This window comes from Methanosarcina horonobensis HB-1 = JCM 15518 (genome assembly GCF_000970285.1).
Classification (GTDB): domain Archaea; phylum Halobacteriota; class Methanosarcinia; order Methanosarcinales; family Methanosarcinaceae; genus Methanosarcina; species Methanosarcina horonobensis.
In genome coordinates, this window is sequence record NZ_CP009516.1 from 2421651 (window position 1) to 2479321 (window position 57671).

General features: G+C 40.2%; 62 protein-coding genes, 1 tRNA gene and 2 pseudogenes (2 of these 65 cut by a window edge). 35 read left to right on the forward strand and 30 right to left on the reverse strand.

What is annotated here, in order from left to right:
- The 8 genes from MSHOH_RS10535 to MSHOH_RS10575 all read right to left on the reverse strand — a co-directional run.
- Positions 1-134 carry the start of a GTP-binding protein gene (locus tag MSHOH_RS10535; protein ID WP_048139497.1) on the reverse strand. The gene continues 571 nt to the left of window position 1, outside the view, so the window shows 134 of its 705 coding nt (coding positions 1-134); its start codon is at positions 132-134; its stop codon lies off the left edge, out of view.
- Positions 131-967, reverse strand: coding sequence for an ATP-binding cassette domain-containing protein (locus MSHOH_RS10540; RefSeq protein WP_082089313.1), 837 nt, complete (start codon positions 965-967; stop codon positions 131-133). The genes MSHOH_RS10535 and MSHOH_RS10540 overlap by 4 nt, the downstream gene beginning before the upstream one ends.
- 299 nt (positions 968-1266) lie before the next feature.
- Positions 1267-2262 carry a radical SAM protein gene (locus MSHOH_RS10545; RefSeq protein ID WP_048139499.1) on the reverse strand — a complete coding sequence of 332 codons (996 nt, stop codon included), beginning with the start codon at positions 2260-2262 and terminating at the stop codon, positions 1267-1269.
- Positions 2263-2583: 321 nt separating this feature from the next.
- A complete protein-coding gene (locus tag MSHOH_RS10555) occupies positions 2584-3645 on the reverse strand; it encodes an ABC transporter ATP-binding protein (RefSeq protein WP_048139504.1) in 1062 nt (353 codons plus the stop codon).
- Between the two features lie 27 nt (positions 3646-3672).
- Positions 3673-4362: an ABC transporter permease gene (locus MSHOH_RS10560; protein WP_048139506.1), complete on the reverse strand. Its 690-nt coding sequence runs from the start codon at positions 4360-4362 to the stop codon at positions 3673-3675.
- A 141-nt stretch (positions 4363-4503) separates the two neighbouring features.
- Complete coding sequence (locus MSHOH_RS10565; RefSeq protein ID WP_052730818.1) at positions 4504-5391, reverse strand: substrate-binding domain-containing protein; 888 nt, start codon at positions 5389-5391, stop codon at positions 4504-4506.
- Positions 5392-6126: 735 nt separating this feature from the next.
- Complete coding sequence (locus MSHOH_RS10570; RefSeq protein WP_048139507.1) at positions 6127-6804, reverse strand: M48 family metalloprotease; 678 nt, start codon at positions 6802-6804, stop codon at positions 6127-6129.
- Between the two features lie 96 nt (positions 6805-6900).
- Positions 6901-7260 (reverse strand): BlaI/MecI/CopY family transcriptional regulator, encoded by a 360-nt coding sequence (locus MSHOH_RS10575; protein WP_048139510.1) that lies wholly within the window; start codon positions 7258-7260, stop codon positions 6901-6903.
- A gap of 374 nt (positions 7261-7634) precedes the next feature.
- Between MSHOH_RS10575 and MSHOH_RS10580 the strand changes: the two genes are divergently transcribed.
- From MSHOH_RS10580 to MSHOH_RS10610, 7 genes are all read left to right on the forward strand, one after another.
- Positions 7635-8810: an ABC transporter permease gene (locus MSHOH_RS10580; RefSeq protein ID WP_048139512.1), complete on the forward strand. Its 1176-nt coding sequence runs from the start codon at positions 7635-7637 to the stop codon at positions 8808-8810.
- On the forward strand, positions 8803-9525 hold the full coding sequence (locus MSHOH_RS10585) for an ABC transporter ATP-binding protein (RefSeq protein ID WP_275425568.1): 723 nt from the start codon (positions 8803-8805) through the stop codon (positions 9523-9525). The genes MSHOH_RS10580 and MSHOH_RS10585 overlap by 8 nt, the downstream gene beginning before the upstream one ends.
- Before the next feature lie 4 nt (positions 9526-9529).
- Positions 9530-10021 carry a Fe-S-containing protein gene (locus MSHOH_RS10590; protein ID WP_048139514.1) on the forward strand — a complete coding sequence of 164 codons (492 nt, stop codon included), beginning with the start codon at positions 9530-9532 and terminating at the stop codon, positions 10019-10021.
- Between the two features lie 181 nt (positions 10022-10202).
- Positions 10203-10967, forward strand: coding sequence for a GNAT family N-acetyltransferase (locus MSHOH_RS10595; protein WP_239451331.1), 765 nt, complete (start codon positions 10203-10205; stop codon positions 10965-10967).
- Positions 10968-11067: 100 nt separating this feature from the next.
- Positions 11068-11139, forward strand: a tRNA-Cys gene (locus tag MSHOH_RS10600).
- 92 nt (positions 11140-11231) lie between these two features.
- A complete protein-coding gene (locus tag MSHOH_RS10605) occupies positions 11232-12527 on the forward strand; it encodes an O-acetylhomoserine aminocarboxypropyltransferase/cysteine synthase family protein (RefSeq protein ID WP_048139516.1) in 1296 nt (431 codons plus the stop codon).
- Between the two features lie 323 nt (positions 12528-12850).
- A complete protein-coding gene (locus tag MSHOH_RS10610) occupies positions 12851-13552 on the forward strand; it encodes a CDGSH iron-sulfur domain-containing protein (protein ID WP_048139517.1) in 702 nt (233 codons plus the stop codon).
- A 284-nt stretch (positions 13553-13836) separates the two neighbouring features.
- On the opposite strand, the gene MSHOH_RS26020 is transcribed toward MSHOH_RS10610, so the two are convergent.
- Complete coding sequence (locus MSHOH_RS26020; protein WP_082089488.1) at positions 13837-14004, reverse strand: threonyl-tRNA synthetase editing domain-containing protein; 168 nt, start codon at positions 14002-14004, stop codon at positions 13837-13839.
- Between the two features lie 125 nt (positions 14005-14129).
- Between MSHOH_RS26020 and MSHOH_RS10615 the strand changes: the two genes are divergently transcribed.
- The 5 genes from MSHOH_RS10615 (at position 14130) to MSHOH_RS10635 (ending at position 17228) form a co-directional block, all read left to right on the forward strand.
- The gene (locus MSHOH_RS10615; RefSeq protein ID WP_052730819.1) at positions 14130-15107 is read left to right on the forward strand and encodes an NADH:flavin oxidoreductase; all 978 of its coding nucleotides are present in this window, start codon (positions 14130-14132) and stop codon (positions 15105-15107) included.
- A 58-nt stretch (positions 15108-15165) separates the two neighbouring features.
- Positions 15166-15525 (forward strand): transposase, encoded by a 360-nt coding sequence (locus tag MSHOH_RS10620; protein WP_048136859.1) that lies wholly within the window; start codon positions 15166-15168, stop codon positions 15523-15525.
- A gap of 5 nt (positions 15526-15530) precedes the next feature.
- Positions 15531-15971 (forward strand): IS5/IS1182 family transposase, encoded by a 441-nt coding sequence (locus MSHOH_RS10625; protein WP_052730774.1) that lies wholly within the window; start codon positions 15531-15533, stop codon positions 15969-15971.
- A 240-nt stretch (positions 15972-16211) separates the two neighbouring features.
- Positions 16212-16688 (forward strand): hypothetical protein, encoded by a 477-nt coding sequence (locus MSHOH_RS10630; RefSeq protein WP_158024121.1) that lies wholly within the window; start codon positions 16212-16214, stop codon positions 16686-16688.
- Positions 16689-16709: 21 nt separating this feature from the next.
- On the forward strand, positions 16710-17228 hold the full coding sequence (locus MSHOH_RS10635) for a CRISPR-associated endonuclease Cas1 (RefSeq protein WP_082089314.1): 519 nt from the start codon (positions 16710-16712) through the stop codon (positions 17226-17228).
- 896 nt (positions 17229-18124) lie between these two features.
- On the opposite strand, the gene MSHOH_RS10640 is transcribed toward MSHOH_RS10635, so the two are convergent.
- The 5 genes from MSHOH_RS10640 to MSHOH_RS25645 form a co-directional block, all read right to left on the reverse strand.
- A complete protein-coding gene (locus MSHOH_RS10640) occupies positions 18125-18646 on the reverse strand; it encodes a cation:proton antiporter domain-containing protein (RefSeq protein WP_082089315.1) in 522 nt (173 codons plus the stop codon).
- Between the two features lie 280 nt (positions 18647-18926).
- Positions 18927-19262, reverse strand: a complete 336-nt coding sequence (locus MSHOH_RS25875; RefSeq protein ID WP_332882052.1) for a DUF6766 family protein — start codon at positions 19260-19262, stop codon at positions 18927-18929.
- Positions 19263-19614: 352 nt separating this feature from the next.
- The gene (locus MSHOH_RS10650; protein WP_048139523.1) at positions 19615-19806 is read right to left on the reverse strand and encodes a DUF2795 domain-containing protein; all 192 of its coding nucleotides are present in this window, start codon (positions 19804-19806) and stop codon (positions 19615-19617) included.
- A 39-nt stretch (positions 19807-19845) separates the two neighbouring features.
- Positions 19846-20034, reverse strand: a complete 189-nt coding sequence (locus MSHOH_RS10655) for a DUF2795 domain-containing protein (RefSeq protein WP_048139525.1) — start codon at positions 20032-20034, stop codon at positions 19846-19848.
- Positions 20035-20076: 42 nt separating this feature from the next.
- Positions 20077-20310 (reverse strand): DUF2795 domain-containing protein, encoded by a 234-nt coding sequence (locus MSHOH_RS25645; protein WP_082089317.1) that lies wholly within the window; start codon positions 20308-20310, stop codon positions 20077-20079.
- A 549-nt stretch (positions 20311-20859) separates the two neighbouring features.
- Between MSHOH_RS25645 and MSHOH_RS10660 the strand changes: the two genes are divergently transcribed.
- The 5 genes and pseudogenes from MSHOH_RS10660 (at position 20860) to MSHOH_RS10675 (ending at position 23668) form a co-directional block, all read left to right on the forward strand.
- Positions 20860-21186 carry an NHLP leader peptide family RiPP precursor gene (locus MSHOH_RS10660; RefSeq protein ID WP_048143380.1) on the forward strand — a complete coding sequence of 109 codons (327 nt, stop codon included), beginning with the start codon at positions 20860-20862 and terminating at the stop codon, positions 21184-21186.
- A 4-nt stretch (positions 21187-21190) separates the two neighbouring features.
- The gene (locus tag MSHOH_RS10665) at positions 21191-22357 is read left to right on the forward strand and encodes a radical SAM protein (protein WP_239451332.1); all 1167 of its coding nucleotides are present in this window, start codon (positions 21191-21193) and stop codon (positions 22355-22357) included.
- A gap of 30 nt (positions 22358-22387) precedes the next feature.
- A pseudogene (locus MSHOH_RS25185) lies at positions 22388-22564 on the forward strand (radical SAM/SPASM domain-containing protein); the annotation flags it as partial.
- A 329-nt stretch (positions 22565-22893) separates the two neighbouring features.
- Positions 22894-23187, forward strand: a complete 294-nt coding sequence (locus MSHOH_RS24660) for a hypothetical protein (RefSeq protein WP_048139527.1) — start codon at positions 22894-22896, stop codon at positions 23185-23187.
- 214 nt (positions 23188-23401) lie between these two features.
- Complete coding sequence (locus tag MSHOH_RS10675) at positions 23402-23668, forward strand: hypothetical protein (protein WP_048139528.1); 267 nt, start codon at positions 23402-23404, stop codon at positions 23666-23668.
- Positions 23669-24181: 513 nt separating this feature from the next.
- On the opposite strand, the gene MSHOH_RS22795 is transcribed toward MSHOH_RS10675, so the two are convergent.
- Positions 24182-24463, reverse strand: a complete 282-nt coding sequence (locus MSHOH_RS22795) for a DUF3795 domain-containing protein (RefSeq protein WP_082089319.1) — start codon at positions 24461-24463, stop codon at positions 24182-24184.
- Positions 24464-25056: 593 nt separating this feature from the next.
- Here MSHOH_RS22795 and MSHOH_RS10685 point away from each other — a divergent pair.
- From MSHOH_RS10685 to MSHOH_RS10720, 7 genes and pseudogenes are all read left to right on the forward strand, one after another.
- Positions 25057-26406: a PKD domain-containing protein gene (locus MSHOH_RS10685; protein WP_082089320.1), complete on the forward strand. Its 1350-nt coding sequence runs from the start codon at positions 25057-25059 to the stop codon at positions 26404-26406.
- A gap of 580 nt (positions 26407-26986) precedes the next feature.
- Positions 26987-27450, forward strand: a pseudogene (gene tnpA / locus MSHOH_RS10695) (IS200/IS605 family transposase).
- 98 nt (positions 27451-27548) lie between these two features.
- Positions 27549-27827, forward strand: a complete 279-nt coding sequence (locus tag MSHOH_RS10700; RefSeq protein ID WP_204245415.1) for a hypothetical protein — start codon at positions 27549-27551, stop codon at positions 27825-27827.
- 727 nt (positions 27828-28554) lie between these two features.
- Complete coding sequence (locus MSHOH_RS10705; protein WP_239451334.1) at positions 28555-29601, forward strand: hypothetical protein; 1047 nt, start codon at positions 28555-28557, stop codon at positions 29599-29601.
- Positions 29602-30087: 486 nt separating this feature from the next.
- Positions 30088-30354, forward strand: coding sequence for a MarR family transcriptional regulator (locus MSHOH_RS10710; RefSeq protein ID WP_239451335.1), 267 nt, complete (start codon positions 30088-30090; stop codon positions 30352-30354).
- A gap of 418 nt (positions 30355-30772) precedes the next feature.
- Entirely contained in the window at positions 30773-31357 is a 585-nt protein-coding gene (locus MSHOH_RS10715) for a thiamine-phosphate synthase family protein (protein ID WP_048139536.1), read from the forward strand.
- Between the two features lie 401 nt (positions 31358-31758).
- On the forward strand, positions 31759-32310 hold the full coding sequence (locus MSHOH_RS10720; protein ID WP_048139538.1) for a hypothetical protein: 552 nt from the start codon (positions 31759-31761) through the stop codon (positions 32308-32310).
- Positions 32311-32405: 95 nt separating this feature from the next.
- Here MSHOH_RS10720 and MSHOH_RS10725 read toward each other — a convergent pair whose 3' ends face one another.
- Both MSHOH_RS10725 and MSHOH_RS10730 read right to left on the reverse strand, forming a co-directional pair.
- Entirely contained in the window at positions 32406-32768 is a 363-nt protein-coding gene (locus MSHOH_RS10725; RefSeq protein WP_048139540.1) for a hypothetical protein, read from the reverse strand.
- Between the two features lie 136 nt (positions 32769-32904).
- Positions 32905-33402, reverse strand: a complete 498-nt coding sequence (locus MSHOH_RS10730; RefSeq protein WP_239451336.1) for a Holliday junction resolvase-like protein — start codon at positions 33400-33402, stop codon at positions 32905-32907.
- Positions 33403-33730: 328 nt separating this feature from the next.
- Here MSHOH_RS10730 and MSHOH_RS10735 point away from each other — a divergent pair, with 328 nt between their 5' ends.
- From MSHOH_RS10735 to MSHOH_RS10745, 3 genes are all read left to right on the forward strand, one after another.
- Entirely contained in the window at positions 33731-34963 is a 1233-nt protein-coding gene (locus MSHOH_RS10735; protein ID WP_048139542.1) for a cation:proton antiporter domain-containing protein, read from the forward strand.
- Between the two features lie 179 nt (positions 34964-35142).
- Entirely contained in the window at positions 35143-36210 is a 1068-nt protein-coding gene (locus MSHOH_RS10740) for a hypothetical protein (RefSeq protein WP_204245416.1), read from the forward strand.
- Positions 36211-37161 carry a mechanosensitive ion channel family protein gene (locus tag MSHOH_RS10745; protein WP_048139544.1) on the forward strand — a complete coding sequence of 317 codons (951 nt, stop codon included), beginning with the start codon at positions 36211-36213 and terminating at the stop codon, positions 37159-37161.
- 20 nt (positions 37162-37181) lie between these two features.
- Here MSHOH_RS10745 and MSHOH_RS10750 read toward each other — a convergent pair whose 3' ends face one another.
- Together MSHOH_RS10750 and MSHOH_RS10755 are read right to left on the reverse strand one after the other, a co-directional pair.
- On the reverse strand, positions 37182-37697 hold the full coding sequence (locus tag MSHOH_RS10750) for a DUF421 domain-containing protein (protein ID WP_048139546.1): 516 nt from the start codon (positions 37695-37697) through the stop codon (positions 37182-37184).
- A gap of 281 nt (positions 37698-37978) precedes the next feature.
- Positions 37979-38932, reverse strand: coding sequence for a mechanosensitive ion channel family protein (locus tag MSHOH_RS10755; RefSeq protein ID WP_048139548.1), 954 nt, complete (start codon positions 38930-38932; stop codon positions 37979-37981).
- Between the two features lie 338 nt (positions 38933-39270).
- Here MSHOH_RS10755 and MSHOH_RS10760 point away from each other — a divergent pair, with 338 nt between their 5' ends.
- From MSHOH_RS10760 to MSHOH_RS10770, 3 genes are all read left to right on the forward strand, one after another.
- Entirely contained in the window at positions 39271-40077 is an 807-nt protein-coding gene (locus MSHOH_RS10760; protein WP_082089321.1) for an AzlC family ABC transporter permease, read from the forward strand.
- Positions 40077-40415, forward strand: a complete 339-nt coding sequence (locus MSHOH_RS10765) for a branched-chain amino acid transporter permease (protein ID WP_048139552.1) — start codon at positions 40077-40079, stop codon at positions 40413-40415. The genes MSHOH_RS10760 and MSHOH_RS10765 overlap by 1 nt, the downstream gene beginning before the upstream one ends.
- Positions 40416-40491: 76 nt before the next feature.
- A complete protein-coding gene (locus MSHOH_RS10770; RefSeq protein ID WP_048139554.1) occupies positions 40492-41367 on the forward strand; it encodes a 4Fe-4S binding protein in 876 nt (291 codons plus the stop codon).
- A gap of 792 nt (positions 41368-42159) precedes the next feature.
- On the opposite strand, the gene MSHOH_RS10775 is transcribed toward MSHOH_RS10770, so the two are convergent.
- The 9 genes from MSHOH_RS10775 to MSHOH_RS10810 all read right to left on the reverse strand — a co-directional run bounded on the left by MSHOH_RS10775 (position 42160) and on the right by MSHOH_RS10810 (position 49233).
- On the reverse strand, positions 42160-42384 hold the full coding sequence (locus MSHOH_RS10775; RefSeq protein ID WP_048139556.1) for a hypothetical protein: 225 nt from the start codon (positions 42382-42384) through the stop codon (positions 42160-42162).
- Positions 42385-42538: 154 nt separating this feature from the next.
- Positions 42539-43603 (reverse strand): hypothetical protein, encoded by a 1065-nt coding sequence (locus MSHOH_RS10780; RefSeq protein WP_048139558.1) that lies wholly within the window; start codon positions 43601-43603, stop codon positions 42539-42541.
- Between the two features lie 206 nt (positions 43604-43809).
- Entirely contained in the window at positions 43810-44319 is a 510-nt protein-coding gene (locus tag MSHOH_RS10785) for a nitroreductase family protein (RefSeq protein WP_239451337.1), read from the reverse strand.
- Positions 44320-44535: 216 nt separating this feature from the next.
- A complete protein-coding gene (locus MSHOH_RS10790) occupies positions 44536-45060 on the reverse strand; it encodes a hypothetical protein (protein WP_239451338.1) in 525 nt (174 codons plus the stop codon).
- Between the two features lie 209 nt (positions 45061-45269).
- The gene (locus MSHOH_RS10795) at positions 45270-45818 is read right to left on the reverse strand and encodes a ferredoxin-thioredoxin reductase catalytic domain-containing protein (RefSeq protein ID WP_048139562.1); all 549 of its coding nucleotides are present in this window, start codon (positions 45816-45818) and stop codon (positions 45270-45272) included.
- 12 nt (positions 45819-45830) lie between these two features.
- On the reverse strand, positions 45831-46136 hold the full coding sequence (locus MSHOH_RS10800; RefSeq protein ID WP_048139564.1) for a glutaredoxin family protein: 306 nt from the start codon (positions 46134-46136) through the stop codon (positions 45831-45833).
- A gap of 183 nt (positions 46137-46319) precedes the next feature.
- Complete coding sequence (locus MSHOH_RS10805; RefSeq protein ID WP_048139566.1) at positions 46320-47804, reverse strand: MFS transporter; 1485 nt, start codon at positions 47802-47804, stop codon at positions 46320-46322.
- A 265-nt stretch (positions 47805-48069) separates the two neighbouring features.
- Positions 48070-48294, reverse strand: coding sequence for a zinc ribbon domain-containing protein (locus MSHOH_RS25190; protein WP_275425582.1), 225 nt, complete (start codon positions 48292-48294; stop codon positions 48070-48072).
- Positions 48295-48297: 3 nt separating this feature from the next.
- Complete coding sequence (locus MSHOH_RS10810; protein WP_239451339.1) at positions 48298-49233, reverse strand: RNA-guided endonuclease TnpB family protein; 936 nt, start codon at positions 49231-49233, stop codon at positions 48298-48300.
- Positions 49234-49643: 410 nt separating this feature from the next.
- Here MSHOH_RS10810 and MSHOH_RS10815 point away from each other — a divergent pair, with 410 nt between their 5' ends.
- Positions 49644-49847: a YegP family protein gene (locus MSHOH_RS10815; RefSeq protein WP_048139568.1), complete on the forward strand. Its 204-nt coding sequence runs from the start codon at positions 49644-49646 to the stop codon at positions 49845-49847.
- A gap of 32 nt (positions 49848-49879) precedes the next feature.
- Here the strand turns inward: MSHOH_RS10815 and MSHOH_RS10820 are convergent, their stop codons facing one another.
- Entirely contained in the window at positions 49880-50287 is a 408-nt protein-coding gene (locus MSHOH_RS10820; RefSeq protein ID WP_048139570.1) for an inorganic diphosphatase, read from the reverse strand.
- A 300-nt stretch (positions 50288-50587) separates the two neighbouring features.
- On the opposite strand from MSHOH_RS10820, the gene MSHOH_RS10825 reads away from it, so the two are divergent.
- A complete protein-coding gene (locus MSHOH_RS10825) occupies positions 50588-51436 on the forward strand; it encodes a class I SAM-dependent methyltransferase (RefSeq protein ID WP_048143387.1) in 849 nt (282 codons plus the stop codon).
- A gap of 485 nt (positions 51437-51921) precedes the next feature.
- Here MSHOH_RS10825 and MSHOH_RS10830 read toward each other — a convergent pair whose 3' ends face one another.
- A complete protein-coding gene (locus tag MSHOH_RS10830; RefSeq protein ID WP_048139572.1) occupies positions 51922-53373 on the reverse strand; it encodes a dihydrolipoyl dehydrogenase in 1452 nt (483 codons plus the stop codon).
- Between the two features lie 331 nt (positions 53374-53704).
- Between MSHOH_RS10830 and MSHOH_RS10835 the strand changes: the two genes are divergently transcribed.
- The 3 genes from MSHOH_RS10835 to MSHOH_RS10845 all read left to right on the forward strand — a co-directional run.
- Positions 53705-55066 (forward strand): TIGR00297 family protein, encoded by a 1362-nt coding sequence (locus tag MSHOH_RS10835; protein WP_048139575.1) that lies wholly within the window; start codon positions 53705-53707, stop codon positions 55064-55066.
- A 427-nt stretch (positions 55067-55493) separates the two neighbouring features.
- The gene (locus MSHOH_RS10840) at positions 55494-56036 is read left to right on the forward strand and encodes a DJ-1/PfpI family protein (protein ID WP_048139577.1); all 543 of its coding nucleotides are present in this window, start codon (positions 55494-55496) and stop codon (positions 56034-56036) included.
- Positions 56037-56213: 177 nt separating this feature from the next.
- A protein-coding gene (locus tag MSHOH_RS10845) for a SagB/ThcOx family dehydrogenase (protein WP_048139579.1) crosses the window boundary here: on the forward strand, positions 56214-57671 show its 5' portion. It continues 219 nt past the right edge of the window; the window shows 1458 of its 1677 coding nt (coding positions 1-1458); it begins with the start codon at positions 56214-56216; its stop codon lies off the right edge, out of view.

Sequence of the window (57671 nt, forward strand, 5' to 3'; positions counted from 1 at the left end):
TGATCTTCTGTTGCATGCACAACGTCAATCTTAAGGAAAGCAGGAAACGACCCTTCAGGCAGATTCTTTATAATCTGGCGAATCACAGCAGTTTTTCCTCCGCTGGGAGGGCCTGCGATTATCAGGAGCTTCATTTGTAGACCACATCCTGCCCGATTGCAACTATTAAAATTTCTGAAGAGCCGGCTAAAGAACCGGACGAAGAGGCTGAAGAAAAAGAAGCTCCCAGTCTGAGTTTTTCCCTGATATGGTGCAGCCTGTCTTCGATTAAGGCGAGGTCTTCAATAAGTTTCTGTTCCTGTCCTGTCGGCTCGATCACCGAGAATACTCCCCCATGCCTCATTACTATACGCCTGCCAGCTGTAAGAGCCAGGTAAGGGTCATGTGTCACAAGGATAACAGCCTTATCTCCTCCCTGGAGCGCATGGATAACACGGTCTTTGAAGATGCCTGCATTCTCAATTTCGTCAAGAAGAAGTATAGGAGTATCCCCAATTACAAGCGCGTCTGCAATCATAAGCGAGCGGGTCTGCCCTCCGGAGAGACCGCTCATCCGGCTTTTAAGGCTGATTTCTTCCCCGGTAAATTTGTTTGCAAGGCTTATTGTATCCTCGAGCAGATCTTCCCTGCCCGGTCTTCGTGCTCTTATATGCATGAGCAGAAATTCTTCGACCGAAAGGTCTGCCAGACAGCGTGTGTTCTGAGTTATCAGGGAGATGGGTTTGAAAGCAGGCTCCCGTACAAAGGACTCAGGAGGTTCTTCGCCGTTGATGAGTATCCTCCTGCCTGTTATTGTATCTCCCTGTGCTAGAGTTTCAATATCATTGATTAAAGCTGATTTCCCCGAACCTGTCGGACCAACTATTGACAGAGTGTCTCCGGGTCTGATTTCTATCCTGTCAAACCCTTCCTGTTCACCAAATCTGTTCTTTCCAGATTCTATGGTAAGAGTAAACTGCTGCGTCATATATTCAATTGATTAGATCTTGATTTTATAAGTCTTTCCGTAAATTAATAAATTTTATCATTTTAAGCTAAAAAGAATTAATAAATATCCCTTTTAGGATATGAAAATGAATCTTACGGAAATAATAAACTAATTTGAACTATAATAATCTTATAACAGTCCTCAAAATTGCCTGAAGAGTTGCCTGATGGACATGTAAGAAGAAGGCTGAGACCTCAAAGTTATGAACCGGAATTAATCAGGCTTCAAATCGGAGTCAATAGTGATTTGATTTAAAGTTCAACAGTCCAATCAAGGGTTCAAATATCTCTATGAGGTGTCAGGTCGCAGCCGGTGCAAAAGAGACACATTGTTCGCGATTTTTCTACACAGAGGGACTGGCGGTCAAGCATCTCCCTGAGCATACCTCCCAGTTTTAGAAGCCGCGTAGCATCCGGTCGATGAATATTTATCGCATCTTTCCTGAGAGGATGAGGCGATATGGGCCTGAGGATAGGGATTACACATCGGTCCGTAAGCTGCTTGAGACCTTTCAGGACAGTCTCGTCAGTTTCTCCGAGTCCAATTATAAAATTGGAAGAGACCTTATTTTTGCCAAAATGATCTACTGCATTTTCGAGCGAATCAAGAACCGTCTGGAGGGAAAGCTCAGGACAGGCACGGCGGAAAAGCTCAGGATCCATTGTCTCAACGTTGTATTTTATCTCGCACGCCCCTGCAGCACAGAGCCTTTCAGAGGAGTCTTTCGTGGGGTAAACAGAAACACCTATCGGGAGGTCATATTCGCGCTGGAGCTGTTTTACGGTTTCTACCATTCTCTGGACTTCTTTATCTGGCGAAACCTCAACCCCGCTTGTAAGGGAAATTGCCTTTAATTCACCTGCTGCATAAGCTTCGGCAACCATCTGGTGCACCTTTTTGCTGTCTTTTATCCCGCCCTGCATTTTAGGCACCGGGCAAAACTGGCAATCAAATATGCATTTCTCAGACAGTGTAATATATGCCTGTTCCGGACAGTGGCAGATCGGGTGTTCAAGTATACCTCTGGCAATCACATCGTCGCCTTTTATGAGGACAAGGTTTCCATCTTCAGGTACTGCCCTCAAAGGAGAAAACTCATTAATAGTAAGGCGTACCCGTCGACCTCCTGACCTGAAAAAGATTGAAGAACCACCCGCACCGGGCCCGGCTGTAGCCAGGTTTTTGAACTGAGAAGGAAGAAGGGCGGGATCTATCTGAACACTCCCTATGCTCAGCAGGTTTGCCTTGACAGTTGCACTAAGTTTGGTATCCATATTTATACACTCTATGAATTAACAATTGTGAACTTTAGTAAAGTAACAATTGTGAAGTTATAAAGGTTGCGATACTTCCAGTCTGAAAGAAAAAAATAATCATATTAGAAATTCTTGAATTGCGAAGCAGTTTATGAAAAATCAGTTAATGCCATCCGAGCTCTGCAATCGGAATTTTCTATCTGATTACTCTTTGCAGCGCTATGCACCATTGACCTGGCGCGTATAACAGCTAAAAAAGAAAACATCAGCCATGCCCGGTTTTTGCATGCCAGCTTCTCTGCTTTCTCCTGGAAAAAAGTCAAACTAATCATTTGTGATTCAAAACACATGAACTGAAGATGCTTTAAAATATAACCAGACATTGGTTCCTACAGAAATATCGAGTTCATTAAGAGATTCGCGAGTTATAAAAACAGTAAATAATTCACCGGTATCAACTAGTAGTTTTATAAGTGATCCTGTGTCAATTATGTCATTAACTTTACCCTGAATTGTGTTTCTGGCACTGGTTTGCACTTTTTCCTTGGATACTGTTATTTCATCAGGCCGTACAGTAAAATTAACTTTACCTTTTTTTTCTGTTAAAGTGAATACAGTTATCGAATCTGTTTTAATTTTTACTAAACCAGTTGAACTATCCTCAATTTTACCACTCATTACATTCTCAATACCAACAAAGTCAGCCACAAATCTATTTTTCGGTTTTCTAAATATCTTCTCAGGCGTTCCGGATTGTAGAATTTGACCGTTATAAAGTATAATCATCTTATCTGCAAGCTTTTGACCCTGTGAAAGGTCATGAGTAGTCGTTATAATGGTTGTTTCAGACTCATGGTTAATTTTTATGATTAGTTCTTCCAGTTTCTTTTTAGATATAGGGTCAAGATTTGCAGCAGGTTCATCCAGTAATAGTAGCCTGGGATCGGTAATCATTGCCCGTGCAAGAGCAAGCCTTTGAGTTTCTCCACCTGACAATTTAAGTGCATTTCTATTCTCGTAACCTGAAAGACCGATCAACTCAAGGAGTTCTTTGATCCTCTCATCCATATTCTCTTTTCTTCCCCTGATTTTCAAACCATAAGCAATATTATCGTAAACGCTGGCCTTAAAAGCAAGCGGCTTTTGAAAAACCATTCCAATTTGCCTTCTTATAGCCAAGCGGGTATTACTGGATTCATTAGCATCGGTACCTTCAAAATATATGGTTCCGGAGGACGGTTTTTCCAGTAAATCAATTAGTCTGAGCAGAGCGGTTTTTCCAGATCCGGTTGGTCCAACAAGAGCAGTACTGGTTCCCTTTTTTATTTGTATGTTAATATCCTTGAGAACCTGGAGATCTCCATAATTTTTGTAAATTTCTTCCAGTTCTACTATGTGCATTCTTACACCTGACTATATGTTATTGCATTAATCTTTACCCTGCAAATAATTCAATAATAAATTGATTATCAGAGCCAGGGAAAGAAGTATAAATCCTAAAGCTATTGAAAGTACCAGATTACCTCTGGATGTTTCAAGAGATATGGCAGTGGTAAAATTTCTTGTAAAGCCTCTGATATTACCCCCAATAAGTATGGCAACTCCCACTTCTGATATAGCCCTTCCAAAACCAAGTATTACAGCACTCATTATAGCATAACGAGCTTCCTTTATGATGGTAATTATTGTTTGATGCGTACTGGCACCCAGAGATATTGCTAATTCTCTTATCTGGGTGCTAACCCCGACAAGAGCAGTGATAGTAAATCCTATAAGAATAGGTAGTATTAGCAATGTCTGCCCTATTATCATCCCGGTGGGAGTAAAAAGAAGGTTTAAAAACCCGAAAGGGCCCTGTTGAGATATCAGCAGGAAAAGAAAAAGCCCCACTAAAACTGTAGGGATGCTGTAAAGGGTTTGAATGAGATTGACTATTGTTCGTTTTCCTCGAAATTCATAGTAATAGACTATTCCACCGACGGGAATGGATATTAAGGAAGCTATGAACGTTGCAGTTAATGAGATATAAAGACTTAATTTCGTTATTCTTATCAATTCAGGATCGAGTTCTGTTATTAATTCTACTGCCTGTAAAATTGCCTGGATAATTTCATTCAAGTGACCACCTGAATTTGATACGCCTTGAAGTTTGGTAATCTCGTAGTTTATCTGGTTATTTCAGTTTGTCCGAGTTTTTCCGGCTAAAAAATTATTGTTCAAGTTATTCTGGCCAAAGATAGTTTAAGGTTTAATCCATTCTCAGGATGGTAAACCCTCAGATATTGGAGTAAAAAGAGGTTGTCCATATTGTTCTATACCATAATTTCTGATTATTTCCTGCCCTTCCGGAGAAACAAGGAAGTTTACAAAGTTTCGAGCCCCTTCATAATTAACATTTGGATGAATTTCCGGGTTTACTGGCATAGCTGCATAAACATTAAGCAGTTCATCCCCTGTTGTTACTATTGGTACAATCCGGATTCTCCCCTCGTTCGTATATGCAAGAAATGTCCCGGAATCGGTCAAAGTATAAGCATTCAGTTCACTGGCAAGTAAAAGGGTTTCTCCCATGCCTCTACCGCTTTCAATGTACCATTCACCCGAACCACTAACTTCATCATAGCTTACTCCAGTCATTTCCCAGATTTGTTTCTCTCTTGCATGTGTGCCTGAATCATCTCCGCGAGATGCAAATTTAACCTGATCGGGATTACTTTGACCTTCTTCCATTATCTTCTCAAATGCTTCCGTAGCATTAAGGCCCCTTATTTCTGCCGGATCATTTTCAGGACCCACAATCCAGAAATAATTATATGCTATTTCTGTACGCTCTGTACCGAATCCGCTCTCTATAAATTCCTCTTCTCGACTTTCGTCATGAGTAAGAAGAACATCAGCATCTCCTCTTTCACCGTACTGCAGGGCTATACCCGTACCTCCGGATATCACCGATACGTCTGTTCCGGGATATTTATCCTCAAATGCTGCTTCTATTTCTTCCAAAAGCCCTGTATCTTCTAAACTGGTTGTAGTAGAAACTATTAATCGTGATGTATCTGGTTGTGTAGACACCGTATATGCATAAATACCGGCAGCTGCAATCAATATAACCAGTATGCCAATAATTGCCAGGTTTCTTCGATCCATTTTATTCTCCCAATTAGTTATAATTTTGTTCCCCCAGTTAGTTATAATATTCCATTAATGTTTAGTTCAAAATACGTATTTAACCATAATTATTATGGTTTTTCAATTAGTTGTGTTAATAAGTATTACATTAAATTATTGGGTTGATCTTATGAAAAATAAGTGCGAGAAATGAGCCTAGAAATAATTGAAAATCTTTACAAGAGCCCGGTAAGTTCCTTAATAAAAATAGGAAAATGGAAGAAGAGAAAATTTGAAAGTTAATAAAATAATGAAAATAAACGTAGAAAAAAGTATTTTTTTCATTTATGATTTAATTCTGTTTCATTTGAACGTTTTTCAGTCAGGTTTTTTAATCGTTATTTTCTTTTAGGTTTCTTGTTGGTTTCTTATTGTTTTTACGTTATGGTGGTTATTTTTCCATCTTTTTTTCTTCTTTTTTGTCTGCTAGGCCGCTCTCCTTCGTCGAGCGTGACAAGAACGGTTAGGTAGAGCGAATGACGTTACATGGGTCAGAATTTTAATCGATCCTGTCGAGCTCAGCTCACTCTATTATCTATAAACTAGTCCTCTTGAGCGAAGCGAAAAGGACCTCGTGCTCCCGAAGCGAAACTCGGGAAGCGAAACTCGGGAAGCGAAACTCGGGAAGCGAAACTCGGGAAGCGGAACTCGGGAAGCGAAACTCGAAATAAAAATCATGTTCCTGAGGCTAACTTTGCGAAGAAAAACTCGGTTTTAGTTCAGTTTTTTCCTCGCAGACTTCACTGCACTTTCACTAACAACTTCTCCGGCAAAAGCGTCAGCAAGAAATTCAAGTTCATCTTCGGAATGGTTTTTTGTGAAAGTCATTAGAGATAGCTGTCTCAATAGAGGAGTCCTGTTGTTATGCCGGATATGCCATGCCTCGTGGGCAATTACAGCCTTTAACTCCTGTTCATCCATGAGCTCAAGCATCCCGATTGATAAAAAAATGGTTTTTCCCGAAGCAAAAGCTGCTGGCACTGCTGAGTCATAAAAATAGACTTTTGCTCCTTTGATTAAAGTATTTACAAATACCTGAGGCCAGTCCATTATATCCGTAATCGGCAGGGTTCTGTGTCTTCGGATCAGGATTTTGTAGTATACTCTTGGGAGAAGTAGAATAATTACGGTTGAAAGAATAGCGTAGGCTGTATAGATTTCGATTGTCAGCATTTGACTGCACTGCATAGCCGAAATAATAGTGCCTATAAGCAAAACCATGAATAGCTGTGCAACAATAAACGAAGCAAGCCTGAGAATCGGCTTTCCGGCTTTAAGGTAAAGCGTGAAGAATACCAAAGCCAGGAATGCTTCTATTCCTATTATCGGTAAAAGGTCGGAACCGGTGATGCATGTAATATAACAGTCAATTTCCTGCTTTATAGAAAACATATCCCCTGCTCATGACTACTCAAAAAAACACTTAAAAAGCACTTTTCCAGAAATCACTCAGGACTCACTCAGATTTCATTCAGAATTCACTAGGGTTCACTTATTATTTTTGTAAGTGTGAAAGTTTTCAACAGCCAGTTTCCCAAAAGTATCTACAAGACTGTCCAGAACTTTTTTTGTAATAGTATTTGCGGTTTTGTCCATGGATTCGGACGCAGAGTAAAGATACCTGACCCGATTGCCGCTTTTATCCATTGTTCTTTTTGCAAAACCGGCTTTTACAAGCCTGTCAAGCGTCCCTGCCACACTGGATAACGGAATTCCTGTTTTTTCGGAAATCTCAGGTGTTGTTGACTCCTCAGTTGTCCACAAAACCTCCATAATCTGGGCTTCAATGGGGCTGAAAAATTTGGTCAAACCCTCATTGGAAAGATTTATCCGGTCTAACTTAACCATGGCTTTACAACTGCTGTAAACGAATATAAGTCTTATGATAAGCTTAAGATTGCTGTTTTTCTATCTGGGCCTGTTCAGTTTCTGATAATTTGTCCTTTTAGTACCAGGTATTTTACATCTGGCGTAAAGTTAAAGTACGTTTACACTCAACGTAAAGCCAGATCTTTACGCCAGATGTATAGCAAGTTTTATCCAATGTAAATTAGATTGCAAGTTCAGTTCAACGTGATATTCGGTTCGGTTGGTATCCAATTTATTTGACATTTGATTCAGTTTGATCTTTGATTTAACGTCAAAATTGAAAAGTAGGGCATTAAAGCGAATCTATGAACCAAGCGGATCTGTGAACCGGGAATAAGTGTTGAGGAGTAGAAATGCGTTTACACACCTTAGTCTTAAAAGACATATCCCGCAGGAAAACAAAACTCGGGCTGGCAGTGTTGAGTGTGGTAGTGGCTGCTGCAGCAATAGTAGCTGTGGTCACCACATTTTCCGCAGCAACTGACGGTCTCTATGAAGAATCAAATAAATTCGGTGCAAACATCATAGTCAAGCCCGAAGTAACAGCTATTCCACTAGTGGCAGGTTCGACCTCTATTGGTTCTCTGTCTACAGGAGAGAACTACATTGAGGAATCGGAAATTCCCAGAATTCATACTATTGAGAATAACAGTAACCTCGCAGTTGTAGCCCCCAGATTGTATGGAATTGCAGAACTTGGCAATTCTTCCGTAGTTGTAATGGGCGTGGACCCTGAAAAGGAAAAAATCCTCAAACCCTGGTGGAAAATTCAGGGGCACTGGATGGCTGCAGAAACTCCAGAGAAGACCGAAGTAATGGTTGGCTCGGATATAGCCGGTCCTCTCGGGCTTAAAGAAGGCTCTCCTATAACCCTCAGCCAGGGTTATATTTCCATTGGGGCTCAGGTAGCCGGAGTAATAGAGAGTACAGGCGGCAATGAAGACGGATATATAATTCTCCCTCTTGAAGCATCCCAGCACCTGCTTTCCAAAGAAGGTAAGGTGAGCAGCCTGGAGGTAAGGGCGCTGTGTAATGACTGTCCTGTCGAAGAAATAAGCAGGCAGATAGAAGAAGTGTTCCCCGGACTTGAAGCCAGGTCCATGAGCCAGATCGTAGAAACCGAAATGGCAGTGGTAGAGCATACCGAGTCTTCGGCAATGGCAGTCTCGATAATTACCCTGCTCGTGAGCACATTAACGGTTGCATCCACAATGCTCGCATCCGTAAATGAAAAGCTAAAAGAAATAGGAATCATGCGTGCGGTCGGAGCAAGCGACAGGCAGGTAGTTTCAATGCTTCTCTTTGAAGGGGCTATCATAGGAATAATCGGTGGTGGTATCGGCTTTGCCATCGGAACGGCAGCCTCGTCGATTGCCGCACCCATGCTGGTTTCGGTGTCGCCTCCTCCAATGTGGGAGATCCTGCCTGCTGTTGCCGGCATCTGCATGGTTACCGGAATGGTAGCTTCTATTATCCCTGCAAAAAGAGCTCTCGGAGTTGACCCTGCGGAGGTGTTGAGAAGTGTCTGATTATCCTGAAACTCCTGAAATGTCCAGTAATCCTGAAAGTTTTTCAGAAAACCTGCCTGCAAGCCTGATTCGAGTCAAAGATGTTACGAAAAAGTACAGGCTTGGACACAATGAGGTCGAAGTTCTGCATAGTATTAATCTTGAAGTCAAAGAAGGGGAATTCATATCCATTATGGGTCAGTCGGGCTCAGGAAAAACCACTTTGATGAACATTATCGGGATGCTGGACAGACCTACTGACGGAAGCATCCTCATCAAAAATACAGATATTACAAAAAAATCCCAGAAAGAACTTGTCGATTTCAGGCGCAGAACTGTTGGGTTTGTGTTCCAGCAGTTTCACCTTATCCCCTCTCTCACTGCCTATGAAAACGTTGCCCTACCCCTGACATTTGCAGGGGACAGAGAGAGAGGTGCAGTAGAAAGTGCTCTTGAAAGAGTCGGACTTGCACACAGGATGCATCATAAGCCGGTAGAGCTGAGCGGGGGAGAGCAGCAGAGGGTCGCAATTGCCAGGGCTGTAGTCATGAAACCGAAGATCCTGCTTGCAGACGAGCCCACAGGGGCACTTGATGCAAACACAGGTTCAATGATAATCTCTTTACTAAAATCCCTGGCAGGAGAGATGACTGTCATAATGGTCACTCACAACAGGGAGCTTGCAGAATATTCGGACCGCATTGTATATTTAAAAGACGGAAACGTGGCGGAGTGAAAAAATGAACATAAAATTAATCGGTATGGTTTTGTTAGCGATTGCAGTATCTCTCGTGGTAGCGGGGTGCACGGATATCGGATCCTCGGGTAAAGCTAATGCAAGCCCTGTAGAAGCGACCTGGATTACTGCTGGAGTCAGTGCGGACCAGGTATCCATTCCACTCAGTTTCGTAGAAGAGAACACAAATGTTCACTTTAAAGTAAACACCGACAGCGGAGAAATTGCGGTTATGACATACAAATTTAATGATGAGATCTTTATCAGGTCCAATGTATGCCCTCCATGCAACTCAATAGGATTTACTCTTGATAAGGACACCCTTGTCTGCGATTCCTGCGGCACTGTTTTTGATGCTGCAGAAGGAACTGGCATCGGAGGAGGCTGTATGTCTTTCTCCAAGGAAAGTATCCCTTACACGATTTCGGACGGGAATATTGTTATGAAGCTCGATGATGTGGTAACTGCCCACGAAAAAACTGTGGAGATTAATTAAGAGCCGTGAAGTTTTCACGTTAAGCCTTTCGCAATTGAGTTATAACCAGTTACAGTAAACATATTCCGGTTTAAACTATCAGAGTCGGATGAGGTTTGCTGCTATCTATTTCCTAGCTCAGCTGCGTAAGTCCTGAGTTCACTGCAAATACGAACAATCATCTGTTTATGCTGGGCTTAAAATGAATGAAATTGAAGTTAGAGAATTGATGCCATCCGAATTCAGAGAATGGGATTTGCTTGTGGAAAAAACCCAACCCGGTACACCCTTTCACACAAGTGACTGGCTGGAAATCTACAGGAATGTCCTTTTAAGAGATATAAGGATTTACGGGTGTTTCAGAAACGATGAGCTTGTAGGGGGATGTCCCATTTTTGTTAAGAGCCTAAAAGGAATCCTAAAGGTAGCATCTTCGATATGCAGTATGACTGACTACTGCGGACCCCTTATAAATGAGAGTTCAAGCTCAAAAACAAGTAAACGAGTGCAGGAAAATCATGAAATTCTTAACGCTCTCAGAGAATTTCTCTGTACGCAGGGCTTTGACAGCATTCACCTTAAATTCTCTCCGGGATTTGAGGACATCAGACCATTTACATGGAATGGATGGGACTCAAAGGTTCACTATACCCATTACCTGGACCTGAAAGAAAATGTAGATAATAACATTTCAAGGACAATCCGGAAAGACCTTAAATCCGCAGCTGAGGCAGGACTCGAAACAAGGATTTGGAGCGATCCTGAAACATATTATGGCCTTCTTTCTAAAGTATATGAGAGACAGGACCAGAAAATACCATTACCCAGGAGCTTTTTCGAAAAGGTCTTTGACCTGATCCGGAAAAAAGACATCGGTTATATGCTTGTTTCCGAAACTCCCGAAGGAGAAGCAGTCGCAGCAGTTTTTTCTCTTCTTTCTGTTTTGTATCTATTTTTCAGTGATTGATCGTTTATTGATCTGTTTTCAGGTACTTTTTGCCTTGAAAAATAGGTTTAAATATTAATAATGGGTATGATCTGTTGTCAATTCACAATTGTGAATATATGCTGAGATGGCGGAATGGCTACGCGGTGGACTGCAAATCCATTACATCCCGGTTCGATTCCGGGTCTCAGCTTAGAGGTAATTTGTGGTATAAAGACACAGAAAACGCTTCGACAAAAATTTCAGATAAACGAAAATTATCAGGCAAAAAGGAGAACAATTCTAATGGCGGCAAAGAAATATAAATTAGGAACACTTGCCCTTCACGCTGGGCAGACTCCTGATCCAGCTACAGGATCGCGTACAGTACCGATATACCAGACAACATCGTATGTTTTTCGGGATACTGAGCATGCAGCCAACCTTTTTGGCCTTAAAGAGCTTGGCAACATCTATACCCGTCTGATGAACCCTACCACTGATGTGTTCGAACAGCGCATAGCTGCCATTGAAGGCGGAACTGGCGCCCTCGGGGTTGCATCCGGTTCAGCAGCAATAACTTATGCCCTGCTTGCAATTACACGAGTAGGAGACGAAATTGTGTCCGGAAATAACCTCTACGGCGGTACCTATGAACTTTTTAATTACACATTTCCAAAGTTAGGAAGAAAAGTAACCTTCGTAGATTCGGCCAATCCTGAAGCTTACCGCCAGGCTATCACGGAAAATACACGGGCTATTTATATCGAGTCAGTAGGGAACCCGAAGCTTGACGTTCCGGACTTTGAGGCGATTGCAAAGATTGCACATGAAGCCGGAGTTCCGCTCGTTGTTGATAATACGAGTGCTGTAGGGCTTGTCCGTCCCATTGACTACGGAGCCGATATAGTCGTGCATTCTGCAACCAAATTCATAGGCGGGCATGGTAATTCAATCGGGGGCTCGATAGTTGATTCCGGAAAGTTCGCATGGAACAACGGCAAGTTTCCGGAACTCACAGATCCTGACCCGAGTTACCACGGCCTGAAATACTGGGATACTTTTTCAAATTTCCCGGGGCTTGGGAATGTAGCATTTGTCTTTAAAGTAAGGCTTCAGCTCCTCAGGGATACAGGTGCTGCGATTTCACCTTTCAACTCATTCCTGCTGCTTCAGGGGCTTGAGACCCTGCACCTGAGGATAGAAAGGCACGGAGAAAACGCCCTCAAAGTGGCAAAGTACCTGTCAGAGCACCCTAAAGTTTCATGGGTCAATTATCCAGGTTTACCGGACCATCCAAGTCACGAGCTTGCATCCAGATATCTCAAAGGCGGTTACGGTGCACTTCTGGGCTTTGGCGTGAAAGGCGGCGCAGAAGCAGGGAAACAGTTTATTAACTCTCTGAAGCTGTTTTCACATGTTGCAAACATAGGCGATTCCAAGAGCCTTGTTATCCATCCAGCAACCACCACACATCAGCAATTGACTCTAGAGGAACAGGCAGCGACAGGAGTTACGCCGGACTATATACGCCTGTCCGTAGGCATTGAGGATATAGACGATATAATCTCAGATCTGGAACAGGCTCTTGCGAAAGTGTGACCTGTATACATCTAAAGCTCATCCCAAAACCAATTTTATTTTCATATCAATAAGAGTTTCATAATTGTGTTCATTGTCAGAGGGGGGAGTGGTTATTCCAAACTCGAGATTAAGGGAGGAAATTTAGAGTTTTGGGATAGGCTCCTATAAGATCCATACGGACTCCAGACAGCATAATATAGGGAACAGGAACTTTTTTGTTTTTGATGAGCACTGGCTCATCACAGCTCTTTTTATAATTTTCAAGCATCCAGGATAATTATAGAAATCCAAACATAGTTTCTCATATTATATAATCCCAAAAAGGAGAATACAATGTAACTATGGCAAATGAAGCTGAAAAAAAATCAAAAACTTCGGAAAACTCTATGAAAATCACTGTAAGCAGGAATGGTCCGTATATCGTGACCGGTAGGGTCCCACTCATTGTCTCGGAGATTCACAGTGATGAGGAAGGTTACTGCATAAACTGGCAGGAAATCAAAAGATACCCCTTGAAGGAAAAGTATGCCCTATGCCGTTGCGGTCATTCCGGGAACAAACCTTTCTGTGATGGGACTCATACGAAGATTCACTTTGACGGAACCGAAAAAGGAGACTATGAATCTTTTAGTGAAGGCGCGATCGTTGTTTCTGGTCCTGTGCTGACTTTAAAAGATAATAAACACCTTTGTGTCCACGCCGAGTTTTGCTTAAGAGCAGGCGGAATATGGAAGCTTATAAAGCGATCCGATTATCCTGAGGCAAGGGATATAGCTATTGAGGAGGCATACAACTGCCCTTCCGGAAGGCTGGTAATCATAGATAGTACTACCGGAGAGAAGATTGAGCCCGAATTTGAAAAGTCTATAGTTGTTGTTGAATATCCATCTCGAAATGAACAGGGACCACTCTGGGTACGAGGTGGAATCCCTGTAGAATCCGCAGATGGTAGAAAGTACGAAATCAGGAACCGTGTAACTCTTTGTAGGTGCGGAAAATCGGAGAACAAGCCTTTCTGTGACGGTAGCCATTTTGAAAGATAAGGATGAAAAAAAGGGACAATGGGAGTGAGTTCAGGCCCTTATCATTAAATTACAGGCTGGAGAGCCAAATGAAAATGTTTTTCAGGGAGAGAACCTCTGAAGTTAGATTTATAGAACTTGTAAAACCTGAATGCAGATCACAAAAAAGGTGTATGAACTCTCTGTTTTTGAAGAGTGCAACTCTTACGATTATCTTGTAACTTGTCCTGATTACATCTTCTGTAAATTCTATACTTGATTTGCTTTCAGATAGATGTCCGAAAGAACGCAGGACTATCTTATTTCTACCTGTTTTTTAGCCAGCTGATGTTATTTACAGCCTTTTTAACAACTTTGTCCTTCTGATCCTCGTCTTCCTCCTCAACATTTATAAAAATGACCAGTGAGTTCTTTGTGGATTTTTCCGTGCCACAGGTTTCAACGGAACCTACATGGATATATAAATCGGGAATTCAGCAAAAATGTGATCTAGTTTCTCATTATCCGAACTTTTGCGGCAAAAAGCAATATAGGAGGAATTCAAGAAAATTCATTAAAATTCACTAATCCCAGAAGAAAGAAGTTAGCGGGGAATAAAATGACCAAGATAACAGACGAATTGGTGATTCGTGGGAATCACATTAAGAACAGAATTGTAATGGCCCCTATGGTCACTTTTTCCTTTCATGGGGATAACGGATCTTATTATGGTAAGCAGCACATTGAGCATTATACGAAGCGTGCGAAAGGTGGTGCTGGTCTTATCATTGTGCAGGCTACCAGCGTTTTTGGGGCTGTGGATTTCACAGGCATGTGGTCAACAGGTGATATTGCAGCTTTAAAGCAAATTGCGAGCAACTGCCATGAATACGGTGCAAAGATAATTATGCAGCTTCATTGCGGCAATATGGATATTAACGAGTTGTCAGCCGAAGAAATTCATTCAATGCAGATGAATATGAAACAGGCAGCCATTCGTGCCTGTGAAATAGGTTTTGACGGCGTTGAATATCACTTCGCTCATGGGTTTACCCTATGCAAGTTTATTGATGCTTCTTATAATCGCCGAACAGACCAGTATGGCGGTGATGCTCTAAACAGAGCAAGAGTTTTAACACAAATTCTACCGGAGATCCGGAACAATACTCATAAAAATTTCATTGTTGGCGTGCGCATGGGTGAGTATCTGCCGGAAAGCAGAGACGGCATTGAAGCAGCCAGAGCCTTTGAAAAAGCCGGTGTTGATTTACTTCACATTTCATTTGGTATGCAGCCCCCGACAAATCCGGTTCCTGAAGGTTTCATATGCAGTCCCATAACCTATAGCGGATGCAAGATCAAAAGAGAAGTAAATATTCCCGTTATTGCAGTCAATGAAATCCGTACGGAAGAACAGGTTCGATTCTTAATTGAAAATGATTATGTAGATTTTGCTGCTATTGGCAGGGGAATGTTAGCTGACCCTGAGTTTGCCAACCATGTGATAAACAGCGAGCCTGTAAACATGTGCTCCGGATGTAAGAGATGTTTCTGGTTTAGTGACCATAATTTATGCCCGGCAGGAATTGACGAATGAATTTATGAATGAGCCTATCCCAAAAGTAATATTATGCTGAAATTATAAATATAGTTATATGTCATTCCATGAAATCGATGACGTTCTATGGGAATCAATAGAGCCTTATCTTCCTCCTCAGAAACCACATACAGGAAGACCACGTGCAAATATGAGGAAGTTAATGAATGGTATTTTGTACGTTGTTATGACAGGTTGTACATGGAAAGATGTTCCTCGCCGCTATGGTTCTAAATCAACCGTTCATAGATTCCACCTCTACCTCTGTGAACATGGAATTTATCAGGAAATCTTTAATGAACTTTTAAACAAAGGTTATGATTTGAAGAAAATAGATCTCTCTCATTGTTTTACTGATACAAAGGATATTCCGACTAAAAAAGGGGGAATATCGGCTACGACGGTCATAAAAAAGTAAAAGGAATAAAATTAAGCGTTTTAGTAGACTTACAGGGTCTACCTCTCTCTATAATTGTTGTTCCCGCAAATGAGAATGATTCAACACTTTATATACCTACACTTAAAAATTTCAAGATAAAAAGACCTGTAGGAAGGCCTGTTAACAGGCCTTCAAAAGTAACAGCTGATGGAATGTATGATACAGCTAAAATTAGAAAATATAACAGAAAAAGAGGAATAAAGTCCAATATACCAGTAAATAAAAGAAATAGGAAGAAAAAGAAGATAGGAAGACCAATAAAGGTAGATCAGAAAGAATACAAAATGAAAAGTATAGTAGAAAGGTTCTTTAGCTGGATAGAGTCATGTAAGAAAGTATTTCCAAGATATGAAATAAAAGAGGAATCATATCTAGGAGTCGTAATGGTAGCAGCAGTAATTAGATTAAATGAAGTTTTGGGATAGGCTCAATACTTAAAGGAGGCTTTACTCTAAGTTTTTTCTTTCAGTAAATCATACCTGCCGACTCGTTAAGAATCCTTTTTCCAATCCTCGGTTTTAACGCACTTTCATTACGAGATCCACTTCTATACCGAACAAGCGAGATCAAAGCGACTTAATAAATTATAAAATCTGTTTTTATAGATTCATCTTTTTTGATATATTTTATAAGTTAGTAAGTAATTAATTTTATATGCGGTCGTAATGAGAATCCAGAGAAGCACGATCCTAGCTCCACATTACGTGGGGTTTTTAATCGGAAACTACATGATTACCAAATACTCCCACTACACATGGATATTTATTGTCTTAACAGCATTATGGGTATTTTTCTTTGAATGGGGACTTAATTATCTAAATAAGAGACATATTTTGAGAATTGAAATTCAAAGAAACACAATAGCACCTCTATACTACATGGCGTTTGTAATTATAAACTTCATTAACCACCACCATGACTCAAGGATATATCTTTTATTAATACCGTCATGGACACTTTTCTTTGCATTAGGACTTGATTACTTAAAGAAGAGATACGATTCCAGGAAATCATATTATTTCTATCTGGCAGTAGCCATTTTGTCAAACGGATTCATCGCTTTTGTTGTGGCCTGGATCATGGATACTATCGCTGCCGGAAAGGAAGGGAAAGAAATTGAAAGGAACTTTCAAGGGGATTAAAAATATGCGAAGTTAAATATTATGTTATGTGAAAAAAACAATTTGGCCCATGACCTTCAGGAGCCTTTCAGGTTCCTTGTAGATATGGCAGTTATCAGCCTGGTTGAAAGTGGAGCTATGGAAACTAAAGATTTCATAAGGACTGAGAATTACAATCTCAGGCTAAAACCTACCGGAGCCAGGAAGATTGTTAATGAATATTTCAATATGCTGAATAAAAAAGTAAGCTACCAGGGAAAAGAAAACACATGGGGTTATGTTATCTTTCTTAAGGTAAGAGAATTAACCCATTACCTCACAAGCAAAAAGGAAAAACTGGATTTTGTCAAGCCTGAATATGAAATTGAGAGAATTGACTCTTATGACATAAGGCAAAAAATCCTGAGCATTTCTTATGTTGACTGGAAGAAATTAGGGTTCTCTAAGGGGACTTTGCATTACATGAAGCAGAATGCCAAGTCAGATAAACCATTTACTCTTAATGCTCACGTTTTGGAAAGGGTAAATAAATGGGAGGCTCTGGTTTCAAGTCAAAAGTAAAAATGTGTATGAATTTACTATAAAAGTAAAAAATGTAAATTTTACAGTAAAAATAGTAAAAATAGCTTAAGGAGAGGCTGTAAAGGTGTTGTAAAATTAATTAGGTTTTTTATCTCTTAGTAAATCTCATTAAGAACCCTAAATTTATACAGTACTAATAAAGAAAAGCGGACAGTTTTCCTGTGGAAACTTAAAAATTTGGAAATTACAAATAAAACCCTGTTTTTCAGTAAATTTGTTCACTCGATTAAAAAAATTACTTTCAGGTAAAAGTAGGTATGCGTTTTTGTGAGGTCATGCTCTAAGAACTATATTGTATAGATTTGATGTCTTTTGAACATTTTTAAGAAATATATAAAATCGTTATCAGTAGAAGGCGTTATCCTGCCTCAATTGTGAGAAGTTAATTTAGATATATGTTTTCTCTTCGATCAGGGTGTACTCTTTTGAATCAAAGTTTCACTTTAAAATTATATAATAGTTGCAAAAAACAAAGAAATTTAAACTGTCTTTCAAATGAAATATTAGGACTTGTAGCAGTTTATTCATAACCTATTCTGGAGTAGCTAGTAGACAACAAAGTTAACCACAAAATTGAATTGCGAGCTCTCTATTAAACGAGTTACTTGTTACCAAATTTTTTGAATACTTTCCATATAATTTTGTGAACTAAGTTGCTGTTATTCCGTGAAGTATAATTGATACACATATAACTAGACTGACAATAGGCCAGAGTTGCTCTATTCCAGTCTCTATCATTGAGAACTGGGCATAGTAAAAAGCTGCAACTCCAATAGGCCCGAACCAGCCTGTGAAAAGGATATCCAGCTTACTTTTAAGATTGGGTACAAGAGGTTTAATGAGGAAAAGAATAGATATCCGATGCAGCAGCAATATCAAAAAGCTACCAATAGACCTGCCCCTCTAAATTTCATCCATTCCTGCCAGGGTACAACCAGGCCTAGCAAAGTAAATATTGGAATTGTGAAAAAGAGATCTATACCTTCTACAATGCGGTCTTCGTCTCTTCTCTCTTCTACAGTTGATGTGATGCTAAATGTCTTTCCCGCAGCAAAAACTTCAAGGATTCCATCAGCACCCACTAATTTTACACTGGCAAGTACAATTAAGGCTAGAGCTACTGTATAAGTAGCGTAAGAAGATTCATCAATAGTCTTTTTACTCAGAGCTATTTTTAATAGATAACCAGCCAGATATCCTATTACGGCTCCAAGTACTACAGCGCCGAAAACTTCCCAGAGAATAGTGTGTGTCAACCAGTAGCTTAAAGCTTTCCCCGGCTTATAAGTCATCCAGAGAATAGGGAGCATTAAAAAAGGGTAACCCAGGCCATCATTAGAAGCGGATTCTATCGAAATTAAGTTTCTCAATTTTTCAGGTATATTCTTTTCAGCCAGTCTTCCACTTAGAGCCTATCCGAAAAGTGATTACTTACTGTAATTCTTATAATATGCAGTTTGCAAACCTCAACGGGTAATTTGATATCATAGACCTGTTATGACTTTTCAACATGTATTACTGACTTTTCGGATAGGTTCTTAGTAGCCGCAGCAAAATAGATTATGCAGACATTTTACAGAGTATTGTACATTTTCATAACAGATTCACATATTTTATTCAAATAATATCACATCGTTGTAGAATCTATTCTGTGACGGGTACTAACTAGGACAAAACTTATTTCCGTGGGTATTTGAGGTCTAGGTTTTTAATTAATTCTTCTGCTTCGTCAGGATTAATCTGCTTCAAGATTAAATCTAGCTTTGCTTCTTTTCGTTCATCTCCCTCTTTAGATTGCAGAGAGCCAATGTACAGCAGGAAAGAAAACCCTCCTACCTGCCAGATAAGCTGCAAGAACTCTGATTGCCAGTTTTCTAAAGTGTCGCGCATCATCTGAGTAGCATAATCTGTCACTTCAATATGTTTGTTAAACTCCTCTCGCTCATTAACGTAAACATACCATCCAAAGAACCAGTGCCTACAAATTGACAGAACAAAGAATAACCCTGTAATCTATAGATAAGAATATTTTCCAAATATATTCTTTTATAATATTCTTTTTATATTATAAATTAATAATCTGTTTGTTTATATATAATATGTAAAACCCAGATTTAGTAATAATTCCAAATTCCATTTATACTTCCGACCAGCGTGGACCTGACCTACATTATATAGATTTAATATAGATCTGTCAGTCCTTCTAAAAAAAAGCTTGAAAATGGACTTATAGAGATCTTCATGTTTGTATTAATTCTTTCAAAAATTTGTTAATTTTTAATTGAAGGGAATACACATGCTCGAAAATCTAGAAGTCCAGACAATTTTGAGAATTTGGTTTTTTTCAGTAATTTGCTTTTAAAATTTATCTCCTCTGAAGTTCCTTAATAACTTCATCAGCACTGGCATATTCTTTGTCTGGAAGCATGCCAAGGTTCTCAAGTAACTGATCTGCCATTGCCCCGCTTCCTCTTGCCTGCTGAATAATGTCGTTCTTTTTTGCAGGGAACTTCACATTTTGTAACATATTTTGAATATCCATAGGAACAGTTTCCATCTAATCTTTTCCCCCTTACTCCATTCTTTCCCCATAAATTTATTCATTTTCAAGTTCTTTGTCAACTTTGGCAGCACTAGTGTATACCTTATCCGGAAGATTTCCGATATCCTCCAATACGTTCCCACTTGCATGATGTTTCTTCGCATGCAGAACTAGATCTCTCTTTTCTGCAGGATATTCTGTATCTTTTAAAGTCTCCTGAACAGAAGCCACACTTGATTTCACAATTTCCCCCAGTACTTTATTTTTTCTATAAACAAGAAAAACTTATTCTTCTTTTGGAGTTGGTGGCTTGATACGTTCACTTTGCAGCCTTTCGATTTCTCTGGTAATATCATCAGGAGTGTTATACTCTATTTCGGGTATTCCCTTCAAAAGATCCAGAACATCACTTTCAGCTTGCTTACCTTCAGCAAATCTGATAATATCTTTTCTGCTTGCAGGATAACCAATTCCCCTTCCAGTAATAAACTCCTTAACATCACGTGGGCCTCTTTTTATAAATTCACCTCCGTGTACTCAGGTATTTTTTCCTTCCCTATTAATTACCCACCCTTCGTTTAGTGTTAGGTTATAATAATATAAAAATAATTCAAGCAAAATATTAGTAAAATGATAATTTTTCTGCCTACAAACTTACTCACAGAAACTGATCAGTTACGAAATAGAATAAAAACCTTACGAATAACAATAAAGTTGGGAAGATAATAGCATTTTCACTTTTTTTGCAATGTTAATTCCTTTATATTATTAAAGTTACTTTATATTATTTTTTATCTATTATAATTTGTATGTATATACGTCGTTAAATGCTTATACTATAAATCAGTATTAATTATTAACATAACTTAAAATGTTTGCTTAGGAACGATAAAAATATATTTCAAGTATTACAGTTATTGGTATCTGCCTTGATATTGGTTTTGAGAAACCGAATTGCAGATCTACTCTCGAAGTAAGAACTTGAAGTTCTTTTTTACGATTCCTAAGCTTATCAATAATCAGTTAGAAATATAAAATCACTTGCCGATAATTAAGAGGAGGTAAAAAATGAACAAAATTAACAAGGAAATTAAAGTAGCTGACACACTGTCCCGCGAGGAATTCCAGCAGCATGTTATCTCCAAAGCAGAATCGAGCCCGGAGTTCAAGCGGGCATTATTGAGTGATCCGAAGCAAGCAATCGGACAACTAGGCCTGAAGGTTAATGGAGACGTGAATATTAAAGTTGTGGAGGAATCCGCCGACGTTATTTACCTGGTATTACCCCAAAAACTGAAGGCAATCACAGGCGGGTGTATTGGGTGCGATGGTGTAGGAGGCTGCGGATTCTGCGAGTGTAAAAGCAGTATAGGAAATAGGTTAAATATACGTTAAAACCATGAAACCATCCGTCTATAATTTTGTCTGGTCAACCGATGACCCGGAAAAGGTAATGATCTTTAACAGTCTTACTACAGCCCTGGCTGAAGTGAGAAAAAGCCGCATGAGTTTATTGAACGCTTCTCAGTTTGATTACGCTCTCTTGCCGGAAAACGAAAGGCAGTTTGTTGACGAGCTGCAAAAGGGAGGATTCCTAGTTGACGACACTGCCGATGAACTGAGAATGATCAAATTTGCCTATAACAGCGACAAGTATGACGGCGCGATGGCCAGGCTAGTTATCGCCCCCACTTTAGCCTGCAACTTTGCCTGCTCCTATTGCTTCGAACAATCAGATAAGAGCCAGAGCAGGAAAAGTGAGCAAAATGTTTTCATGCCAGACAATATAAAACAGGATTTACTCAACTACATTGAAAAAATAGTAAAGACGGGAAAAGATGTATTCGTAACCTGGTACGGCGGGGAGCCTCTCCTGGCAAAAGAAACTGTTTTTGATTTATCACAGAAGATAATTGCCATTACGGAAGAGCATAAAGTCAGATATTCTGCTGGCATGGTTACTAACGGCTATTTCCTTTCTGAAGATCCTGACACAGTGCAGAATCTTAAGAAGAACAGAATTAAGTTTATTCATGTTACCCTGGACGGCTCTCGCGAAGTGCATGACAGCCGCAGAATGCTTAAAGGGAGTAACGGCCCGACCTTCGATCGGATTCTTGAAGGAATCAAACTTCTGAAGGCAAGCGATATTGAGACATATATCCGCGTAAACGTTGACCGTTCCAATATTGACAATATGAGCAGACTCCTGGAAGTGTTAAAGGATAACAACCTGAGTGACATATTCATTTACCTGGGCCATGTTATACCCTATACCGCAGGATGTAAATCGTATGAGAGTTCCTGTATATTGACAGAAGAATTCTCGATAATAAACCAGACTTTCTACAAAAATCTAAATCTAATGGGATTCGAGGCAGGTAGAGAGTCCTTTTATCCAAGATTTGCCCGGGCTTGCGATGCCAACCGGACGAATGCTTTTGTCTTGGACCCCGATGGGGACATATACAAGTGCTGGACCGAAATAGGCAATAAGACCGCAAGTATTGGAAAAATTGGTGACCTGACCCGACAAAACGAAGAGAAGGGAAACCACGAGATCTAGTGGCTTACCTGGGAACCCTTCGAGTACCCGGACTGCGTAAAATGTAAAATGCTGCCCATCTGCATGGGAGGCTGTGCCCACCAGGCCATGTTCATTAACGGGGGCCGACCCGAATGCAAGGAATGGAAATATGGTCTGGAACATTACGTTAGAACCAAGTTTTCCTGTTTAAAGGCTCAGAGAGCAGCTATCAATAAGTCCTGCTGATGTGGCTGAAAAACTGCGTAGTCAGGACCATTATTTTTTGATACAAGTTAGTTTTTGTCTTACCTTTTTTCAGATTTGCCTTTTTTACGTATTTTTCTTAGCAATGGGTGAAACCAATTAAAGGAACTTGGAGCAATTCACGCCTACATGGGCACTGATTTGGTTTTTGTACTTCCTGAGAAGGATCAGGAGCTTCAGAGTTCTTTCAACCTTTTAACCCCATAACTGATATTCAATTACTCAAGCTTGAGAAAAAAGATCTCTAGTTTTATGGAGTTGCTTCTAAAAGGTATGCTCTATACACTTATGAGAATGGAAACATCAGGCTCATGGAAGATGAAAGGTATTACAAGCTTCATGGACTTGGGCACTTAACAAACCCTTTTAACAATTCAATTGGAGAATGTAAGGCTGAAATCTGGCAGGATATTCTTAAACTTCATTATGGGATAATCACTGGAAGAGATATTGAAGAGAAGTATTCAAACTTTTATTCAATTTCTCAACTTACTGTTATTACTCCCCATGAATTGAACAGGTTTAAAAAACTGAATAATAGGAAACCCTGGAAAGAGCAGGTTAAGCCTTTTAACTTTTATTCTTGTAGGATTTCAGATAATTGAAGAAAATGGTAAGGCTGTTAAACCTCTGTCTCCTTTTACTAAGGGTTCAGAAGATAGTTTATGAACCATTTATTGATTATGAAACTGGGGAAACTAAGGAAAGATCTCAATATTTCAAACCGTTAAGCAGGACAATTCACCAATTACATCTAATTTTTCAATGCATTAATTAAATTCATAATATATAAGATGCAATAATAGATGGGAGATAAATATGAATATACTTACGAAAATAATGGTTTATATCTTAGCCATAATAGGGCTTGCTTGTGTTGCAAAACATATACGTATCACAAGTTGCAAAGAAGGGTGCTGTTTGTGTGATTCTTTTAAAACAGAAGTAGGAGGGTCTAAAACAAAAATGGAAGGGGTTAAAACAAAATTACGAGGATTCAAAACAAAAGTACAAGAATTCAAAACAAAAGAAGAAGGCAAAAAAAGAACTGGTTCAAGGTATGGTTCTAATCCAGTCAAGTATTAAAAAATATATTAAATTTTTCTTTTTTTAATTTGTTCTTTTCTACATGATTACATAAAAAGTATATAATTAATTTTTAGTTAAGCCTAATTTTGAAAAATAGAGGTTATGTAAACTCCACAAAATAACATACCAAAAATTAGACTTATTATCGGATTAACATTTATAAGAAATAGAGTAATTTTTTGCTAGGGCAATTTTTTAAAAAATATGATGGTGCCTGGTCATGCAAAACAACGTACAAAAAATTCGAGATGCATATATCCCCACACTCTAATGCGAGTTGTGAGACTGGAACTAACAGGTAAATTCATAAACTTATATTAAATCCATAGCCTTTAACTCTGTTGGGTAATCCTTGCATATTGAAGGATATTGGACATAAGCAAAAGCCATGTTGAAGATCAACCTCTTTTAACGCACTTTTCATGACAGGATTCACTTCTACGCTGAGTATTTCCGAAAGCTTCTGTTTGAGCCCAATAAAAGTCAAACTTTTTAATTTTGCTCTGAAGTTCACCTTAATCTTTTCAAGACGGAAAGCCTGTCTTGAATTGATTTTTGGTGTTCCTCTTCACTAAAGGAAGGATCCTTTAAAGAAACCCAGAGTTCACAGGGGATTTGCGAACAATCGCCGCAATTTCGATAACCTTTTTCCTTTACGCAGCTGTAAACAGGGCAAACATCAGCACCAATGTACTGGGTCCAAAAAACCTTGCCTTCAATTGCATCACAACCGATACATTCATTATTCAGATGAGGGCATTCATCACAATTTATTCCGCATACACAAACCATCTTATACCTTCCGAAACAATTTCAGTATTTATAAGCAAATTTTTGATATTTAAGAGGAGTAACTGTTTTAGAGATTCAAAGTACTGAGTATATTTAATAGTTGTTTGAATCCCTTACTATTACATTTACCTTTACTTCTAAAATATGTCTTAAATTAATTATTGTTTGCCAAGTAGGATGAAAGTAATCTTCTATTTCAAAAGTTACTTTTTTTCAGATCAAGATTTTCAAAATATTACTAAGTAAAGGATGTAATACTGGAAAACTACATCAGCATTGCTGCTCATTAGCAATATGGGGGAAAAATAAAGAAAAATGAACATGGGAAACTACTTACTTTTTCAGCATCCCATTATTGCTTTCCGGATAAGCTCTATATTAGGCAGGAGTTATTTGTAATTATTTCTTCAACTATCAGTTACTGATTGTGTTTTTCATTTTTGAATGAACAGTTGTATTTTTGACAACTTTAAATATTGTCATATTTAGAGTACTCAACCAATTACAGGTTAAGATTCTAAAGAAAGAGTAAAGAGTATTGAAAAGAGGTCAGTAATAATATTTTTTTAATGGGGAGTAGTGAGGGTAAATAAATGGCAAATAAGGAAAAGTTAAATTCAATACCTTTAGTGTTAACAGCCTTAATTTTTATTTTTTTAATTTTAATTTCATCCGTGGCGTCAGCGTCACAGGTAGCGACGCAGGTGACGAGAATTGGCAACGGATCCGATCCTGCTATTTATGGTAGCAAAGTTGTATGGACAGATGATAGTGTTATTCATGTTTATGATTTGACCTCGAAAACTGACACTGCTGTTAACTCTTCTGCAGCATCTCATCCAGCTATTTACGGCAACAAATTAGTTTGGCGTGATGAAAGCAGTGGAGTGCCAAGATTTACAGTTTATGACATACCTTCGGGTGCTCGGTCTTATATTACTAAAGATATAGACAATCGCAGTATTCCTTCTATTTACGGTAATAGAATCGTTTGGAGTGCAAATTACAATGAATCAAATTATAATTACAGCATATATATGCGGAATATATCTACCTCAACACAAGCCTGGATAGCACAAGGAGAAAATCCAGAAATATACGATACAAAAATAGTGTATTCTGCCAATGGTAGGGATATAAGAGATATCTTTATGTATGATATCACAACCAAGAAAACTGAATTAATAAGTCCATATTCAAGCGACCTTAATAATCCCTATATATATGGTAATAAAGTGATATGGTCAAACTTCTATTCCAGGGGTGGATTTATACAAATGTATGATCTTGTCACTAAAAAGGCTATAGATGTTACCAGTGATAATGCAGGTAATACCTTACCTGAATACGCAAATTCATATGCTGATGCTGGAGATGACACCGGTACTCATATTGACATAAACGGGAACAAAGTTGTATATTCAAAATCTGGCGATGACCAATTTGGTTATGCAGGTGTATACATTTATGATATTCCCTCAGCAAAAAGCACTTCCGTCTATATTTATCCAAGAGAAACTGATACAACACCTGATATCTACAATGATATTATTGTATGGGGAATAGACAGTAGTTATGGTGGGGTTAATGATACTGGCATCTATATCTGTGATCTTTCTGTCACAAACACCTTGCCACCTATAGCTGAATTTACTGCAAACACAACTTACGGAGCTGCACCTCTAGTTGTGCGATTCGATGATATCAGCACTGGCGGAGTATCTACTTCCTGGATTTGGGATTTTGGGGACGGGATTGACTCAAAACATGCCATGAATGCAACCCACACGTTTACAAAGCCAGGAAATTATACAGTCGGTCTAACTGAAGAAAATGCCGCAGGGAACAGTACAGCGACAAAGCCGGGTTACATAGTTGTTACCGATCCAAACATTCCGGTTGCAGACTTCAATAGCAAGATTACAGAAGGTTATGTCCCTTGAGAGTACAGTTTTATGATCTTTTCCAGAAAGTAACTTCAAGGATCTGGACTTAGAAGATAAAAAGAGCAAACTATGCAGGTAGTGTAAGATCCCTGATCAAACCTGGCAGATGGGCAAATTTGCCTTATTAATCTATATAAGTCTGTCCTTCTGCTAGTGTTTTAGAATGGAAACATAGTGTTCATTTTTGGGATTGATCATTAATTACTTTGAAGCAATTAGCTTGAAATATTATCAAGTTAAAAATTAACGATAATTTGGAGGAAGTTCAATATGGATTTTAAAGACTGTATTAAGTTTGCAAATGAAACTCCCGTTTGCTATCTAGCAACAGTAGAGGGAGATCAACCTCGAGTTCGGGCACTGGGGTTCTGGTTCGCCGACGAAAGCGGATTTTATTACTAATGGAGCGCAGAGGGTCACGAATACCCCGTCCTTCAGGTCGGGGATGAAGTGAACCCTCGCCTCTTCGTTTTTTCACTTTAATTATCTAAATCCTCACTTTTTTTGTAAAATAAGGTTTTTTTGGCACCATAACCAGAGGTGGTGCCAGCCACCTTTGGCTAGGATGTGATATAAGTTGGAATTACGCAGTTTTAGCCATGGCTATGGTCAGATTACTTACCACATCGTGTTGGTGCCTAAGTATCGATACAATATATTCTACAATAAGAGAATTAAAAAGGATTGCGAGTTGATTCTCAGTATAATTTGTGCTAAAAATGGCTACAAAATACATGCAATGGAAGTAGTAGATGATCATGTTCATTTGTTTCTTGAATTTCATCCAAGTAATTCTCTGTCAGAGGTAATTCAGTATTTGAAAGGAGGTAGTTCTTACAGCTTATTCAAGCTTCATCCTGATCTTAAAAAACGATATTGGGTGGAAATCTATGGTCAAGTGGAAAGTTCTATCGATCCGTTGGAAACGTAACTGCTGATACAATTAAGCATTACATTAAAGAATCGCAAGGAAAACCGAGTGAAGAGTCTCGATTGCATAGGTTCATGAGATCCAAGCAAAGAAGACTTGATGATTTCTAATTACCAGAACAACCGGGCGGGCGGCCCGAAGCATACCCCATCCTTTAGGGTGGGGTGGCCGCCCGCAATTTGATTTTCAAATCGGAGCTATGAAAGATATGTACGGGCAACTTCAGGCAAACTCAAAAGTAGAGGCATGTTTCTGGCAACCCGGTGAAGCAGCAGGAAAAATGATGAGAGTTGCAGGTAATATAGAATTCGTAGATGATCCGGAACTTAAGAAGAAGGTCTTGGAGGATAGGCCATTTCTTAAAGAGTTTGGTCTGACATTTGATCACCCAGGGCTTATAATTTTCCGCATTGCTAAAGGTGAAGCATATTTCTGGACAATGGCAACTAACTTCGAGCCTAAAAAGTTCATTAAATTCGGCGACTAAAATATCTTCCTGAAATATTATTTTTAATTAACAAGCTCGCCCCTAAAACAATTTTGAGATCAGCTCCCCAAAAACACGCTGGGAGATATTGAGGGCATATTAAGGCATTTCATTAAAGCACTTCACAACAACGAAGAAATGAAGCAAAAACAGAAAAACAGTCAGGTTAAAAACGATAAGAACTTAAATCCTTTTATTGCCCCATCAAACGTGAACGATATGCAAATCTTTGACAATTTTCAAAGTCGCCTTTGCAGTATTTCGATATCACTTCAACAGGTAACTTACCCTTTTTCTTATTTAATTTCCTCAGCTCTTTTCGTAAAAATCAAATAAAGAGTGCTCTTTTTTCCCACAACTACCAGAGATCTCAATTTGTATCCGATTTTTTGTTTTGTCATTACTATATATTACTTTGAATAAAGTTCTTTACTTTTCAATATACTCTTAATCGGTAGATCATGCGCCTGCAATTATAAATATAATCTAATTTTATAATAATCACTGCATAACTCAAATACACGACCGAATAGGAAATGGGGGACAGAAATAGATGAAAGATAAGGATAATTTATGTTTAACGCTCTTGACTTCAGTAATCCTGGTTTGTATTTTAATTACCAGCTCATCTGCTGCACAGATATCTGGCGAGCAAAATGCTTCATATAATGACTCATCGGCCAATAATGAATTTCCGTATCCGCGTGGTACGATACCCGCATACGGAATGATGGGATGGGAGACTGGTACTCAATTTTTAATAGACAATGCTACGCTTGTTCACTTTGGATGGAGCACTTACATAACTCCACAACAGTTTGTTGATAACGTTAACAGAGGCAAACAGCTGGGAATTTCAAAATATCTGGTAGCTACCGGAGGCCCGCAAATGGAGTCTGAAAGCTTCTGGAAAGAAGTCAGGGATATGGGTGTTACTGATAATGATTTCTATGGGGTCTATTTCCCTGACGAGGAAGGAAGTCCTTCAACGCTTATCAGTATGTATACAGGTATGAAAAAATACTTCCCGAATGCCGTTGCCGGCGATTATTTGGGCGATATGCAGACCGGACCTGATGATGATGAATTTATTCCGGGGCTGGATGTTTGTTATTTTACCACCTACACGAAATTTCATCCTGAACGCCCGCATGCCTGGGTATATGGTAATCTTATTGCCAACGCCCCTGACTGGAAAAATGCGGGAAAAACAGTATATGTAGCAACAGAAGCATTTGGTCAGGCTATAGAGGTGAATGATTTAGATCCGGATCTGGATACTGAGCAAAAAGTGGCTGATCGTCATGAAAGTCAGATTGTGATGGGAATATTAGGTGGAGCGCAGGGTGTTTTCTCGTATGCTTATAAATATGCAGCAGATACTCCAGGCTATACCGGATGGGTCAGCTTTAAGCCCAAATATGAACAGGTTTGGTCCTGGATTATGGAAGGTAACCGGACACTTCTGACAACAGACGTAACCAGCGGCAGGACAGGTATAACTTCGGATCCGGGTGGCACAATCGATGCGGTTACCGCCTACATATTTACTGATGCAGACGGTAGAAAATTAGTTGCTTCATCAAGTATGCTCGATTTTACCGAGGCAAATGGTACGGCAAATAATGCAACAATTGCCGGCGTGCCAGACGGAACATATGATGTCTTATGGGAGAACAGAACCTTGAATGTTACGGATGGAACCATTAAAGATACCTGGCAACCATACGAGTACCATTTCTACCAGTTAGAGACGAATGACACCGGTACCTGATAAGCTCTTACTGGTACCAGCGGTTTCGGTTTTAGTTCTTTCACTAAGGGTTAGCAGGTTATTATTCCTGCGAGCTCTTCTATTTTTCTTTTTCCGCCCGGATATTAGCCAGGTTTTTGACTGTAAGTGCTGATCAGGTTAAGTGACTTTTTTCTAATATCAGTAGGGATTCAGGCCAAAAATCGATTTCAGGACGCAATGTTTTTATAACTTAAAAAGCAAGGATAGTTCACAATTGTGAATTAAAAGCATTATCGCCAAAGTGAACATCAAAAACGACTACAGAGATGATCTACATTTGGGATATTTTCAAATACATTTATGGTATTTTATATACTACTAAGAGCGTAAGTTTGTCCTATTGTATTATTAATTATCACTTTTGTCTCGATCTGCCAAATTTAAGCCAAAAGATTTAAACATAAAGAGATCTTTTATGTCGATGGTGACTCACAATGAGGGATCGTTTTTGTTGTTAATGAACCTATGAACAGCAGTCTGAATGACATTAATTATGAAAAGCTTGAAAAACTGCCTCCATCTGCAAAGCTTGTGTTTAAAACCCTTGAAGCAAACGGGCAGATGACGCAAAAAGATATAATCCGTGAAACAATTCTTCCTTCACGCACAGTCCGATATGCACTAAACAGGCTGAAAGAAGAAAAGATTCTGCTTGAACGGTTTTATTTCCTTGACTCACGCCAGAGCCTTTACGAAATAAAAAGACCTATGAGTAATGCTCTTGCAGTTTGAAGCAATAAATTCTCTTTTGTGCAAACGTATTTTACAAACATATCTTTTGCACAGCTATTCAAACTGCAGTATAAATCTAAATTTTGAGGTCTTTACCTCGCTATTTTTCTAAATTCTGGTTTCTTCTGGTTTCCTGCACTGCATACAGGTAAGTTTAAAAGCAGGTATCAATGAGCAATGAGCATTCAAAGGCCAAAGCTTGCTATTTTCAGTTTCTCGAATTCGGGGCACGCTCGGTAATTATATATTGAGCAAAATACAAATTCGCAGTTGTCAGTTTCCTGTAAATTGCTTTAAATTATTGTCCGAAAGATGGCAGATAATAGCAGTTCAAACTCGCGGGGGCAAAGTTAGCAGAAAAATCCCGGGATAAACTGATATGAAAATCCTGAATAAACTGCTGTAGAGAGGGGTAATTATGCATCTCAACGAGAAAATAGACATGACAGGGCGTTTATATCTTGCCCTTGAGCAAATCGAAAACTGTGAAGAATTCTCAGCTCTGATTCCTGAAGTCAGGACAAATTTCGTTTATGCATCAAAAGAATCAACCGATCCTGAAGATGTTCTTGCAGTTGACGGGAGGATTACTGTTGTAGATAAACTTCCAAAAGCTGCCGGAAAAATAAAATTCGGAGTTTCAGGCTATATGGCAAACCTGATTCTGGAAATCAGAAAACATGACCCGGAAATAAGGTCTGCGATAGATTTTGCAAATTCTCCGCAGATCACCAGTTTTCTGAAAGATTACTGTAAGGAAAAAGGGTGGATATTTTCAGGAATAGACAGGCGTTCTGAGCCTGAAAGTATAAAAGACCCGGACGAAGTATCTGCATCCTGGGAAGTCGCAGAAGCTATTCAGGCTGCTGGAGGACAGGTCCCAAGGGTTTTTTCCGAGACCGGAGCAGTCGGGAAGGAGCCGGTAAGCATTTTTGTAGGTAAAGATCCGCTGGAGATAGCGTATTATATCTGTGAGCTTGCAAAAAGGCTTAATAAACCGTGATAGGCCTCGAAATAAGAGATACAAACAAATCCATTTTTCTTCATTTCAAAAATTATATTTTTTACTCTTTTTTCCTTCATCTTATTGTATCCCCCGCATTCACGTTTTCTACTCCTTAATTTATTTGATTGCAAATATAGTTTGGCTTTTATACATTAAATATGTCTAAGCTGATAATCCGTATTTCAAACAAGAAAATGATATCATGAGGCTTTACTCAAGAGCAAAGGATAGAAATTTTCCGCTAAATTAGCGGTCATTTTTTCTTTAAAAGAACATCTCAATAGTATCATAAATCATAATCTGATAAGATATTTAGACTGGAAATCACATTGATTTTAGAATATTCCGATATTTTGAGAGATTATCGAATAATACGAAAACCGTTTGAGGGAGTGGGTATGGAGTTTATAACAAGCGGGCTATACTGGCTTATGTGGACAGTTACCACCATGGCAGTTATAGTTTTCGGTGGAAATACCGATCCTGACGTGTTTTATCCTGAAACCAGCGAATTCTATTATGTAGGGGCAACCGGAGAGCCAATTGAACTTATAAATAATCCGAACTCAATTGATCCGACTTATCAAGAACTAATTACATTCCTGAGGTCTGATAAGACTGATGAAATCGAATACTCTCTGGAAAATTTCACATGCGGAGATTTCGCGGAGATGGTCCACAATAACGCTGAAGAGACCGGCATAAAGGCTGCCTGGGTATGTGTAGACTTCATAGGTTCCACGGAAGGACACGCCTGCAATGCCTTTAATACCACAGATAGAGGCTTGATCTTTGTGGACTGCACAGGGATCTACCCTTATGAACCCGGTAGCCGGGACTGCACTGTAAAGGTCGAAATTGGGGAAATATATCAACCGAAAGAACTGTTTACTTCCGGAGAAACATATGCCCAGATGGGCGTGGTTAAAAATATTGAACTCTACTGGTAGTTCACTCCCGTACAGTTTACAAACTCAAGTTTTACGTAGTCCACGTCTTATCCGGAGTCTGGGTCTTATCTGAATCTTATATTACAGACAAGGTTTTACAGACATCTCCTTGGATTTGCCGCTTCCTTCTTAAGGACTTCAACCCAGTCAGGAGACTGCACACCGGGATACTCATATCCCAGAACAAGGACCTCACTGAATTCTTCACCCTCAGCTGGTAAAGATCCGGTTACCTCATAAGTCGGGAAAGGAACCTGAAGGACTCCTTTTACAGTTTCGCCTTCTTCCAGTTTCGTAAGTCTGGTGAGATTATCCGTAAAAAGAGCTTCTTCGGCATTGTTCGCAGTCACGATAGGTATTGTACGGATCGAGTGGTATATACATGATTCAATTACAGCGAAGCCAAGTACGAGCTCTTTCCAGATCATAGGTTTGTTTGTATCGGTTGTTTCTGCCAATGCTTACCCCTCAGAGTTAAACTTTTGAGTTTCAACAGGTTTTGAGTTGTATATACAAGGAATAGGATCGTAATTGATAAGTTCTTTTCTTCCTGTGAACTCTTCCTCCCAAAAAGGATAATGGAATTACTGGAACTCATTCTCTGTTGTGAATAATCTCATAACTTACCTTTCCTTTGCTTATGCATTCCCTGACAAGCTTTTCTCTCTGAGAAAGTGCGCCGTTTTTCCCGGACTTGACCTCTACAAAGACCACCTTATTCATTTCTCCTTCGGAAAGCCCGTCAAAGATGATGAAGTCCACAGGGGTTCCGAGAAATCTCGCGTCCTTGGGGTTGTATTCGAAGTCAGGAAAATAAGGGATAAGGTGTTCTGTGACCTTTCCGCGGATTACGGCTTCGCTTTTCTTTATTGCGTCCTGGCGGATTTTTTTCTCCTCGTCAAGTTTCCAGGTCCTGAAAAGAGTATCGGCTTTCTCGGAAACCTGGCGCTCCATTTCTCTGGTCTGCCAGGCTTCGTAAAGGTCTCTTGCACGGGATTCGACCCTGCCTTTCAATTTAATGTATTTAAGGAGCAGGTAAACTATAAGGAGGGCAAGAAAAAGGATAAGGGTTGAAATCATCCAGTCGTCCAAGGTTGTTTCTCCGTAAAGGGTTTGTTTTTCAATAGAGCAAAGTGAAGTATAAATTCTCGAAGTATAAATCTTGAAGAACAGATCTCGAGAATAAACCTCGATAAATATATCTTAGACTCTATAAACGGCTGTAAATATTTAAAAGTTCCAGCAAACATCACTTCTCTCCGTTATTCTAATTCTAAAGCCTCAAATATATAAAAAGTATTCATATATGTTTATAAAAACTAAATATATCATAGAAATACTCTGGAAACGGAAGAGTTTAAGTTGACAGGTTTAAGTTGATAGCAATTTAGCTCAATAGCGATTTGAGTGGGGGAAGTGTGTGGCTGAAGTGATAAATATTGCTCTTATAGTTATAGGTGGGCTGGTCTTCTTTCTTGGAGTTATTTCTCAGCGTATTAAAGAATGGAATTTATCTGAACCTCTTTTAGCTTTAGTAATAGGTGTTTTGCTGAGTTTGGCGTTTGAGACTCTTGATTTGAGACTTCTGAACCCTCTGCTTTTAGAAGAAGCTCCCAGACTGGCTCTGGCTGTCGGTGTAATGGGAGTAGCATTAAGAGTTCCTTCCAGCTACATTATCAAAAATTGGCGGTCCATAGCGGCTATGCTCGGGATTGTAATGCCTTTCATGTGGGTTATGAATAGCTTGCTCACGTACTGGCTTCTGGATTTCAGCTTTCTTACAGCTCTGATTCTGGGTGCAATTATGACTCCAACAGACCCTGTGCTTGCCATAACCATTGTAAGCGGACAGATAGCAAAGGATAATCTTCCTGAAAGACTGAGAGACCTAATCTCAGTAGAGTCCGGTTCTAATGATGGGCTGGCTTACCCTTTCGTAATGCTTCCTATTCTCTGGATGACCCACAGACCTGAAGAAGCTCTGAACCGATGGGTGATATACACAATTTTCTGGGAAGTTGGAGCTGCCATAGTTCTTGGGGCTCTAATAGGTTATACATCAGGTCACCTGCTCAGAAGAGCGCAGAGTAAAAGAGCTATTGACCTGCCTTCTTACACCGCTTACACTCTTGCCCTTACATTTCTTACACTGGGGGGTGTAAAGCTCATCGGAAGCGATGGTATACTTGCTGTTTTTGTTGCAGGGATATTTTTCGGCATGACATCGACCGATGAAGAGAGACGTGATGAAGAACGCATAGTGGAGGGTGCAGACCGTTTTTTCACGATTCCTATATTTGCCCTGCTGGGCCTGGTCATCCCATGGCAGGAATGGATAAGGCTTGGATGGGCAGGTTTGATTCTTTCTTTTTTGATGCTGCTCCTGCATAGAATACCTATCCTTTTTCTTATTAAATCTCTTGTACCCAATCTTAAAAGTAAGCTGGATATCCTTTTCACAGGCTGGTTTGGTCCTATTGGAGTAGCAGCTTTTTATTATGCCCGATTTTCAATGAGACAAACCGGGATAGAAGGACTGTGGCCGGTTGTTAGCCTGGTGATATCTATGTCAGTTGTGCTTCACGGAATAACTGCAACTTACTTCACAAAACTTTATGGGAAGCATAGCTCAAAAAAGCCGGAAGATGAGTAACTTTCTATTCAGAAGAACAAACTCCAGAACTCCGGATCTTTATTTTTTGACTACTGCAGCTTTCCGTTTGGTATCATTGATTCTGGAACAATAGCTACTGTAAACTAATCTGAGATTAATGAGTCCTTATCTTACACGGTGTCTATTAAAGTATAATACACGAAATAGAATATAGGGATATGGTGAAGATTCACAGTAACGACTCCGATAAAATGGTCCTCGGCGAGGTTCTGGGGCTCAGGGACAGCATAGGAGAAATCCAGGAAGCAATTGCTGACTTTGACGTTGGAAAAAGACTGAATGTAGCTATTATAGCCGAACCTCTCGGAGGAAAAACGACCCTGATTAACGAAATCGAGAAACTAAATATAAGCAGGGCGACAAAAATCACATTTTCCGGGATTGTCCGGGATAAAAGGGAGACCTCTCTTCCCGAAGACGCAAAAAGAGTCGTGATTTTAGATAACTGCCATTTCCTGTATATGAGAAAACCTGGAGGTTTTGATGTATTTTATGAATTCCTGAACATGGTTAGCTCACAGGACAGGATATTTATTACCACTTGGAACACCTTCTCCTGGAAATATTTAAACGAAGTCTTCAGGCTTGATAAGTATTTCCCTGTACTGATATCTGTTCCCCCTTTTAAAAAGGAAAATTTCGAAGACCTTCTTTTAAGAAAGTATGAAGAAGGGGAAATCATATTTGGTAACGATGAAGAGGCAAAAGAAGAAGCTCTGGTTTATATAGAAGACTATCCGCTTGAATTGGCCTCCCTGGGAAGGAAAATTTACCTCCCGATTCTGAGAATTAATCTTTCTTACCTTAAAAAATGTATTTTAAACAGGAAAGAAAAAGAAAAAAAGGAAGAAAAAGAAACTGTTGAGAATCGGGTTTTTGGAGAAATTTACCGGGAATCAAAAGGTAACCCTGGTATCGCACTCAGGGTCTGGGAAATCGGGATTGATTATCCCCGTATAGAACCTGATGACGTGCCCCATTTTTCATATGACATAGAACTCGAACAGGAGGAAGCTTTTGTCCTGGAACTGATACTTTCATACCAGGGTCTGAGAAAAAGTGAGATTGTCGACACGATAGACTCTACTTTAAGGACGGATGAAATTCTCTTCCAGCTCCTGAATCAGGAATTAATTTTTGAGCATGAGGACGGATCTTTTCGTGTAAGGCCAGAAGCCCTGCGCAGTGTCATCGCATATCTGGAAAAATTTAGGCTGGTGTGGTAAATGGTAAATGGAGAGGAGACTGTAGAGACAGGCAGAGAGCAACTTCTGGAGACCCTAAGGTCTATAGAGACACAAACTCTAGTAACTATGATATTGATTCTCCTTGTCGCATACATACTCGGAAAAATAGTAACCATTATACTCTCAAAACTATCGGAACAAATGAGCCGCAGTGGCAGTGTAAAAGTCAAAATGATTATCCCTGCTATAAAGTTTGGAATTTATGTTATCGCTTTTTATTATTTCTTAGGGGAAATACTCACGATATTCGGACCGGAACTGTTTCTCCTGACAGGTCTTGTGGGTGCGATCATTGGTTTTGGATTAAAAGATATTTTTGCAGATTTTGTTGGAGGAGTTGTAGTTGCTTTCGAAAGACCTTACCAGGTAGGAGACAAAATCACCCTTGGAAACTATTATGGTGAAGTAATTGATATAGGGCTAAGGGCGACAAAACTAGTCACACCGGATGATGACACTGTTACAATCCCTAACAGCCTGATTTTTAATGAATCCATTGCCAGCAGCAATTATGGGGACCCGGAGATGATGGTTGTAATAGATCTTTATATCGCATCCGAGTCCGATGTAAACGGTGCAATGAAAATTTTAAGGGAAACAGTTGTGAGTTCCAGGTATATTTATATTTCCAGAAGAAGCCCTATTATCCTGCTGCATAAATCTCTTCCTTTTTATACAAGGTTAAGAGCCAGAGCATATGTAAACGACCTTAGAGACGAATTCGAGTTTGAATCCGATGTGCACACAAGAGCCTGGATAGAGTTTAAGAAGAAAGGGATCAGAGCTCCACAACTCCACGTCCTGAGTGTTCCTCCAGTAGAGGAAGGACGCGAATCAAGTGATTCAACCCGAAGAAACGTTCGGTTAAACCGGAGAAACAGAAAAGATTCCGAGTTTAATATCGACTCTCAGAAAGACTCTGAACTCTGAGCCTAATTTTGTTTGATTCATTAAACTTTTAATCCAATTATATCGGGTTCCTTTCCTTCTTTTTCTGACTGGCTTATTATTGAGAAACTACCATCAGTTTCTAGGATGACAGCCCCTATATGTTCCATATTTGCATATCCATGATTCCTCACAGACTGCTCAATTTCTTCTTCAACAACTCGGGAGCGCTTCATTGAATCTTTAATGTATTTCCCGTTGTAGTACACAAGAGAAGGCTCATTCTTTATAATACGCTTAACAGTGTCCGACTTTACCGTCAGCCAGGCAACTACATACTGCAAACCTATCAGGACTGCAAGAGCGGTTACTCCTTCAGTAAGTGAAACATTTCTATTCAAAAGAAGAGATCCGAATGTAGATCCGAGAGCGATTGTAACTACAAAGTCGAATGCATTAAGCTTGGAAAGTGTACGGTTTCCCGAAATTCTTAATAAAAATACAAGTGCAATATATCCCATCACTCCAAGGATAAAAATCCTTCCGATATCGTTCCAGCTATTGAAGAACAGGCCCATTGTCCAATCCCCTATTAACCGAGTAAGTTTGCGGATGCTGGTTAGATAAGTTATTTTTCTTACTGACCAGGCAAGTTATGTTTGACGAGGTAAGTTATGTTTCTTGCTGGCCAGATAAATTATGTTTTTTTATTATCGGATATTTTTATATATGTAAATTAGTTGTATTATATCGTTGTCAGTTCTGAGACCCAGGTGTGAGGAAATTTAAAATCTCGGAAACTGAGAAAGCTATATTTTTGGGAAAAATTGATGGGAGCTCAGAGAGGACAGCATACGTATTATTTTTTATCTGCAGCATTCATGAGATCAATGCCTACTGCCGTTCCTACCATAATATCTTCTTCTTTTTCGAGAGCCTCAAGAATATTTGAGATCAGAAGGTGACTTATTGCTCTCCTTTGTCTGGGCTTCACCACGTACCTTAACCTCATTTCTATCCAGTTTTCCTGCAGCTTTGTATAGAGTTTTGTCTGCACATCATAGGTTGTAATGAAGTACTTTTCTCCCATGAGAAGGAGATCAGTATTAGCCAGGCTTTCGAACTCTCCTACAATAGGGCTTGCAGTTTCAAGGATTATCTCTTCGGCTTTTTTCCAGTTGCTGCCGTAAATCAGAAGAATCCTGATTTCGTCCCAGATAAAGGAATAGTCTTTTGTATAATTTTTTATCGTCTGGTTGAGAACAAAACTGTTCGGGATGTGGAGAATCCTGCCAGTGTACTGGTCTGCATCCACCCATTCCCTGATTTCCATAACTGAGGTGCTGAAACTTCCTATATCCAGTACGTCGCCTGTACACTCTCCGACCTGGATCCTGTCTCCTGCTTTAAACGGGCGGGATATGATGATAAGAATTCCTCCGGCCAGGCTCCTCAGGAGGTCCTGCAGTGCAATCGCAACTCCGGCGCTCAGAATACCATAGGCAATGAGCAGGGTGGTTGTCCTCTCAACCCAGATCGCAAAAAGGGAGGCAAGAGCAAATACTGTTACAAGAATAGATATCGCTTTCCGCATAGTATATCTATCTTTGGAAGTCGAAACTCTTCTAAGGATGAGGCTGTCGGCAATGGAATTAATTATATAGGCTAGAAAAATTACAATTAAAGAGACAAGGAGAGCATCCAGTAGAGATCTGTCCTCGAAGATATAATAGTCAGTCAAATACCGAATATATGCAATAATAATTATCAAGAACAGCAGGATAAATAAATTCAGCCGCTGGAGAATCCTCATGTAATTAAATATAATACTTTTTTATATATCAATATAGTCAGCCCTGCGAGGTAATTAATTCAAAATCACTTAGCTTGTCCTTGATCGTGTCAGTAGCTGATTAACAAAATATCACCGGTGTTTTCACTTTTACCTAATTCATCTTATTCACTTTTTTAAGTGATCTTCAAGTTGTGAATTAAAATTACGCAATAATCAGCTTTTACCATAATAAATCGATAATTTTCACATTTATTCAGATTACTACATATATTCATTAATTTTAAATATGATAAATACAATTTTTGTTTTTCATTCTTCAAGGAAAACTGCAGCAAAAAGGTAACAGAAGAGATAGTATGACAGAAAAGGAGGTAAAAAGGCGCAAAGAACGGAAAGGCAATACAGACCTTTTTGTGAGCGCCCTCAAGACCACAATTCCTGTATTTCTCGGATATATACCTCTCGGAATGGCTTTTGGGTTCCTGCTTGACGGAGCAGGTTACCACTGGATTTATGCTTTCCTTATGAGCCTCCTTATTTATGCGGGTGCGGGCCAGTTTCTGGCAGTGGCTTTACTTGCTGCAGGAGCCGGGCTTACGGAGTTTGTCATAGCTACTCTGCTTCTTAATCTCAGACATTCATTTTATGGGCTGTCCCTGCTGGAAAAGTTTTCCGGCGTCGGGAAAGTCAAGCCTTACCTTATCTTTGCATTAACTGACGAAACCTATGCCCTTCTGACTACAACCGAAGTTCCTGCAGGCGGGTCAAAGTCAAGATTTTACTTATATATTGCAGCTCTCGACCATCTTTACTGGATTACAGGGTCCGTACTCGGAGCAGTGCTTGGCTCTCTGCTGGACCTCAACCTTGAGGGTATGGCTTTTGTGCTGACAGCCCTCTTTGTGGTGCTGACCATAGAACAATATTTCAATTCTAGCGTACGCTTTCCTTTCATAGCCGCAGTCGGAGCAGGAGCCCTCTCCCTCATACTTTTCAGTCCTGACAACATGCTGCTGATTTCAATTATTCTGGGGACTCTTATTCTGATGGGCAGGGAAAAATTGATGCAGGGAAATATAAGTGCGAATAAAGGAATGAGGAAACCTAATGCAGTGGCAGCTCAGCCTGTTCAGGTTCAGGATGGTTCAAAGGAGGAAAACTGATGAACGAAACCCTTCAAATGCTTGTAACCATAGTGGTAATAGCCCTTGCGACTTTTACTACAAGGGTTCTCCCTTTCCTGTGTTTTGGCTCAAGAGAGCCTCCGGCAATGCTCTCAACTATTGAAAAGAATCTGCCTCCAATGATCCTTCTCCTTCTAGTTATTTATTGCCTGAAAGATGTGCAGTTTCTTGCAGCTCCTTACGGGGTTCCGGAGCTTTTCACAATAGGGGTTGTTGCAGGACTGCACTTCTGGAAACGAAATGCCATGTTAAGTATCTTTGCAGGCACAGGACTTTATATGGCGGTTGTGCAGTTCAATGTCTTTTCTTTTCTCTAACTTTTTATGTAAATTATATAATTCACAATATTGATATATACCATAGATCATGCCTCTTAAAGTGAAGTGACTTTATATGGCTGATAAAAAAATTGACTTTTCTTCACTCAAAAGCAAAGGTTTTCTGCCTCAGAGGCAGGAAAATATGTTTTCAATGCGGCTGAAAGTCGTGAGTGGGAATCTGGATGCCGAAAAACTACGGGCAATTGCAGATGCAGCCGAGAAATACGGCTCCGGCTATGTTCATATAACCTCAAGGCAGCAGATTGAGGTTCCTTTTGTCAAACTTGAAGATGCGGAAGCAGCAATCAGTGAACTTGAAAAACTGGGTATCTCAGGAGGCGCTGCCGGAAAGAGAGTAAGAGCCGTTGTCGCCTGCCAGGGAGATAGGGTCTGCAGACACGGGCTAGTCGACTGCCAGGAGCTGGCACGCATAATCGATGAAAAATATTTTGGGGAGGCTGTCCCGAAGAAGCTCAAGATTGCAGTAACAGGCTGCCCCTCAGCCTGTGTGAGACCTCAGGACAACGATTTCGGGATCATGGGCACGGTAAGACCTCAAATCCTCGAAGAAAATTGCGTTGGCTGCAAGCTTTGTGAAAAGGCATGTAAGATGGGGGCAATAAAAGTCCTGGAAAACAAAGCCTGGATAGACACGGAAAAATGCATCCTGTGCGGAGCCTGCATTGCAGCCTGCCGGAAAGATGCACTCAGAGCAGAAAAAACCGGATGTACAATCTTTGTCGGAGGCAGGGCAGGACGTCAGCCCAGGCAGGGGATAAAACTTCTTGGGCTTGCGGACAAGGAGCAGCTTTTTTCAATTCTTGAAAAAACCTTTGAGTATTACAGGAGAGAGAGCCTTGACGGAGAGAGGCTCGGAGATCTTATTGATAGGCTGGGAATTGAAAAATACTTAGATACAGTTGGCTGTGTGCCGCACACTGGAGATTAATAGCGTAGTTAGATAAAACAAAAAAAGATCCGCCCAGAATTGATTGTTTAGATAACCCAAACCCGTCATCCAGTAAAGGGACAGTATGCAATAGTCCAAATAATAATGATAATTATGTTTATCTATCCACTCAATGTATGAACAGGATTCTCATGCCTGAAATATATACGTATCTGGCAGGAAAAATTATTAAAAAATTATTAAAAAATTATTAAAAAATTATTAAAAAATTGTTATAATCTCTAATTGTGTGTTTTTGCTATACTCTTCCAGAGCTTCTTAATTATACGGGAAGGATGCAGAAAAGTAAATAATACAAAAAGTAAGTTATGCTCTCGCGAGCATTCTATGTAATTCCTTTCTATCCTGAAGCTCTTCTTCAATAGCCCTTCGGAAATCTTCATGATCCTCAAATGTCAGATATGCTTCTTTTTCCATTGTTATGACCTCGTTAATATCTTCAAGTCTTTCATTTTCTTCAATTACTTACTTGAACGCTTTCGGAATACTTCAGAAAACTAGTTCATAAGTAGATGGTAGGGTTCGAGTCCCTATTCTCGAGGTCCCTGCCTGCGGTCCAACACAAAGATTAAGAGGAAACCCTATTACCCTTAACCCAGGTATATATAATAACAGGGTAATATATATCATAATTGATGCGAAAGATTGTTTCTAATCTGAAATTTCAATTTAATTAAAAAATTGTACCATATCTAAGATTTTAGTACTATTGAAAATAGTAGAAATAGCATAAGAAAAAAATGTCCAATAAACTTGAAATTTTACGTTAAATTATTTTTGCTTAAAAACAGTTATAGGGGATACAGTAAACAGCGCCTCTGAGTTTCTTATTATGCTATGCTTCTTCTTATGCTGTTTTTTTATCTCAAACTCTACTATCTCAAACTCTACTTTTACATCCTCTTTGAGCCATGCCAAATCCCGGCAATATCCAACAACATCTACCCCGAAATTCATCGTAGGCTCATGGCTCGCTGCTATATCCGCAAAAGGCATTTCGAAGTCCTCTGTTAGTCTTTCTATGTCCGTTAAGACTCCTTACAGGTATTCTATATCATTTTTTTCGAGAGAGTCGAAAAATACCGGGAAGAAGTTCTTCCCTAAATCTCCTTTAACTCGCGGAAAAAATAGATTGCCTGAAAGCCGTCAGTTACCTTTCAGGTTTTGCCTTCCCTCCAAGCCAGATCCCTATCGCTCCCAGCCCTATCAGCACTGCTATAAAACGTACGAGCCAGCCAAGAAAAGGAATCTGATACACTATCGCAAACACAATCGCTCCGACAAGGTAATATGTCATCTTACTGGCTTCTTTTTTGAAAACCTTAATGTAAATCGCTGCGCCTGCAAGCAGTTTGACCGGTATCGTAGCGATAAGCAATGCGAGCATAAAGAGCAAGATCAGCAGGACAGATAAACTCCATCCGAAGAATGTAATTAGTAGAATTATAGAGAGCACCGGGATGAGAATAAGGAGCAAAATACCCACCAGGCCGGCTTTCAGCGTCGAGAATCTCACAACTTTCGCAAGTTCGGTTACGAAAACAGGGAAGGTATAGATAAGAATTAAGCCCAGAGCAAGAGCTGCAAGCAGACCCAGGATAAAGGAGAAAACACTGAAACCTTCAGCGCCTGCATACTGTTCCTGCGCTCCGGTTCTGGTAGTGATGCTCAGGTTTCCCCCTACATCATCCTCAAGATCAACAGGGTAGTTGTCAGCTTCAAGTTCAAGATCCCCTTTAATCTCAAAGTTTTCTCCTGTCCTGAGGGTTCCGGCAGAAACCGAACCGTCCCCGTTGACAACCCCGTTAAGAGTGACTTCCCCTCCAGCCAGCAGGATATCTCCTTCAACCGTGCTGTCCTGAGAGAGAAAAACCTGCCCTCCGGCTACTACCAGGTCTCCACCGACGTCTCCGTTTACCCTGATAGTGCCTCCGAATGCCATGATATTTCCTGAAACGTCCCCGTTAACAATCAGTTCCCCGCCAGCGCCGATGAAGTCATCCGTAACATTTCCGTTTATCTCAAGCATGGACCCTGCAAGCACCAGATCTCCCTGGATATCCTGGTCGATCTGAAGGTTATCTCCGGCACCGAAAGCGTTTCCTGAACTCGTATATTCAAGGTAATTCTCTTCATCTGCAGCTCCTGCCGAAAAAGGCAGCACGGAAAAAAGTATCATAAATAAAACAAGTAGTAGTGACAGTTTCTTTTCCATAAATTCACCTTCTATTATCGTATAATGGAATGTTTATAGCAAATTTCCCGGATAAATATCAGGATATTCTGTCTAATTCTGTCTAATATACCCGATTTAATACCATAAACGGATATAAACCCATAGAAAAACTAAAAGGTACTTAAAAAGTAAGAATGTAGAGAAAAAGCCTCCAATTTGCTCTTTAACCTGTGTTCTGGGAGGCTTTACCATAAATTGTCGTGAATTCTTGAGACTTCATACCTTGATCTTCCTGTTTTTTCTTCTGCCGGATGACCTATTGCAATTGCAGAAAAAGGAATCATCTGCTCAGGAATGTTAAGCAAATCCCTTATTCCGGTGACGAGTTTTTCAGCCGGGTAAATCCCTATCCAGACAGCTCCAAGCCCCTGATCATGAGCAGCGAGCAACATATTTTCGCTTGCAGCCGAGCAGTCCTGAACCCAGAACTCTTTAAATTTAGGAGTTTCAGGGTCTGCGCAGATAAGTAACGCTGCCGGAGAATTCTTCAGCATCTTTGCATAAGGATGTATTTCCGAGATTTTTTCAAGCAGATCATGCCTGTCAATTATAATGAAATGCCAGGGCTGTTCATCTCCTGCCGATGGTGCGCTCATGCCTGCTTTCAGGATATTCTCAATTAGATCTCTGCTGACCGGATCCGGCAAATATTTTCGGATGCTTCTTCTGGTTAAAAGTGCGTCCATTGTTTCCATAAAAATTACCCCCATTAGTTAATATTTTTTTATAATGGATAAAACTATTGTTGTGACTCGCTTGTTGTGACTCGCTTTAACGGCACGGTTGAAATGCAAAAAAAGCGAAAAGTTATGACAAAGGAGAAATATAAGTAAAAAACAAAGATTAGAAAAATGTCCGAAAATACATGCATACAAAATCTATTGAACGTACGGATCATGTGTTCTGTAATGTTACACGAGCAATAAAGGGCTAAAGCCTGTGTTCCCGAAATTATCCTTTGAGTCTGTATGTACAGAATCGCAATAATCGTTCCACATTTTTTCAGTCATAGTACAGACCTGTATCGTGCATGGAGAATCTTCGAACTTCTTATGGAAAGCCCCGACAAAATGCAGATCTTTCGTTTCTAAGATGCGGCTTCGAAGGTATTTGAGTCCTTCATCTCTAAATACACCACTGAGACGGTATTTAACTGCAATAGCAACGATATGCTCCGAAGGTTTGTAAAACTTCCTTGCAGTAGTAATAATCAGGCGCCCAATTCCGGGTTTTGAAGCATCCGAAGTTTGCAAAAACATTATAGGATACAGAACCAGGTCTTCAGTTTTACCTAATTTAAAGATTTCCTCAAAAAGCTCAAAAGTCCTTTCTTTATTGTCCAGAGATTTAATTGCTCTCTTTGTTTCGGACAGAACAATACTTTCATCATTTTGCTGTGCTGTAACGGTGACGAAGTGTGGGTTATGGCTTATCATATAATCTCTGACTGTATATATTTAATTTTAAAGTATTTATTATTGACTGATTGACGAGAAGCAGTTTTCTCTACCGCCTCAGAAATAATTAGAAAGTAGACCAAAAAAAGCAACAGACAGCTTAAAAATGAATAAAAATGCTCTCTTTGAAAGAGAGGAAAAAAGTTTCAATTGAAAAATAAGAAAAAGAAAGAGGCTGCATCTAGCAGTTACATGAACCGTTCAAACCTTTCTTTCCTTGCCTTGCAGATAGGACAGACTCCTGGAGCCTCATCCATGGCACAGAGATATCCGCAGACCTTACATCTCCATACCGGTTTTGAAAGTTCCCCTGAAAATTCCATGGTATCCATCATCTCCTCTCTCTTCTTTTCTTCGGCTTTCTCAGCATCTCTCTGTTCCTTAGGAGGGCGCCTCTCAGGAATCGATTCAACCCTTCTCTCTTCTCTAATGACATCGTCAGACACATAAAGCGCACAGTAACAGGCTCCGTAATCGTTCAGATCGGGATCTCTGTAATAGCAGGGACAGATAATATCAAGATCCTCTTCTTTGTTGTCGGCAGAGAGCCTGCACGGGCAGGACCAGTAACCGTAGCGCCTTTCATTTGCCAGTAGCCCACGTACAAGGTCTTTTGTGAACTCAACATCAGGGTTGAGGTGATAGCCTGACTTCTCAACCTGGTCTCTCAGCCGCCTATAAACTTTATCAACTTCTTCTTCTGATATGCCTTCTTCGGAAGCTTCCTCTTCTTTCAACCTGAGTCCCCCTTAAAAGCCAAGAGCTTCACGAATTTCTTTTTCTTTAAAACCCACAATTGCCTTTTCATCGTTTATGACAGTAGTGGGAAAAGAAGTCGAGGGGTTGTAACGCCTTACTTCCTCGATAACCTCCTTTTCTTCGTCTCCGTCAAGCCTGTCCACAAAAACATACTCAAAATCTACGCCCAGATCGGTGAGCAGTTTTTTTGTTTTTTTACACCATACGCAGGTGCTCAGCCCGTACATTATGACCTTACCCCTGTCAATTCCGGAAACATGGTCCCCTTTCTCTTTATTCTGGCCAAAAAGATCCACTTAGTATTCCCCCTGGTAACAATAAGTCAGTCGTATTTTGCATTTCAATAGCGCTTTATCAAGACACAGTCTTGCTCTGGATATGTGACAGTAAATAAAAACCCTCCAGATTGTAGATATTATAACTCCTTATCAGAAAATGTCGGATAAAGTATATAAAATTGAGATATACTCGGGTTCCATTCACCGTAAGGATTTTTTATTCACTCCAGACACACCAGTATGATCCAGGCCTGTTTTTCCTCTCACCAGGGATGCGAATACCCCGATAATGCAGAATATCGTAAACAGGATAAACGCATAATGAAGGCTCGAAATAAACTGGGGATAATACTCGGGTGTAATCTGTACCGGACCGATAACAATCGCAAAGATCATCATCGCAATACCCATCGAGAGCATCTGACCAAGGAGTCGCATAGTTCCGTTCATTCCTGATGCGACACCATAGAATCTTTTATCAACCGCACTCATAATGGCATTTGTATTGGGGGACGAAAAGAGCCCGAAGCCTGCACCAAGCACCAGCAAGCAGATAATCAGGTACCATATTGGAGTAGTCTCTGTAAGGAAGATCAGAAGAAAGAGCCCTAAACATGTGAGTGACATACCCGCAGATGCAACGATGCGCGGCTCAATCCTGTCTGAGAGTCTTCCGGCAGCAGGAGAAATAATTGCCTGGACAACCGGCTGAGCTATCAGAATAAGCCCGGCATGTTCGGGAGTAAAACCTTTTGTGTACTGTAGATCCAGACTCAATAGAAAGGTCACTGCAAATGTTGCACTGTAGTTAATAAGCGCAGATAAGTTTGAAAGAGCAAAGACCCTGTTTTTTGTGAGGAGCCGAATATCAAGAACAGGGAAAGGTACCCGCATCTCGTAAAAGGCAAAGATAATAACTCCGCCAAGTCCTGCTGCTATGAGAGCAGCTCCCGTAATGTCGGGAAGAACTGAAAAACCATACATGGTAGCAATGACTGCTGCACTGTAAATAATGGATCCTATCAGGTCAAATTTCTCTCCTTTGCACTCAAGCCAGTCGCCTTTCAGCTTCCAGAGAATAAGAAGGACAGTTATGATGCCGAGAGGGACATTTACAAAGAAAATACTCCTCCAGCCGAGATAATGCGTCATCATGCCGCCAAGGAAAGGACCAAGAGAAAGGCCCAGATAGACCGCAGTAATATAAATCCCGAGAACTTTTCCACGCTCTCCGGGTGGAAAGGCAGAGGTAAGAATGGCAACCCCTGTCCCGAAAATCATAGCACTCCCTACGCCCTGTAAAACCCGTATTCTGATGAACATTTCAGTTGAAGGGACCATGGTCATTAACAGGGACGCAAGGCTGAAGATAGCAATGCCGTAAAGAAAAACCTTTTTCCTTCCGTAAATATCTGCGATTTTCCCGAAAGGGACAAGGCACACTGCCGAGGAAAGAAGGTAGGCGGTTGCAACCCAGGAGAGGGAAATCGCATCCATATGAAATTCTGCCCCAATTGTGGGCAGGGCAATGTTTACTGCCGAACCGTCAAAGGGAGTGATAAATCCGGCAAGTATCGCAATAATGAGTACAACTTTTTTTTCTGCGGCATTATCATGAGTATCAGCAGTACGGCAGATTTCCGGAACTTCTCCAGATGCTCCGGTTTTTTTCATTTCTTTTACCATGTTTATCACTGATCAGAAGGATCTTAATGGATCGTGATCTTCACTGGAGAGTCAGGAAACTCTGGAAGATTATATAATTCAGGCAGTTTTAAGCAGTAATGCTCTCCTCAGAATGTATAACCTGCTTTTTTTCTTTGTCAAAAATAACCGATTAAGAACCTTAGTATAACCTGCTTGTTATTAAATATTATACTATTCAGTCGGCTTTTAAATAGACTCGAGGTACTGAGTCAACTACCTCCCCCTAAAGGAGGAGGCTTGGATATCAAGTATCCGTATGGATGGTTGACAAACATCCCTGAGATTCTAAGATATACCTGGAATCTCGTGTTCTATGTTCTATGTTGCGAGCACTATTCAAATCTGCATTTAACTCAAACCCACAAGTTTCACAGTGGAATCTTAATCCTTTTCTATTATTTTTAGAGATGTGGTTACATCTATTACAAGTTTGAGATGTGTATTCAGGATTAACATACTCAACTAAAATCCCTTACTGTTTAGCTTTATAATCAACGAAGCTCTGTAATTGTCTGAAAGCCCAACTGTTATGTAAATAACGTTGTTTCTTTCTGAGTTTTCCATTAGTATTCTCTCGAATGTCGGTTAGATCTTCAAGACCAATTACAGATACCTTTTCGTGAACTGCAAATTTAACGATAGCTTTAGAGATGCAATGGTTAACATCTTTCATAAAACGTTGCTCTTTACCTGCTAAGCGTTTTAACACTCTTTTAGCTGATAAAGTTCCCTTAGATTGTAACCTTGCTCTCATTTTAGAATAGATATTACGCTTGTTTTTTATTTCTCCACCTGCAAAAAACTTACATTTTTTGTCAGTAGTAGAAGCAACAGCAAGATAGTTAATTCCAACATCTACACCCATAAAAGTAGATGCTTTTTCTATCGCGGGTTCTTCTATTTCCTGAGAAACTGTTAGATGGAAATAGTAATCTCCGTTATAATGTTTTACAACTTTAGAAGCTGCAAACTTCCAAGGTTCTTTAAAATATTGCAGAGCATAATCATAGTTCTGAATTTTGTATGTTTTCCTTCCTGAACTAAATGTAGTTATGCTAACTGAATCTTCCGTTATTGTATAATCTCTTTTATAAGAAAGAGTCATGGAAGACGGAGTATAAACTAACTTCTGCCATTCTGATTTTTTACATTTAATTTGATCAGAAAGAGTTTTATAAGATCCTGCAACTTGTCTAGGGATGTTACAACTTACCTGAGATTTTAATCCTAGTTTTTCTCTCAGATAACCATATACAATTCCCTGTAATTTTCTTGCAGGAATTACTTTTCCATTCTGAAAGACTACTTCTGAAACATAGTTCATTCCTTCAGAATATTTCTGCATGGTTTCCACTAAGTCATTATCAACATCTATAATTTTTAGTTGTATTGTTTTAGTGGATTCCATAGTATATTACATTCACACGAAAGTATTTACAGTTTGCGTGTGAATAGTACTATTGCAGGGATTGTAAAGATGACGCATTCCTCCTGCCACTGAAGTGACAGGAATCCTGCTTAAAGGAGTTGAAATTTATACGCTTAACAGATAAAAATTTTCGTTTAATCCTGATTTTAGTTTCCTATACTTTTTTAGATAGATTCTTATTTTATTTAACGAAACAAAATCTCTTACAGGATTTGGAAACTCTTCAGAGAAATCATTCGGGAAGGATCCTGAATTTCTTAACCTTAAATCAAACACCGGACACTTCGGTATGCTCCGAAACAAATTGGAAAGAGCATTTAAAGACCGATAATAGACCGTTTGGAACCTGTCCTGCAAATCCCGTGAGAGAGTAAAATGAGGGAAATAGAATGGCTAAATTTGAAGTTTATCGGGATGAATTCGGAGAATACCGTTTCAGGTTGAGAGCAAGAAACGGGCAGATTATTGCCGTAAGTCAGGGTTATAAAAGCAAGGAAGGTTGCATTAAAGGGATCCGGTCAGTAAAAGAAAACGCACCGAATGCACGAGTTATAGTACTCGAAGAAGAATTCGGAGAAAAAGAGGGAAGCTGAAGACCTGGTCAATTTGTCAGGTTGTGGTTTTATCAGTTTGATTTCTCGAGTATAATCCCTTCAAACCGGCATGTTGTGATTTTTCTTTCACGACAGGCATAGAGAAAAACCTTGAAAAGGGCGTAAAGCCGGAAATAAAAAGCTAACAGGGCTGGAGAACAGAAGCCGCTTATATATATCAGTCTCTTATCATCCCGGATAGAATTATCAAGGAACTTTACCAACCCGTCAAAATTCTCTCTTTCAAACGTGCTCCCTCTTGAGAGACGGGGACCGAGTACAACCACATCTTCTTCCATGCCGTCAGGACCTGTTGTACCTTCTATGAAGCCGTAATTAAAGATAGTAGGCAGGGGAGAAAAGAAAGCTCTTTCATATCCTTCTTCTGTTTTTCTGTACTTCGAAAAACTGTATTTGGGAGTTTCTATAACTATTTTCATGGAAAATTTTCCTGCATGCGTTCAGGATTAGCTTTATCCCTTTTCGAGTCTTCCCTTTTAAGGCTCTTTTTTTGTAATTTTTAAATTTCAATCATTTTATTTCAATCCTTTTGTGACTCTGTATAGCTCTGAGTATTAACATTGTTTTCAACAGAGAAAATGTAGGGTCGAAAGTCAAATATAATTAATGTTTATAAGTGATGAAATGCCAGAATAATTATATCCTGAGTATACTGAGAGAACTGAGAGAACCCTGAACGAATGAAAGGACTGCAATCTCTCAGGCAGAGGTATATTGAGATGAGTTTTCGAAATAGAGTGACCCTGCGAGATGCAATGAAAGGAATCATTGAAGAGCCCCTTCTTCCACTGGTTCCGAAACGTTTTGACTATATCGGAGATATTGCAGTAATTTCGATTCCAGCGGAACTTGGAGCTTATAGAGAGGCTATCGTCTTAAAGATTCTTTCTATGAGAGGCAATACCCGTGCTGTGCTCAACAAGGTCAGCAAACTTGAAGGAGAGCGCAGGGTAGCTCACTTCGAACTTCTTTCCGGAGAATCTGCAGAGACCTTTCACAGGGAAAACGGTTACACATACAGAATGGATGTAAGAAAGGTTTTTTTCAATCCCAGACTCTACTGGGAAAGGGCACGTGTGGCTTCAAAAGTTCTCCCGGGAGAGTCTATTTTGGTTCCTTTTGCAGGCGTGGGTCCCTTTGTGCTCCCTTCGGCAGGAAAAGGGGCAATGGTTTCCGCAATTGAGATAAATCCTGATGCCTGTGTCTGTTTGAAAGAAAATCTCCGGTTGAACAAACTTGAAGGAAAGGTGACCGTTATCCAGGGAGATGCCGAGTTTATCCTTTGTCACTCGGGTTCTTTAAAAAATGAAGGACTCCATGTTCCGGAAAACGGGTTTGATAGGGCAATCATACCAACACCTTACGGTTTGGATTATTTTCTCGAAGAAGTTTCAGACTTTATTAAAAAAGGCGGATACATCCATTTCTACACTTTTAAAACCGAGTCTCAGATTCCGGAATTGATTGAAGAATACAAAAAACTGGGGCTCGAGGTTGAATTTTACAGACGCGCCGGAAATGTTGCTCCAGGTGTCAGCAGGTGGGTTTTTGATCTGATTAAAAAATGAAGTCATAGATCAAAAAATGGTAAAGTGAGATGTAACCGGCCTGCCAGCTAGGTAAATTCTTACATTATCCTTGATTTACCTATAGTTTTTTTCTGTTACGTTACTGTCTGGCTTTCTTTTTTCTTCTCTTTTTCTTTGTCTACAGGGCCGCTCTCCTTCGTCGAGCGTGACAAGAACGGTTTAGTATAGCTGAACACTGTTGTACGGGTCAGGTTTTGATCAATCCTTTTGAGCTCAGTTCTGACAGGATCAACTAATTAACCTCCAAATTAGTCCTCTTGAGCGAAGCGGAGCGAATGAAAAGGACCGCGCACTGCAGAGCCGTAACTCTGCTGTGACAGGAGCGGTTCAGTATAGCGAATGACGTTGAACGGATTAGAGTTCAGGATTTTAAATTTGAGTTAACCATTGTCTATTTACTCTAAGTTCTGTTTCAGAGCCCGTTAACTATCCCTGAACGTTTTGTTTGTCATTTCAGCAAACTTTTAACTTTCAACTGAGCCTTCATCCTCCTCAAGCCCCAGATGTTTCATAACGTGATGATAATGCTCAGGTGACAGCCGGGTATAAAATGCTCGCTTGACCACTTCACTTAGGGATGGGTGGATATCCATGCATTGTATCATCGGTTTTGCACTTCTTGATGCCGTATACATGAGAGGAATAATCTCGTGGATAAGAATTGAGGCATGGGGTCCTATAATATGGGCGCCCAGGATTTTGTCTTCCAGTCCGTCCAAAATTACCTTTACGAAATAGTCCCTGGCTTCCATAGCATCTCCCTTTGCGGTATCCTCAAAGAGCTTGAAACCTATGATTACTCTCTTTTCCCCAAACTCCTCTATGGCTTCCTTTTCTGACATCCCAACCCCTGCAACTTCCGGATAGGAGAAAACTGCATGCGGTACAGCATGGTAGTCTGCCTTTACTTTTTCCTGCATGATTGCGTTCAGGTAAACCACCCCGGACTCATAGTTTCCTACATGTTTGAGCAGGTACTTTCCGTTTGCATCCCCAAAAGCCCAAATATTTGGCTGGGAAGTCTCAAGGTACTCGTTAACTAAAATCCATCCCTGAGGATCCGTTTTAATTCCTGCCCTTTCGGGATGGAGGATATCGGTGTTAGGGACTCTGCCTGTTGCTACAAGGATTTCATCTACGATAATTTTAGTTTCTTCTCCCGAAACCCTATCCTTTGCAATAACTGTTTTTTGCCCGTTATTTTCTTTTCTGACCTCTATCGCTTCGTGGTTTGTAAGGATCCGCATATATTCCGACATTTTTATCCTGGCAAGTTCGGATATCTCGGGTTCTTCCTGGGGAAGAAAATGCGGATTTCTCCCTATGACCGTGACTTCAGCTCCCATAGCTGAAAAAAAGTGCCCGTACTCAGCTCCTATGTAACTTCCCCCGAGAATTGCAAGACTTTTCGGGCATTCATTGAGTTCAAGCACTGTATCGCTTGTAATGTAACCGGCTTCCTCAAGCCCTCTAACAGGCGGAACTGCAGGTTTTGAGCCTGTACACAGGAAGATCATTTCAGAGTGAAGGATTTCTTCTCCAACCCTCAGGGTGTATGGAGAAACAAATTCGGCAGCTTCAGGGTAATAATCAAAATCAGGACTCTCGATTAATCCTCGCCTGATTATCTCTATTTCTTCTCCTATCTTTCTGCGCATCCTTTCCATGATCGTGCGAAACTCGACATCTTTTATCTCGAGCTTAATCCCGAAAAGTGAAGCTCTTTCAAGTTCTCTAACAAGCTCTGCAGGGTAAAGCAGAAGCTTTGAAGGGATACACCCTCTTGTAAGGCAGATCCCTCCGGGCTCATCCTTATCTATAACAGCTATTTTCATCTTCGGATTCGAATCTATAATCGAGTTTACATAGTTCATTCCTGAACCCGTACCTATCACAATCAGGTCATAATTTTTCATTCTTTTCCCCTCAAAGCAAGAGTGAAATTATATCTTAGCCATTCTGGATTTGTTAACTGCAATAATTATCTGTCTGTTTTGCTAATTACATTTATTCTTGGTTCAGAAAACAGAGTATAGAAGCTCACTCTGAAGCTACTCAAAAGGTTTCTCGAAAATCTTTTCTGGCTTGAAGATCCCGCCGAGCGCAAGTAATAAAAGACATAAATATTTTTAAATCATGTTTTACTTTTAAACAATAATCTGAAGGAGAAACAACTATCTATTTATAAAGAAAAACCTATTTTATCTAGCTTCTCAGGAAGAATAAAAAAACAAAAGATGTCCTATAATGAACAGAGCTACCCCCCTCCTCGAAAACGGGTGTTCCTATCATGGAATTCCTGTGATGCATATATTATATTTCCTGATTATTCTGATAGCTCCTTTTGCAGGGGTAGATCTCCTCCTCGTTCTTTCTCTTGGACTTTTCCTGGGACTGAGATTTTCTGGAAAGTTTCTTTCCTGTAGCAGGGATGCAGTCAGCCTTTCTTTTTCCCTCATATTGATGCTGCTTATTTCTTCGGTTTCTAAAGACCTTCCTTATACCTTTCCGTTTTACATAGTTCTTGCCGCCTTTGCAGTTGCAGCAGTAGGAAACCATAGCTCTTTTTTTTCGGAAAGAGGCTTCATGGCTGACTTTGAGTCCGGAAAGAGCAGAATGAAGCGGAGAAGTTTCTCAATATTATGGAGTTCGATTTTTCTCGCACTAAGGATTACCGCGGCATTTCTTGCAGCAAGCTGGATTGTCTACTGGCAAAGACTCCCAATCCCGTATAGTTTTATCTTTTTCATAGCCGTTATCGGGGCAGTCACAGGCTCACTTTTTGAGTCCATTCCTTCAAAGATAGACAGTAATATTTCGGTATCTCTAGGAGCGGGGATGACGATGTGGATTTTCGAGGAGTTCAGGTACTGGGTGCCTCCCGAGAAAATGCTTGTAGCTCTCGTTTTCTCCCTCTTTCTTGGTGCGCTGGCTTACAGAGCGAAAATTGCCGATGTTTCCGCTCTTCTCAGCGCTGCCCTGCTAGGGGTCCTTATTATCGTATTCAGCGGGCTTCCCTGGTTTTTGCTTCTGCTTACGTTCTTTATTCTGGGAGGCGGGTTTACCAGGTACAAGTATACATATAAAGAGTCAATAGGAATTGCACAGGCTAAAGACGGAATCCGGAGCTATGAAAACGTGTTCTCGAACAGCACCGCAGCTCTTGTCCTGGCAGTAGCATACGGTGTCTTTCCGGAACATAGTCTTCCGATCATTTATGCCTATATGGGTACTGTTGCAACTGCTACAGGTGATACCCTGGCAAGTGAAATCGGGACCACAGCAAAAGGAAAGCCCAGAATGATAACAACTCTCAAGCTTTCGGAACCCGGAGCTGATGGAGCTGTTTCCTCGCTTGGCGAATTTGCCGCAATTTTCGGGTCTGCAATCATAGGTGTGCTTGGCTATACTCTCGGTATTTCCAACGACTTTTTGCTCTCAGTTCTTATTACCACTGCAGGAGGTTTTTTCGGAACGAACATAGACAGCCTGCTTGGGGCAACTCTTCAAAAAAGAGGTCTGCTCTCAAACAGTGGAGTAAATTTCGCTGCAACCTTTGCAGGAGCAGGGGTTTCGGCAGGGATATATCTTCTGGTATCAGGATTTTAATTTCAGAGAAGTTGATATGTCTAAAAGGCTTAATAAAGCTTAATATATGTGATATAATTCCACTTGGATCTGATTTCTGTCCTGAACGTTTTAACCTTTAATTTTATGTAAGAGCATTTCTACTTTGAAAAGACATCCATTTATATCCCCAGGAATATACTCTTACCTGGATAGGGTTATTGCAGTGTCCTTAATGAGTGAGTTAATGTTCAGGTAAGATTGCACGTCTACTTCATCTCTCAGGTAAGAGAACCAGTAGAAGTATTGGATCAGGTTTTCAGATACGGTGAATAACTAAAAACGCGAGATGTGAAATCCTGTCTTTCAGTAATTTATGCCTCTCAGTGATTTATCATTCTTCATACCTATTGGTTTTCAATGAGAGTAGCCGGAGATCTTACTTTTTGGATTTACAGGAGGTAGCCAGATGACAGAACTCGAATCTGAAGGTAAAAAGATCTTGCTTGTTATTGCCCAGGAACAGTTCAGGGATGAAGAATGTTTTATTCCTAAGAAGTTATTTGAAGCTACAGGGGCAAAGGTTACGGTTGCGACCGAGTCTGCAAAAACCGCAAAAGGAACACTTGGAGGTACGATCAAGCCTGATATCAGAATCTCCGAAGTCAGAATTGATGATTATGATGCTATTGTTATTTCCGGAGGACCAGGCTCAAGGAAATACCTGTGGGACAATCAACACCTGCGTGAACTCGTAAAAGAAGCTGATTCCCTGAAAAAGGTAGTTTCTGCGATCTGTATCTCTCCTGTAGTTCTGGCAAGGGCAGGTATTCTGAAAGGTAAAGAAAGCACTGTTTTTAATAGCCCGGATACCGTACATGAACTTGAGGAGCATGGAGCTGTTTATCAGAACAGGGACGTCGTAGTTTCGGGCAGGGTGGTGACAGGACGAGACCCGAAAAGTGCAGAAGCCTTCGGGAAGGCCGTCCTCAAAGCCCTGAAAAAAGCGTGATACCTCAAAATTTGAAAGTTCCATAGAAATCAAATCATGGACTGTAAGTTTGAGAAATGGATTATAATCATGAATCAAAAAATAAAACGGGATACTGAACTCTGACATTGAGTTCCAGTAATGAAAGTCATAATCCTTACAATGTAAAATGTTCGGTAGCAAAGCTGGTGCCCTGTTATGAATGCAGAGTTTGAAGCCGTACTGTCCTATCATCAGGCTAGCAAGCATGGCTTTAAAGCCTATGCTCCAGGTCCTCGATTCCTTGAAATGGAAATCAAACCAGACCCTTTTCTTAATTATAAAGGAGTTCCGGTTCTAAAACTGGATACCTGGAGTGAAGAAGATATAAAATCCGAACTTTTTCCTGCCTATGAACAGGCATTTTGTCCGGAGAAACTGGGACCCTCAGGACTGAGCCGAAGTAGCATTTCTCAGCTTTTTTTTGACAGCTTTGCTCTCTCGGTATGGAAGAAAGCAGGAAGTGCGCAGTGGGCTCTTCGTATCAATCCTTCAAGCGGAAACCTCCACCCGACAGAGGTTTACCTTATTTCCGATCCGGTTCCAGATCTTCTGGAAAAACCTTCTGTCTGTCATTACGCTCCTCTGCCGCATGCCCTTGAATTAAGAACAGAATTTCCCAGGGAAACCTGGGAAAAGTTGAGTTCCGGCTTTCCTGAAGGCACATTTTTCATAGGGCTTACTTCAATTTACTGGCGGGTTGCCTGGAAATACGGAGTCCGGGCTTTCAGGTATGCAAACCATGACCTCGGACATGCTATCGCAGCTCTAACTTTTGCCGCAGCAGGGCTTGGCTGGAAAACAGACCTGCTTATGGATATGGGTTCGGAGGATATAGCAAAACTTCTGGGCATTTCCGGCAGGGAAGGACCTGAAAAAGAAGAGCCTGCCTGTCTGCTTGCAGTTTATCCTGCAGGAAAAGAATGTCCTTCTGGAAAGATCTCTTTATCCGCACTTCTCGATTTTGAAAAACTTTCCTGGAATGGTGTTCCTAATCGTTTGAGTCCTGCACATGTAGAATGGGTTGACATTGAAAAGGCTGCTTCAGTTACCCGAAAGGAAGAAACCGGGCATTTCTGCGAAAAAAAGTCGGGATTGAAGCCCGAGAGGCGAGTTTCAGGTTTATCCGGGGCAGCTTCCGGTCATAAAATTCACTCAGGTCTGGAAACTGTTCCTTTGCGCAGCGTAATTCACAGGAGAAGAAGTGCTATTGAAATGAATAACAGTGCTTACATGGACGAAGAGAGCTTCTACGGTATACTGCGGAGAACCCTTCCCGATAAAAATCCGGTTTTCAATACGCTTGTTTTTGGGCCATTTGCGCACCTGCTTCTTTTCGTAAACAGGGTAAAGGGACTTCTTCCGGGTCTTTATATGTTTCTAAGAAAACCCGGAGAAAAGGAGGAGTTCAAAGCCGATTTCAGGTCAGATTTTCTGTGGGAAAAGCCTGAAAGCTGTCCATATGATCTTGAACTTTACCTGCTTGTAGAGGAAAACCTGTATGATTTTGCAGCCCAGCTTTCATGTGCGCAGAGAAAAGCTGCAGATGCCTGTTTTACCGCCTGCATGCTTTCCGAGTTCGAAGAGCCTTTAAAAACATTTGGTTCCTGGATGTAT

Bases quoted from the DNA above. Each gene is read 5' to 3' on its own strand.
- MSHOH_RS10540 (WP_082089313.1), bottom strand. From the start codon at position 967: ATGACGCAGCAGTTTACTCTTACCATAGAATCTGGAAAGAACAGATTT.
- MSHOH_RS10545 (WP_048139499.1), bottom strand. From the start codon at position 2,262: ATGGATACCAAACTTAGTGCAACTGTCAAGGCAAACCTGCTGAGCATA.
- MSHOH_RS10555 (WP_048139504.1), bottom strand. From the start codon at position 3,645: ATGCACATAGTAGAACTGGAAGAAATTTACAAAAATTATGGAGATCTC.
- MSHOH_RS10565 (WP_052730818.1), bottom strand. From the start codon at position 5,391: ATGGATCGAAGAAACCTGGCAATTATTGGCATACTGGTTATATTGATT.
- MSHOH_RS10570 (WP_048139507.1), bottom strand. From the start codon at position 6,804: ATGTTTTCTATAAAGCAGGAAATTGACTGTTATATTACATGCATCACC.
- MSHOH_RS10575 (WP_048139510.1), bottom strand. From the start codon at position 7,260: ATGGTTAAGTTAGACCGGATAAATCTTTCCAATGAGGGTTTGACCAAA.
- MSHOH_RS10580 (WP_048139512.1), top strand. From the start codon at position 7,635: ATGCGTTTACACACCTTAGTCTTAAAAGACATATCCCGCAGGAAAACA.
- MSHOH_RS10590 (WP_048139514.1), top strand. From the start codon at position 9,530: ATGAACATAAAATTAATCGGTATGGTTTTGTTAGCGATTGCAGTATCT.
- MSHOH_RS10595 (WP_239451331.1), top strand. From the start codon at position 10,203: ATGAATGAAATTGAAGTTAGAGAATTGATGCCATCCGAATTCAGAGAA.
- MSHOH_RS10605 (WP_048139516.1), top strand. From the start codon at position 11,232: ATGGCGGCAAAGAAATATAAATTAGGAACACTTGCCCTTCACGCTGGG.
- MSHOH_RS10610 (WP_048139517.1), top strand. From the start codon at position 12,851: ATGGCAAATGAAGCTGAAAAAAAATCAAAAACTTCGGAAAACTCTATG.
- MSHOH_RS10615 (WP_052730819.1), top strand. From the start codon at position 14,130: ATGACCAAGATAACAGACGAATTGGTGATTCGTGGGAATCACATTAAG.
- MSHOH_RS10620 (WP_048136859.1), top strand. From the start codon at position 15,166: ATGTCATTCCATGAAATCGATGACGTTCTATGGGAATCAATAGAGCCT.
- MSHOH_RS10630 (WP_158024121.1), top strand. From the start codon at position 16,212: ATGAGAATCCAGAGAAGCACGATCCTAGCTCCACATTACGTGGGGTTT.
- MSHOH_RS10635 (WP_082089314.1), top strand. From the start codon at position 16,710: ATGTTATGTGAAAAAAACAATTTGGCCCATGACCTTCAGGAGCCTTTC.
- MSHOH_RS10650 (WP_048139523.1), bottom strand. From the start codon at position 19,806: ATGGAAACTGTTCCTATGGATATTCAAAATATGTTACAAAATGTGAAG.
- MSHOH_RS10660 (WP_048143380.1), top strand. From the start codon at position 20,860: ATGAACAAAATTAACAAGGAAATTAAAGTAGCTGACACACTGTCCCGC.
- MSHOH_RS10665 (WP_239451332.1), top strand. From the start codon at position 21,191: ATGAAACCATCCGTCTATAATTTTGTCTGGTCAACCGATGACCCGGAA.
- MSHOH_RS24660 (WP_048139527.1), top strand. From the start codon at position 22,894: ATGGAAGATGAAAGGTATTACAAGCTTCATGGACTTGGGCACTTAACA.
- MSHOH_RS10675 (WP_048139528.1), top strand. From the start codon at position 23,402: ATGAATATACTTACGAAAATAATGGTTTATATCTTAGCCATAATAGGG.
- MSHOH_RS22795 (WP_082089319.1), bottom strand. From the start codon at position 24,463: ATGGTTTGTGTATGCGGAATAAATTGTGATGAATGCCCTCATCTGAAT.
- MSHOH_RS10685 (WP_082089320.1), top strand. From the start codon at position 25,057: ATGGCAAATAAGGAAAAGTTAAATTCAATACCTTTAGTGTTAACAGCC.
- MSHOH_RS10700 (WP_204245415.1), top strand. From the start codon at position 27,549: ATGTACGGGCAACTTCAGGCAAACTCAAAAGTAGAGGCATGTTTCTGG.
- MSHOH_RS10705 (WP_239451334.1), top strand. From the start codon at position 28,555: ATGATGGGATGGGAGACTGGTACTCAATTTTTAATAGACAATGCTACG.
- MSHOH_RS10710 (WP_239451335.1), top strand. From the start codon at position 30,088: ATGAACAGCAGTCTGAATGACATTAATTATGAAAAGCTTGAAAAACTG.
- MSHOH_RS10715 (WP_048139536.1), top strand. From the start codon at position 30,773: ATGCATCTCAACGAGAAAATAGACATGACAGGGCGTTTATATCTTGCC.
- MSHOH_RS10720 (WP_048139538.1), top strand. From the start codon at position 31,759: ATGGAGTTTATAACAAGCGGGCTATACTGGCTTATGTGGACAGTTACC.
- MSHOH_RS10740 (WP_204245416.1), top strand. From the start codon at position 35,143: ATGGTGAAGATTCACAGTAACGACTCCGATAAAATGGTCCTCGGCGAG.
- MSHOH_RS10745 (WP_048139544.1), top strand. From the start codon at position 36,211: ATGGTAAATGGAGAGGAGACTGTAGAGACAGGCAGAGAGCAACTTCTG.
- MSHOH_RS10750 (WP_048139546.1), bottom strand. From the start codon at position 37,697: ATGGGCCTGTTCTTCAATAGCTGGAACGATATCGGAAGGATTTTTATC.
- MSHOH_RS10755 (WP_048139548.1), bottom strand. From the start codon at position 38,932: ATGAGGATTCTCCAGCGGCTGAATTTATTTATCCTGCTGTTCTTGATA.
- MSHOH_RS10760 (WP_082089321.1), top strand. From the start codon at position 39,271: ATGACAGAAAAGGAGGTAAAAAGGCGCAAAGAACGGAAAGGCAATACA.
- MSHOH_RS10765 (WP_048139552.1), top strand. From the start codon at position 40,077: ATGAACGAAACCCTTCAAATGCTTGTAACCATAGTGGTAATAGCCCTT.
- MSHOH_RS10770 (WP_048139554.1), top strand. From the start codon at position 40,492: ATGGCTGATAAAAAAATTGACTTTTCTTCACTCAAAAGCAAAGGTTTT.
- MSHOH_RS10775 (WP_048139556.1), bottom strand. From the start codon at position 42,384: ATGCCTTTTGCGGATATAGCAGCGAGCCATGAGCCTACGATGAATTTC.
- MSHOH_RS10780 (WP_048139558.1), bottom strand. From the start codon at position 43,603: ATGGAAAAGAAACTGTCACTACTACTTGTTTTATTTATGATACTTTTT.
- MSHOH_RS10785 (WP_239451337.1), bottom strand. From the start codon at position 44,319: ATGGAAACAATGGACGCACTTTTAACCAGAAGAAGCATCCGAAAATAT.
- MSHOH_RS10790 (WP_239451338.1), bottom strand. From the start codon at position 45,060: ATGATAAGCCATAACCCACACTTCGTCACCGTTACAGCACAGCAAAAT.
- MSHOH_RS10805 (WP_048139566.1), bottom strand. From the start codon at position 47,804: ATGGTAAAAGAAATGAAAAAAACCGGAGCATCTGGAGAAGTTCCGGAA.
- MSHOH_RS10810 (WP_239451339.1), bottom strand. From the start codon at position 49,233: ATGGAATCCACTAAAACAATACAACTAAAAATTATAGATGTTGATAAT.
- MSHOH_RS10815 (WP_048139568.1), top strand. From the start codon at position 49,644: ATGGCTAAATTTGAAGTTTATCGGGATGAATTCGGAGAATACCGTTTC.
- MSHOH_RS10820 (WP_048139570.1), bottom strand. From the start codon at position 50,287: ATGAAAATAGTTATAGAAACTCCCAAATACAGTTTTTCGAAGTACAGA.
- MSHOH_RS10825 (WP_048143387.1), top strand. From the start codon at position 50,588: ATGAGTTTTCGAAATAGAGTGACCCTGCGAGATGCAATGAAAGGAATC.
- MSHOH_RS10830 (WP_048139572.1), bottom strand. From the start codon at position 53,373: ATGAAAAATTATGACCTGATTGTGATAGGTACGGGTTCAGGAATGAAC.
- MSHOH_RS10835 (WP_048139575.1), top strand. From the start codon at position 53,705: ATGAACAGAGCTACCCCCCTCCTCGAAAACGGGTGTTCCTATCATGGA.
- MSHOH_RS10840 (WP_048139577.1), top strand. From the start codon at position 55,494: ATGACAGAACTCGAATCTGAAGGTAAAAAGATCTTGCTTGTTATTGCC.